This is a genomic window from Arthrobacter sp. KNU-44 (assembly GCF_051843155.1).
In the GTDB taxonomy this organism is placed as follows: domain Bacteria; phylum Actinomycetota; class Actinomycetes; order Actinomycetales; family Micrococcaceae; genus Arthrobacter.
In genome coordinates, this window is record NZ_JBPXNG010000002.1 from 2,718,977 (window position 1) to 2,773,990 (window position 55,014).

Consider the following 55,014-nt stretch of genomic DNA (forward strand, 5'->3'; position numbering starts at 1 on the left):
CACTTGAACAGCGAACCAGCAGCGCCGAAACCGACGACGGGAGATGCCTGCCGTCGTCGGGCCCCCACCCGTATCAGTCGAGTGGCAGGGTGACGGTTACGCAGGTTCCGTTGCCTGGACTGGAGACGATGGAGACATCGCCGCCCACTTCGCTGACAGCGATGGACATCAGGCGGAGCCCGAATCCGTGGTGTGCACCCGCGGGGGCCTGGTTGTCGAAGCCGGCGCCGTTGTCCGTGACTGTCAGGCGGATCCCGTGGTAGACGGCGGCGAGCCGGACGGTGACGTCGTGGGCGTGCGCGTACTTGAACGCGTTGCTGAGGACTTCCTTGGCCGCGTGGTAGAGCAAGGAAGCGGAGCCGGACGAGATTTCGACGCCATGGTGCGGCGTCTCCCAGTGGATTTCGGTCCCTTCGCGGCGGAGCGGAGCGGCCAAGCGGTCGATGCAGCCCGCGAGCCCCAAAGAGTGGAAGTCAACGGGTTGCTGATCGGTAATCACGCCGTTGATGGCAGTGACTTCGTCCAGGGCTGTTGTTGTCTTCATGGCCGGTTCTGCTCCCCTTGCAGCTTTGGTGCCTTCGCCGGCGGATGGGTTCCGCCTGTGCTTGCATTAAGACTGGACCAGAGGAGTTAAGGTTCCCGCGATATTCAGTTAGTTTCGTCCTAATTTTTTGTCAGGAATCCCTACTTCGCGAGGAATCCGAGCAAGGCCTGGTTGACCTCAGCACCATGCGTCCACAGCAAGCCGTGCGGGGCGCCGTCGATCTCCAGGTATTCGGCGCCGGGGAGTGCTTCGGCGAACCTCCGGCCGGTGACGTCGATGGGGAGGATGTTGTCCGCGGTGCCGTGCACGATCAGGGCGGGAACGTCGATCTTGGGGATGTCCGCCCTGAAATCGGTAAGCCACGTGGGCTGCGCGGCCACCGAGGCGTAGGCGCCTGACTGGGCTGCCAGGTTCCAGCTGGCGGCGACTGCTTCGTGGCTCAGGCGGTGCGTTCCGAGGAAAGTGGGGGCGTTGTAGAAGTTGTTGAAGAATTCGGTGAAGAAAGCGTAGCGATCGGAAATGACGGCTTCGGAAAGTCCGTCGAACACGGACTGCGGGACGCCCCCTGGGTTGTCCGCGGTCTGCAGGAGGAACGGCTCCAAGGACGCAAGGAACACGGCTTTCGCCACCCGGGCCGAGCCGTAAGTGCCAAGGTAGCGGGCCACTTCACCGGTCCCCATCGAGAAGCCCACCAGTACGGCGTCGTTGACATCAATCGTGTTCAGCAGGGTGTTCAGGTCCGCAGCGAAGGTGTCGTAGTCGTAGCCGACAGTCGGCTTGCTGGACTTGCCGAATCCGCGGCGGTCGTACGTGATAACGCGGTAGCCTGCGTTAAGCAGTGCGGCGGTCTGCTTTTCCCAGGACGATCCATCCAGGGGATAGCCGTGGATAAGGACCACTGCCTGGCCGGTCCCGTGGTCCTCGTAGTAGATCTCGATCTCGGAGCTGTTTTCATTTCCGACGGTGATGTAAGCCATGACTACGGTCCTTTCGTAGCGGATCTTGCCGAGCGTTTCCAGCCTACTGTCCGGGCACGACGGCGGCACGCCCCACGCCATCAAGACGCTCGCTCACGTATGTGGGGGTTGCGGCGGACGCTCGCTCACGTATGTGGGGGTTGCGGCGGACGCTCGCTCACTAACGGCTCGGGAATGAATCCAAATACTTGAATGTTCAATTAATTATGGATTTTGGAATCTTCACTTTCGGTGAGCTATCCCGCGACATCAAGACCGGAGTCTCCCTGTCACCGCACCAGCGGGTCAAGGACATCATTGAGCTGGCGAAGCTTGCCGAGCAGGCAGGACTATCGTTCCTGGGCCTGGGGGAGCATCATCGGCACGATTTCGCCCTCTCTGCCCCGGAAATGGTGCTCGCGGCCATCGCTCGGGAAACCACCAACCTTCGGCTGGGCACCGCCGTCACGGTTCTCTCCACTCAGGACCCTGTCCGGCTCTTCGAGCAGTTCTCCACGCTGGATCTAATTTCGGGCGGGCGGGCAGAGATCATTGCCGGCCGTGGCGCCTTTGTGGAGTCGTACTCCTTGTTTGGCCACAGATTGGAGGACTATGACGAGCTGTTCGAAGAGAAGCTGAACATGTTGCTCGCGCTGCGTGACAACGACAACCTTCGCTGGGAGGGAAGCCTGACCCAAACCGTCTCCGGGATGGACATAGCGCCCCGTCCGATCCAGGAAAAGTTGCCCATCTGGGTCGGCGTGGGCGGTACTCCGAAGAGTTTCGTCCGGGCGGGGCGGTTGGGCCTGCCGTTGTTTATCGCTCTGCTGTCCGGGCCGGCACGATTCCGCCGGCTCGTGGAACTGTACCGGGAGACCGCTGAAAACGCGGGACACGACGCTGCCGCCCTGCCAGTCGGCGCGGGTGGCCATTTCTATGTGGCGCCGACGTCGCAGCAGGCCCGGGACACCTTCTACCCCTACTATCGCGCCTACTTCGAGCAGAACATGCCCCGGCCAGTTGACCATTTCCCGCGGAACACCTTCGATGAGTGGACCGAACCGGGTGGCGGCCTGCTTGTGGGAAGCCCCCAACAGCTCGTCGAAAAGCTACTGGAAATTCATAGCGCCCTCGGTAACACGCGGTATCTGGCTCAGATCGGTCTCGGCGGCTTGCCTTTCGCTGAGACGGCGCGGTCCATCGAGCTCCTGGCCACCGAAATCATCCCTGCAGTGAATCGCGAGATCGGCGTTGCTCTTGCGCGGTAGGCCCCATAGCTGAGCGAGGGTTGGGGAAAGAGGCCCCATAGCTGAGCGAGGCGAAAGTTGTCAAGCTGTGTGGAGTCACTGGGCTAGTTTTTGGGGTGTTTTGGTCTGGGGGAGGTTGATCCCGGCGTATGTGGCGGGGGCCGGTGTGGTGGGTCGGCGGCGGAATCTTCCCGGGTGTCGTTCGTAGTAGTCCTGGTGGACTTTGTCTCGCTTGGTCCAGAGTTCTTTCCACGACCCGTCGTGGACCTGTGATGGTGAGAACAGTGCGATGCCGGAGTGTTTGTGATCGGTGCTGTACCAGTGCACGTAGCAGGTGAGGTACTCCCTGGCGGCCTCGAGATCGTTAAAGATCCGGGGGTAGCCGGGCCGGTATTTCATCGTGCGAAAGCCTGACTCCGAGAAGGGATTGTCGTTGGAGACGTACGGGCGGTTATGGCTGAGTTCCACGCCGTGGGCGGTGAGGGTGTCACGGAGCAGGGTTGATCTCATGGCCGGGCCTGAATCGGCATGCACGATGCGCGGGGCGCCGTGCCGGGCGATGGCTGTCTTGAACATCTGCGCGGCGAGGTGGTCGGACTCGCGTTCCTCCACCCGCCAGCCGACGATTTCCCGGGAGAAGATGTCCATGATGGAGTACACCTTGAAAACCTTGCCCTGCCACTTGGCATAGATGTCGGTGATGTCCCAGGACCAGACCTGGCAGGGTCCGGTGGCCTTGACCACCGGCTTTTCAGAGGAACCACGCGTGCCCCAACGCTTGCGCGGGATGGTTGGGCGGGCCTGCTGGTCCTCGTAGTCTGCCGCGATCCGCCACCACGAGCGGTTGGAGGCGAGCAGCTCGCCGTTGTCCCAGGCTGTGGCGAAGGCATGGTCAACGGAGTTGCCCTTCTCCCAGCTGGCCAGGATGAGCCCCAGGATCCGGTCCTGATGCGCGGAGCTGATCCGGGATTCGTAGGCCCGGTCGCTCTGGTGGATCGGGTGCTGCACCGCCGGACGGGGATTGGACCGGTAATGCCAGGTCCCGCGCGAGAGGCCCGCCAGCTTGAGCGCTGTCCGCTGGGAGCCGATGATCACATGCAGTTCCAGGACCAGAGTGTTCTCGGCCGCTATGAATCGTTGTGAGCGCTCGTCGGGGTTGTATCGGGCTCTGGCACGCTCAACTCGTGCAAGAGCCCGATAGCTTTTCCCAGCGCGGAATTCGTGTCCTCCAGCTCCTGCACCCGCTTCTGGAGTTTTTCGACTTCGGCACGGTGGGCAGCCATTTCCTTCGCGCGTGCTTTTTCGAACGCGGAGAGTTCACGATTCGTCGGGACCATGCCTCCATGCTCCCGCGGAATCAGGCCACGGTCGATATCGCCCTGGACCATCATCTTGCGCCACCGGCGGAACGTCCATTCCGAAACGGACGTCGAGGCCATCCATTCCTTCCTCGACCCGTGCGGCTGCAAATAGTACTCATGCATGAACTCACGGATCTCTTCACGCGTAAAACCCTTGTTATCAACGGCCATCGCCGGCTCCTTCAATCAACAGGTAATGAATGACTCACAACCAGCTTGACGATGAGGGAGGGTTGGGGAAAGAGGCCCCATAGCTGAGCGAGGGTTGCACCTGATCCCACGCCACGCTTCGCCCTGAGGGAAAGCTCTAGTTGCCCCCAGCAACCAGTCGTAGACTGGCCTTCGAATCACTACGTCAGTTGGAGAACGATGCTCTGGAAACTTCTCGTTCAGTACCTGCGGCCACATCGGCGGCTGCTGATCGCCGTCGTCGTTTTCCAGTTGGCGCAGTCCATAGCGTCGCTGTACCTGCCCACACTGAATGCCGACATCATTGACGAAGGCGTGGCCAAAGGGGATACCGGGTACATCCTTGGCACCGGCAGCCTCATGTTGCTCATCACCCTCCTGCAGATCGCGTGCTCGATCACGGCCGTGTACTTCGGCGCGAAAGCCGCCATGGGCCTGGGGCGGGACTTGCGCGGGGCCATTTTTACCAGGGTGGGGGAGTTCTCCGAGCAGGAGGTCACCCGTTTCGGCGCTCCCTCGCTGATTACGCGTTCAACCAACGACGTGCAGCAGGTCCAGCAGCTCGTCCTGATGTCCTGCACCCTCATGGTGGCGGCGCCCATGCTCAGCATCGGCGGGGTGATCATGGCCGTCCGGCAGGATGCCCAGTTGTCCTGGCTGATCGCCGTGAGCGTCCCCGTGCTGCTCGTTGCGGTGGGCCTCATTGTTAGCCGGATGGTGCCGCTGTTCCGCAAGATGCAGGTCAGGATCGACACCGTGAACCGCGTCCTCCGAGAACAGTTGGCCGGCATCCGCGTGGTGCGCGCGTTCGTGCGGGAAGACATGGAGACGGAACGCTTCGCCTCGGCCAACCAGGACGTCACGGAGATGGCGCTGCGAGCCGGGCGGCTCATGGCACTCATGTTCCCGGTGGTGATGCTGGTGCTCAACGTCTCCAGCGTGGCCGTGATCTGGTTCGGATCGTTCAGGATCAACGACGGATCCATGCAAGTAGGCACATTGATCGCGTTCCTGAGCTACCTCATGCAGATCCTCATGTCCGTCATGATGGCGACGTTCATGGCCGTCATGATCCCGCGAGCCGCTGTTTCAGCGGACCGCATCGGGCAGGTGCTGGAGACCGAATCGAGTGTGCGGCCTCCCGAGAACCCGGTCACGGAGACGGCTGGCCGCGGCGAGCTGGAATTGCGCGACGTCGGATTCGCCTACCCCGGTGCCGAGCAGCCTGTCCTCAGCGGCATCAGCTTCCGGGCACGCGCAGGCCAGACGACGGCGATCATCGGCAGCACGGGCGCGGGCAAGACCACTTTGGTGAACTTGCTGCCACGGCTCTTCGACGCGAGCAGCGGCTCGGTGCGGATCGACGACGTCGACGTCCGCGAACTGCACCCGGACCTCTTGTGGGGGCACATCGGACTGGTACCGCAAAAGCCCTATCTGTTCTCCGGCACGGTCCGCAGCAACCTGCTCTACGGCAAGCCCGACGCCACCGAGGAAGAACTCTGGCGGGCCCTCTCCATTGCACAGGCCCAGGACTTCGTCGAAGAGATGGAGGGTGGCCTTGACGCTCCGATCTCCCAAGGCGGCACCAACGTTTCCGGCGGCCAACGCCAGCGACTCGCCATTGCCCGGGCACTCGTGAAGCAGCCCGAGCTCTACATCTTCGACGACTCCTTCTCCTCCCTGGACACCGCCACCGACGCGAGGCTCCGCCAAGCGCTCAAGCGCCACACTTCCGGTGCCACGATGGTCATCATTGCGCAGCGGGTATCCAGCATCGCGGATGCTGAGCAGATTCTAGTGCTCGACGACGGGCGGCTGGTGGGGCGCGGAACCCACGAAGAGTTGCTTGAGACTTCAGAAACATACCGGGAGATAGTTTCCTCCCAGCTGGCAGCGGAGGAGGCGGCATGAGCAGCGCACCCAGCACCGCAAACCGCCCTCAGCGTCCCCCGATGGGACCAGGCCGTGGCGGACCTTTCGCGGGAATGAGCATCCCCGCCGAAAAGGCCATGAACTTCCTGCCCTCGGCTAAGCGGCTCCTGGGCACGCTGCGGCCCGAGCGCTTGTGGCTGACCCTGGTTCTCTTCCTCGCGGTGGCAAGCGTGACCCTGTCCGTGATCGGCCCCCGGCTTCTCGGTGAGGGCACCAACCTGATCTTCGCCGGCGTCGTGTCCAAGCAACTTCCCGCCGGGGTGAGCAAGGAACAGGTCATCGAGGGACTGCGAGCTTCCGGCCAGGGCTCCAAAGCGGACATGTTGAAGGGCATGGACCTGACTCCCGGCGTCGGAATCGACTTCGGGGCGTTGTCCTCCATCCTGCTGTGGGTGCTGGTCCTGTATGTCCTGGCCTCGGCGTTCGGCTGGATTCAGGCCTACGTGCTCAACGGCGTCGTGCAGCGGACCGTGTACCGGCTCCGCGAGCAGATCGAGGCGAAAATCAACCGGCTTCCACTGCGCTACTTCGACTCCGTGCAGCGCGGCGAACTGCTCAGCCGCGTGACGAACGACGTCGACAACATTTCGCAAAGCCTCCAACAGTCCATCAGCCAAGCGGTCACGTCCCTGCTCACGGTGGCCGGCGTCATCTTCATGATGTTCCTGCTCTCGCCGATTCTGGCGTTCATCACCCTGGTCACGGTGCCGTTGACACTCGTGACCACCGTGCTGATTGCCAAGCGCTCGCAGAAGTTGTTCGTGGCCCAGTGGAAGAACACCGGCGAGCTGAACGGGCAGATCGAAGAAACCTACACCGGCCACGCGCTCGTGAAGGTGTTCGGCCGTCAGCGCGAAGTGGAGGAGCGGTTCCGCGAGAAGAACGCAGAGCTATTCTCGGCCAGCTTCGGGGCCCAGTTCATCAGCGGCTTGATCATGCCGGCACTGACATTCATCGGCAACCTGGTCTATGTCGGGATCGCGGTGGTGGGTGGCCTTCAAGTAGCTTCGGGCGCCATGCAGTTGGGCGATGTCCAGGCCTTCATCCAGTACTCCCGGCAGTTCACACAGCCCCTGGCCCAGCTCGGTTCGATGGCCAATCTGCTTCAGTCCGGAGTGGCGTCCGCCGAACGCGTCTTCGCGCTGCTCGACACCGAGGAGCAGAGCGCCGATCCTGAGCCTTCGGCCGTTCCCGACGTGACGCGCGGGCGCTTGGTGTTCGAGAACATTTCCTTCTCCTACTCGCCAGACAAGCCGCTGATCCAGAATCTGAGCCTCGTGGCCGAGCCCGGCCAGTCGGTGGCGATCGTCGGGCCCACCGGAGCAGGTAAGACCACCCTTGTGAACCTGATGATGCGCTTCTACGAGCTCGACGCCGGGCGGATAACGCTCGACGGCGTCGACGTCGCCTCGATGTCCCGCTACGAACTGCGCTCACGGATGGGCATGGTCCTCCAGGACACGTGGCTGTTCGGCGGCACCATCCGGGACAACGTCGCCTACGGACGGCCCGATGCCACCGAAGCCGAGATTCTGGAGGCTGCACAAGCAACATACGTGGATCGTTTCGTGCACTCCCTGCCGGAGGGCTACGACACCGTGCTCGACGACGAAGGCAGCAACGTTTCCGCCGGTGAGAAGCAGCTGCTTACCATCGCCCGGGCGTTCCTGGCCCGTCCGTCGGTCTTGATTCTGGACGAGGCCACGAGCTCCGTGGACACCCGGACCGAGGTTCTGGTGCAGAAGGCCATGAATGCCCTGCGTTCTGACCGGACGAGCTTTGTGATCGCGCACCGCCTCTCCACGATCCGCGACGCCAACCTCATCCTGGTCATGGAAGCCGGGCAGATCGTGGAGCAAGGCACGCACGCGGAGCTCCTGGCTGCTGGCGGCGCCTACTCGCGGCTGTACGAAGCCCAGTTCGCGGCGCCGGTGGCGGAGGTCTAAGGTCCTGTGGTTCCCTCGGCGTGACGTGTCACGCTGAGCACTTTTTGGCGCCTTGGGCCAGGGGGAAGACCGGAAATCCGGGAGTTTGGACGCGGCCAGCAGCCAAAAAACTGCCTGGTGTGACACCGGCTGTCGCAGGGAGCGGGGAGACGGCGCGGACTAGGCTTGGATCCCATGGACATCAAGCCGCCACAGCTCCTCAGCCTGCCTGGTGGGCAGATTCAACTCCGGGACGCTCGCAGCGGCCGCACCGATCTGGTGGACCTTGTTGCCTTCGAGATTGGAAGAACAGCAGTAACGGGGGCAGAGTTGGCTGCAATTGCCGGGCGTGAGCTGGCGGACCATCCACGGGCGCCAGCACACGGAGTCACTTGGTTTGATGCAATCGATTGGTGCAATGCGGCCTCGGGAGCCGAAGGGCTCAGCCCGGCATATGCCCGCACCGGACGAAGCGTCGAATGGAACGTCGCGGCCAACGGTTACAGGCTACCCACCGAGGCGGAATGGGAATACGCTTGCCGCGCAGGTTCAGGCGGTCCGCACTATGGTCCGCTCGACGAGATTGCATGGACCGCGAAGGACGGAGCCGCGGCAGCCGTCGAGGCCGGACTCAAGAAACCCAACGAGTTCGGTGCCTACGACATGCTCGGCAATGTCTGGGAGTGGTGCTGGGACTATGCGGACCCGGCGAGATACGGCGACTACAGGATATTTCGCGGCGGTGGCTGGGCTGACGAAGCCTGGAATGTGCGTGCGTCGGTACGGCGGGGCAGCGCTCCCGATGCCGTCCTGGAAGATGTGGGTTTCCGGGTGGCGCGCGGCGCCTGTGGTGTTCCGGCTGCAAGCTCGGCGCAGGGTTGGTCCGCCGAATCCGACCGCGAGCGGGCACGGGTACGCGGCCCGATTCCGTTCGGTTGGACTCCGCTGAAGTTCGACTAGTGCGAAGTATCCATGCCCGTTGACACCCCTCAGTCATCGGAATATCCTACAACCAAATGGTTGTAGATCAGCTCAGCGAAACCGAACTTGACCGCCTGTTCCAGGCTCTTGCCGACCCCACGCGCCGGGATATCGTCCGGCGGGTGACTATCGGGGAGTACTCAGTGTCCGGCTTGGCCGCCCTCTACGCCATGAGTTTCGCCGCCGTCCAGAAGCACGTGGCGGTGTTGGAGCGCGCGTCCCTCATAACGAAGGAGAAGCGTGGAAGGGAGCAGATCGTGCGGGGCAACCATGATGGCTTGCAGAAAGCCCGCCAGCTGCTCGATGAGTACGAGGCGATCTGGCGGCAGCGCGTCGATCGGATCGCAGACATCCTCGCCGGAAAATAGGAAGGGTTCCGTAATGACGGTTATCAGTTCCACTAAGAATCCCGAAGCGTTGACCTTGACCCTCGTCGCTGAGTTCGATGCCAGCCCCGAACAGGTCTGGCAAATCTGGGAAGACCCGCGCCAGCTCGAACGCTGGTGGGGTCCACCCACGTGGCCAGCCACGTTCGAGCAGTACGAGTTCGAGCCGGGCGGGATGGCCAGCTATTACATGACCGGCCCCGACGGCGAAAAACCCCGCGGCTGGTGGCGGATCACGTCCGTCCAGGCTCCGAACAGGCTGGAGTTCGACGACGGTTTTGCCGACGAAAATGGCGCACCCGTCGAGGAGATAGGTGCCGGCCACGCGACCGTGACCCTCGAGGAGATCGGCGACCGCACGCGCATGACGATCCTCTCCATCTTCGAATCAGAAGAGCAGATGAAGAAGATGATCGACATGGGTATGGAAGAGGGAATGAAGGAGGCGGCCGGCCAGATCGACGCGCTCCTTTCCGAGCACTCGCGCGCCTGACCCGCCACTCCCTACGGAGAACGCGGGAGACGCGAACGACGGCGGGAGGTGACTCCCGCCGTCGTCGTCGCTTTGCGCCTGAAAGGTCCGCTGTTTACAGGGACTGCGCGTCGAAGGAGGTGGCCTTGGCCGCGCTGCCGTTCAGGCTGACAGTGAAGGTGTTGGGCCCGCTGCAGGTGACCGCAATGCCGGCCTTGGAAGTGTTGTGGCGCATCGAGAAGTCGTGCACCAGCGCGTCCAGCGTGTGGTGGGTGGTTGAGCGGTCCCAAATCTTGAGGGTTACGGAGTCGGCAGTTTCAAACGTCATTGTTCAGTGCTTCCATTCATGAATCCGGATATCCGGCTATCGCGCCAGTGCGAAAGCCGCCGTACAGCTTTTCCATAGTGCACAGCGAGACGCGGACTGCTCAAGCCAGAACGGCGTTTGTTGCTAGTGAGACTCATCACAGCGGCGCCTAGCCGGATGCTAGCTGCAGTGCGCCGAAGACCGGATCCTGATTGAGGACCTGCAAAGTGTGAAGGCCCCGAGCGGCAAGGGCTATCCGCATGGCTGTCTGCAAGGTGGGCTGGTTCATCCCGAGGCCTCCACCGAGGACAATGGGCCCCTCGATGTTCAGTTGCCCAGCGCATTTCGCCGCCAACGAGGCAAGATCGGCGCCTGCCTGGAGGATCATGTCCAAGGAGGCGGTATGCCCCGAGGCCGCGCACTCGAAGACAATCGGAGATTTGGAAGCCCAAAACTCGCGCCCCGCGTCTCCATGGAAGAGGGCAATCAAACCCTCCGGGCCGAGGAGTCCACACGATTTCACAAGAGCTTTCGTCAACTCGTCCGGGCGTAGCCCGTTGTTCATGCGTTCGAGGCTGTACCTCACCGCTTCACGACCGAACCAGTAACCGCTGCCTTCATCGCCAAGCAAGTAACCCCAGCCGCCCGCACGCGCTTGGTCCACGCCATTGGTGCCCCAGGCCGCCGATCCGGTGCCGGCGATCACTGCGATTCCTGTGTTGAATCCTGCGGCAGCCAGCAGAAGGCGCGTGTCATGGACAACGGAGACGACGGCGTCGGGAGCCAACGGCTGGATCAGTTCCTTCAGTGCGTTCGCGTCTTCGGCGGTGTCGATCCCTCCGGAACCAACCACCACCCGCGCAACGGACCCGCCCTGGAGGGTGGCGAAGACACCCTCCAGGTTGGTGCGGGCTTGGGCGCGGCTCACGTTCTGGACATTGGCGCTACCGCCGGAAGTATCGGCAACGGCGGTGCCATTCAGCCATTTGATGCCGCGCGTCTTCGAACCTCCGATGTCCAGACCTACGACGGCGCCGATCATGCCGGGGTGTGCCACTGCTTAGCCCTGGTCTGCGCGGTAGAAGTACATCTCACGCGATCCCGAAGGGGCATCCCAGCCTTGGGCGAACATCCAGCTTCCGCCGAACTTGAGAAGTCCGCCCCAAGCCAGCGATCCACCCCTGTGCACCGCTTTCTGTGTGAACGGCTGCTTCACGTCATAGAGCGCCTGCGCGGCGGAGAATTGGCCGTCTGCGTCGCCGTAGAAGAAGTCGAGCACGAGCTTGCCGCCGTCGCCCCCGGTGCCGCCGTCGTCGACAATGGCGCAGGCCACTTCGTGCAGTGAGCCGCCCAGCGGCCCAAGGTCCAGGTATTCCTGCGGTTCAAACGTCCAGTTCACCATGTCGGCGGACCGCCCCACATGGGTGGTTCCGCCGCAGCCCTCGGACAGGTACATCAGGTAGTGGCCACCGATCTTGACGGCGTCGCCCTGGGCGTTTCGGGGGATGACGGCCCCCTTGGCCCAGAACCGCGAAACCTCGTAGGGGACGGCCAGGCCGAGCTTTTCCCAATGGATCAGGTCGTCGGACACCGCGACATTGATGTCGCAGCCGACGTCGCCAAGGGGATAGACATCCGGGTCCTGGCCGGCCTGCTCTTCGCTGCGGTCGATCGTCCAGATCCCGTTGTAGAACATGTAGTAGCGGCCATTGGCCTGGTACACCTTGGGGTCTTCGCAGCCAAGGATCTCATTGTCCTGGGTGGGGTAGATCACGGGATTGGAAGGGCTGTCCTGCCAACCGGTTTCCGGATCGTAGACCGCGACGCCGATACGGCTCGAGACCGATTCCTTCCGCGGGGATGCACGGTAGAAAAGGTAGAGTTTGCCGTCGCGCTCCATGACGGAGGGATTGAAGATTGAATCCGCAGTCCAACCGATGCCGGTGGGATCGGCCCAGTCCTGGACTTGCCGGAACGTCAGGGAATCGTCCTTGCGGAACGGGCCCACTGCCCATTCCGGGTGCTCAGGGTACTCGGCGGAAAACTGGTCGGTGGAAATGGTGTCGGTCAGCGGATTGCTGAACGTGAGTGCTCCCTCGTAGCTGTGGAGCAGGGCTTCTTTGGTGATTTTCTGCATGGTTCTTCCTATGGGGATAGCTGCTAGTTGCGGACCAGGGTCACCCAGGTGAACCCACCCGGGGCTACAGTGACGCGGCCGGAGTGGTCTGCGCCGTTCTGATCTGGACCTGGTGTGACGGGCTGGCCGGAAGCGTCAAAGGCCTGCTGGCTCAAATGGAACCCTTGGGGCACGTCCACTTTTCGATCGGTGCTTCCCGACGCCGCGCTGATGTACAGGGTCGATTGGCCTCCGGAGCCGGAGACGGAAACCGAGGAAATCTGCGGCTGCAGCAGCACACCGTCGATCGACACGTCGCTTCCGGCCTTGGCCATCAAGCTGTCCTGCCCTGCCGGAATTGCGTGGTCAAGGGAGAACGGGAAGAGCTTGCCCGGAGCCGCCGTGATACCTTGCTCGCCGGCGCCACCGTTGGGCGTGGTGCCGAGGAAAGTGCTCCCGGATGTCCACGACGTGGTTCCGGCGGCTTCGGGGCGCTGGTTCACGATCGGGTACGCATTCCGTCCCTGGTCCGAGACCGGGACCGTGATCTTCAGGGTGCCGCCCGCGTTGAGGGCAACGTACGCGCCGCCTGACCAGTTCGCCTCACCGGTCCATGCGGAGGCAGGCTTGACGACTGCGCCGCCGGTGATGGTCCCGGTTTCGGCTTCGGCCACCTTGAGTCCGTCCGTCCCCACGGTGCTGCTGATCCCCAGGGCCTTGGCCTTGAGCTCTGGATTGGCATCCAGAGCGAGCATGGACAACAACGTGTGAATGGTGGATTCCGCCCCGGAGTTGGGGTTGACGCGGCCGTCGGTTTCGATGCCGTCGATCGCGGTGCCTGTTGCCGGGTTATAGGCGGGCTTTCCACTGCGGTTCGCACCGAAGTACCAGCCCGCAGCAACCGCCGCGACGTCCAGCAGGCCCGGAGCATTCGCAGCCTTGGCGGTCGCCACGAGTCCTTCGACTCGTGAGTCCACGCCGTAGGCTATCTGTGCCTCACCCGGGGTCGGGCTCCAGGCATTGTCCGGTCCGCCCGCGGCGAGGAGCTGCGGAGTGAATTGGGCGGAGTCCTTCACGGCGGCAGTCAGCAGATCAGGCCGATGCAGTACCGGGGACGCATTCGCGACGGCGGCCGCGGCCATTCCGCCCCAAGCGTGCCACAGGGTTCGGGACTGGTTCCACGGAAGAATCGCGCCGAAGGGCCACTGCTGAACCGATCCTGAGGACATACCGGCGACACCTTCGGTGAGCTGGCTCAGCGCGGTAGCGGCAGCGCCGTCGTCGGGCGCTGCCTTCGAGTAGGCGGAGAGTCCGAGCACGGCTTCCGCCGAGGCATCCGCCCCTCCGGTGATGAGCCAGGCAGGGACCTTGGCGCCGTCGGCAATGTCGTACTTCCCGTACTTGGCGAGGGACTGCTTGTTCAGGGACCCGACGGCGAGGTCCAGCCTGGACTGCAGGAACGCGGCGAACTGGGGATCGGCAGACTTGAACGCGGCATACCCTTCGCCCAGCGCCCACACGGTCCGGGCAAGCCAGTAGGACTCGGCTGAATCGCTGGGGTCAGGAAGCTCTACCGGCTTGGCACTCGGCGTCAGTGTGCCATCCGCTTGCTGCCACAAGACCACGTTTCCGGCGTTGGGGCCGGAGATTGTCTGCAAATACGTCAGCTCGCGCAGCATGTCGAAGGCACGGGTGCGGCTCGAGGCGTCACCGGTCTGCTGCCAGTGGCGCAAGTAGACGACGGCGGTGCGGGCGATGTCGTCCGCGTTGAAGGCCCCTTGGCTCCAGTAACCCGTGGTTGCGTCCTTGGAACCTCCTCCTACCCGCGTATAGCTTCCGTCAGCATTCTTGTTGGCATACGTCCACGGTGCCTGTGCCGCGGGGTGTTCACCGATCTGGTACGTCGTGTGGCCATCCACAGCGTGAAGAGGAACGGTGTCCAGCAGGAAATTCAGGTGGGACAGATTGGTCAGCGGCGCCTGGGACGCCGTGGCCGGCGCCTGCGACGCAGCAGCCGGAACCGGCTGCGTCGCTGAGGCAACCCCCGCCCCGGCCAGGAGCATCGACAGCGTTGCAACAACTGCGACCGGGGTGGATTTCAGTCGTGCATAAACAAGGGGAGGTGTCATGTCGAACTCCTAGGGGCGTGGAAGAACAAGGGCTGGACTACTGAAGCCGGGGTGCTGCCTAAGGCGCGGACCGGTCCTTGGCGTGGTACCGCTTTTAGGCGCGGTCCAGGCGTGCCACGCCGATCTTCGAATCAGCCATGCCATAGAAGACGAACAACTGCTCGCCGATCTTCTCTATTGCCGTGGGGAAAACGACGTTGGGGACGATGCCTGAGATCTCGTCTTCCGTTTCCGGTGCCAGGAGCGGCTTGTCGCTGCGGGCGATCACGATGGAGGGATCGTCACTGTCGAGGATCATCGCAGCGGCTGTGTAGTTGACGTTCTGCTGGTGGTCGAAGGCGGACTTTTCCATCGACCCGGAGACGCCGTGGTAGATCAGGAGCCAGCCCTCGTCGACGCGGATCGGTGCCGGTCCGCCGCCGATCTTGAGTTCTTCGAAGGGGAACTCGCTCAGGGCCACGAGCTTGTGCTTGCGCATGTGGACGAGGTTGCGGATGTCCTTCTCGACGTCGGCAACTGCGACGTAGGAAATCCAGATACCCGGGCGGTTGTCATCGAGGCCGGCCGGCAGGTGCTCGCCTTCGCCCTCGCGGATCCACCCAAGGTCCCACATGGGGCGGTGCAGCAAAGCGTAGGAGGGAACGCCGTCGGGATCGTTGACCGGTTCCGGGAAGAACACAGCGTCCTTGTTGGCGAACAAGTTCAAGTCCATGGACAAGTCCGCCTGGTACTCGAAATGGCAGGGCCCCAGGCGGTCCCAGGTGCGCAGGTCTTCGGAATGGGCGAAGGCCAGGCGGGGACCCAGCGGTCCGTAGGCAACATAGGTCATCAGGTGGCGGCCGAGGGACGGTACCCAGGTGACGCGGGGATCTTCCGTTCCCGCGTTGTTGAGGCCCCGTTCCCACCCTTCGTCCGGTGCCAGGACAACGCCCTGGCGTTCGACGCCGGACGGGACGCCGTCGTCGCCGATGATCACCTTGGCGAGCCCGACGCGGGAGACATTGCCCTTGGCCACGAGGCGCGGCAGGAGGTACAGCTCGCCGTCGGGTCCGCGGCCGCTGGCCGGGTTGAGGACGCCTTCGGCTTCGAATTCGTTCCCGTCCTCCGGGGTCATGATGACGCCGGCGCGGGTGAGGGTGAACGGGACGGTGGGGAGTGCTGAAGTTGAGGAAGTCATAGAGCTTAGCCCTTTACGCTTGATCCGATATTGGTGGAAATGAATTGGCGCTGGAAGAAGATGAACAGCGCGACGGCGGGGGCCGCGAGAACGCAGGCACCGGCAAGGATGGCGCCAAACGGGTTGGATGCCGTGGCGGCGATGTTCGAGATGTAGTTCGCCAGCGAGACGGCGAGAGGCTGAATGGCTTGGTCCTTGGTGACGAGGAACGGCCACAGGAACTCATTCCACGGGCCGATGAAAGTCAGCAGGACTGCCGTGACAATGGCAGGCCGGACCAAGGGGATCGCGATCTGCCAGAGGATCCTCAGTTCACTGGCTCCGTCGATGCGGGCGGCCTCGAACAAGGTGGAGGGCAGCTGCATGAAGTACTGACGGAAGACGAACACTGCGGTGGAATTGATCGCGAACGGCAGGATCATGCCCAGGTACGTGTCCGCGAGCCCGTAGTCCCGCACGATCATGACGTACAGCGGGATGAGCAGGAGCTGGAACGGAATCATCTGCACCAGCAGCATCATCCCGAAGACAAACCCTTTACCGCGGAATTGCATCTGGGCGAGCGCGTAGCCCACCAGGAGCCCGAACACCACTGTGAAGAAGATGACGCCGCCGGTGAAAACACCCGAGTTGACCAGGCCTTTCAGCAGGTCGATCGAGTTGTTGATGTTGCTGTAGTTCTCGCCGGTGATGTTTGCCGGGCTAGGGAACGCTCCGCCCACCGAAGTGTCCGGGGAAGTCTGCAGCGAGCCGATGAACATGTAGTAAAACGGGAAGAGGAAGACGAAGGCTCCAAGGGCCAGAAGCAAGAAGCTGCCCACCCCCAGATTCTTGCGCTTCGCCACGGAACTGCCCTTTCGGGAGGCCTCGGATCCCGGTGCGTCAGCACTGGAAGCAGCTTCGGAGGCCCTTCCTTCGGAAGCGCCGGCACGTGGCCGGCGGGCGTCGTCGTCGTCGTTCCTGAGAGGCGCTTTATTGAAAATCGACACGTCAGTCCTCCTTCCCGCCTACGAGGCGTTTCTGGATCAGGGCGATCAGCAACACGCCGATCACCAGCACCACACCCAGCGCTGCTGCCACATCGGGATTCCCCTGAAGGATTCCCTTCTGGTACATCAGGAACACCGGCGAGGTCGAGGCGCCGTCCGGCCCGCCTCCGCCTGTGAGCAGATAGGGCTCGGTGAACAGGTTCGCTCCGGTGATGGTGGCGAGCAAGGTCACCAGCACGCTGGCCGAGCGCACTCCCGGAACGGTGATGTTCCAGAACTGGACCCATTTGTTTCCGCCGTCCACCGAGGCAGACTCGTACAGCTCGTCCGGGATGTTCTGCAGCGCGGCCAGGTAGAGCAGGATGAAGAATCCCAATTGCTTCCAGGTCACGTACAAAGCAACCGTTGGCATTGCCAGCCAGGAGTTCGTCAACCACGAGGGGTTCGGGGCCAGCGGCCCCAGAATGGCGTTGACCAGCCCGTTCTGCTGGAACAGGAACAGCCAGACCCCGACGACGGCGACGCTCGCCGTGACGTACGGGACGTAGTAGCTGACCCGGAAGAAGGTCTTGAGCCGTGTCACGCGGTTCAAAGCGTTGGCCAGGACCAGGGACAGACCCACCGTCAGCGGCACGTTGATGATCAGGAAGACGCCGATATTGGCGAAGGAACGCTGTACTTCCGGATCGGACAGGACGTTGATGTAGTTGTCCAACCCTACGAAGGGCCGGTCAACCTGGACGCCCGGAGCGGTGAAGAAGAACTGATGGAAGGAGATGTAGACGGCGTACCCCAGGGGATATGCCAGCACTCCAAGGACGAAGATGACGTAGGGGGCGCTGAACAGCAGTCCCAGAGGCTGGCGGCCCAGGAAGTTCTTGCGTTTCCTGGGCGCCTGCCGCTGGTCCACGGTCCGCCCGGCAGTGTCTCCCGTAGCGGGACCCCCAGCTGAGCGAAGTGACATGGGGATTCGCCTGCTACTTCTGGGCTGCCAGTTGGTTGATTTTGTCAGAAGCACCCTTGAAAGCGTCGTCGATGCTCTGGTTGCCGAAGATCACGGACTTGCTCCAAGCGTCACGGAAGGTCTGCCAGATCTGGACTGAGTTGGAGACGTTGGGGACTTCCACGGTGCGTGCGGCTTCGTCGGCGAAGGTCTTGTAGGCCGGGTTCTGGCTGAAGTAGTCCGCGTACGTGGTGGGCAAGTCCTTGCGCATCGGCATCTGGCCGGTGCCGGAGAGGAGCTTGCCGTCTTGTTCCTTGCTGGTGGCGAACTTCATGACCTCCCACGCTGTGCCCTGGTTCTTGCACGCGGAGTACATGGCGATGTTCTTGGCGTCAGAGAAGGTGGAGCCGTTGGTCTGGGCTTGGGTACCCGGGACCGGGACCGTGCCCCAGTTCACCTTGCCCTTGTAAGCGGCGACGGCCCAGGGGCCCGCGAGGGACATGGCGGCCTTTCCGTCAGCGAAGGAGTCCCCCTTGTACGCTTCCTTGGAAGCCAGGTTCTCCTTGTAGAGGGTCTGGAACATCGTGGCGACCTGCTTGCCTTGATCGCTGTCAAAGGTGGACTTGCCATCCTTAAGCAGGGTTGTGCCACCCGAACTGGCGGCATAGAACGGGTAGAAGTCGAACCAGGGCTGGTAGAAGTCGCTCGTAGGCGAAGGCCACACGGCGTTGGCAACCGCGCCGGACTTCACAAGGGTGCGGGCAGTGTCCAGGAACTCGGACTGCGTGGCAAGCTTGGGGTTTGCCGGGTCCAGTCCGGCCTTCGCGAAGAGGTCCTTGTTGTAGAAGAGGACCACCGGGTTGGACTTCCAGGGAAGCTGGTATGTCTTGCCGTCGGATGACTTGTACTGGTTGGCGAGATCGCCGGTGCGGTCCTTGATGTACTGGGCGCCATCCGGGAAGGAGTCCAACGGGACCAGGCCACCCTGCTTCTGGAACTGCGGAACAGCTACCGGGGCCGTGTTGAAGACCAGGCAGGGAGCATTGCCGGCGGTAATTGCTGCCCCGATGACCTCTTCGGAGCTCTTGCCTGCCGGGATTTCCTGAGCATCGACCTGCTGGTCCGGGTGGGCAGCGTTCCATGAGGCCACCATATCCTTGCCCCATTTCACCTCGAACTCGTTGTTGGAGTACCAGATCTTGATGGGACCCTTGGCCGTGGTGGCAGCGTTCGCTCCAGAAGCTGTGCCGCTGGAGGCGCCTCCACCGCATGCGGCCAGGCCGGCACCGATAACGGCGATGGCGGTAAGGGAGAGGACTCTCGAACTAATTTTTCCGTGCTTCATTGCAACTCCTTTTGCGGGTGAAAACTGAAAATGCGGCGGCGACATTGCCTTCAAACGGGAATGGCAAATAGCCCCACCCAATTGCGGGTAAATCGGTATTCGTAGGGATTAGTTGTTCGGCATGCCGGGGGCAGGGCCTGTGGAGGCGCGGACTACCAGCTTCGGGGAGGGCAGATAGACGTCTTCCGCGGGAGCTCCGCCCAGGAGGCTCAGTAACTGCTGGGCTGCAACACGGCCCCAGAGCAGCGGATCGGCCGGGACCGTGGTCAACGGAGGGTTGAGGTACCTGGCGAGCTCTGTGTCGTCGTAGCCGGTGATGGATAAATCACCAGGAACAGCCAGTCCGAGGGACTGGGCGTAGGACTGTCCGGCAGTGGCCATCAGGTCGTTCGCGTAGATGATCGCTGTGGGCCGCTGGGCCGAGCGAAGCAGTTCCGCAGTAGCCGCCAGTCCGCCGGCTGCTGTGAAGTCCGCCTCAACGAAGGAACCGGCCTCGAGCCCCGCTTTCGACATGGCATTTTGCCAAGCCAAGCGCCGGCTTCGGCCGTGAATGTAACTCTGCGGTCCGCCCACGTGCCCGATTCTGGTGTGTCCCAGCGAAACGAGGTGTTCGACGGCGGCCGCGATGCCTTCGGTATCGTCCATGCAGACAGCAGGGAACGGCGAGGGGGTTTCGGGCCGATTGAGGGTGACGGCCGGAATCTTGAGGCTCTTCAACAAAGCGATCCGGGAGTCGTCAACCCTCATATCCGTAAGGATGACGCCGTCCACGCGGCTGTCGGCGGCCAGCTTCCGATAACCCAGTTCCTCGGCGTCGGCGCTGGCGGCGACCGTGAGGACCAAGACGTATTCGTGCTCAACCAACGTGGTCTCGATCCCGGCGATGAACGCGGGGAAGAAGGGGTCCGTTCCCAAAAGCCGGGGGTCCCTTGCCACCACGAGCCCGACGGCGAAAGCTTTGGCCGACGACAGGCTCTTGGCGCGAAGATTCGGCTTCCACCCCAGTTCCCGGGCCACCCTGAGAATGCGCTCCCGGGTGTCATCGCTGACGCCGGGCTGCCCATTCAACGCGTACGAGACGGCACCCTTGCTCACGCCGGCTGCCTGCGCAACGTCGTTGATGGTCACTGTCATGTCTGCCTCATTGCCACTTGGTGATTGGGATCACTGAACCGGTTTTGTTATCTCTACTGAACCGGTTCAGGAGGTCATTGTCAAGAGCAAACATGAAATTGGTGGGTATTCGCGGGTCGTTTCCAGGCGGCCGCCGACACTGGCGGCAGCTCCGACGAAAATGGCGGCCGCCCCGTCATCGGGGCGGCCGCCAGTATCAATAAGCTGCAGGCGTTAGTGCTCTGAGTCTGCCGCAGCAGCCTTTTTGGCGTCCTTTTCTGCGCGAAGGGCCTCGGACTCGTGCTGTTCCTCGGCCTTTTCCTGGCGGATGACCACCGCCAGGAGCTTCTCCATCTCTTTCGCAACGCCGGCGGCGGAGGCTGGGTTCTGCCCGGTCACCAACCGCTCGGAGACAGCGACCTTCTCTGCGAAGACGTCGGCGAACACGTGGATCGCGCCCTGTTCCTTGAGCCGGTCGGCCAGGAAGAACGGGATGACCTTGTCCATGCCCGCGGCAACTTCTTCGTCGTTGGTGAAGGCCGCCACTTCCCGGCCCCCGACGAGCCGGAACCCGTCGGCCAGGTCCACGTTCACCAAACCCGCCGGTCCGTGGCAGACGGCGCCAACCACTCCACCGGCATCGTAGACGCTCGCAACCAGGTTCTGCAGGCCTTCGCTGTCCGGGAAGTCCCACATTGTGCCGTGGCCTCCCACGAGGAAGACTGCGTCGTACTGGCCCGCATCAACGACGTCCACGCGGGCCGTGTTGTAGAGACCGGCGCGGGTAGTCTCGTCGGTCGTGAAGGCGACCTGGATGGGATCCTGCGGGTCCACTTCGTCCTGCGGCGGCTGGCCGCCCTTGATGGACGCGAAGTCGACGAAGTGTCCGGAATCCTTGAAGACCTTCCACGGATGTGCAGCCTCGGCCACGTTGTAGCCGGTCTTCTTTCCCGTATCGCCGAGCTCGGAAACGCTGGTCAGTACCATGAGGATTTTCTTCATGAGATGCTCCTATCGTCCCCATCCACCCTACGCCTAGCCCAAATTCAGGCCCACCCACGGCGCTGTGGCACCCAACTAACTAGCAGTTGTTGTCGTTATGAGGGCTCAAAACGACAACAATTGCGAGCTAGTTGGGACCGGGGGACGGGAATCAGCAGCCCTCGAGCTCCGTGAGCACCTTGACCTTGTCGGCCGACGCCGAGGCCGGGTCGAAGGCGTAACCGAGCCATTCACGTGCCAACCTGCTGGCTAGTTCCACCCCGACGACGCGTTGGCCCATGGTGAGCACCTGGCAATCGTTGGACAGGATGGAACGCTCCACGGAGAAGGAATCGTGGGCCGTGGTGGCGCGGATTCCGTCCACTTTGTTCGCTGCGATGGCCACGCCGATTCCAGTCCCGCAGAACAGGATGGCCCGGTCTGCATGGCCGTCCCGGATGAGTTCACCAGCCTTGATCCCGACGTAAGGGTATGGCGTGGTGAAGTCCTCCGGGGAGTCGCTGCGGTTGACGCCGATATCGATGATTTCGCTGACCCGGGGATCGTTCCGCAGGTCCGCCATGATCCGGTCTTTGTAGTCCACGCCTGCTTCATCGGCGCCCAGGATGAGTCGGAAACCCAAGGTCTGTCCTTTCGTGGTCATGCGATGGCTCCGGCGTGCTTGCCGGTAGTAGACGCGGTGCCCGCGTTCTCAGGGCGGACAAGGTGCGGGCCCATGACCGTAAAGATCATTGCCAGCGACGTGGCTCCGGGGTCGGCTGTGCCCACGCTCTTCTCGGCGAGCGGCCGGGCCCGTCCTTTGAGCGGACGGAGCGAGGCCGTGGCTTGCGCAGCCGATGTGGCCGCTGCGGCAGCTTCAGCCCAGGCAACATCCAGAAGGACACCCTCGGAGGCGCGCTTGCTGAAGGTTTCGGCGAAGGGGAGCAGGGCATCCACCATGGTCTTGTCGCCGATCTCGGCCTTGCCCAGATCAGTGATCCGTGCAGCGAACGCCGTCACGGCCGCTGCAAGTTCAGCCGGTTCCGGTGCCTCGTCATTGCCAAGCGATTCGCCGAATGCCCGGAGGCCCGCGCCCCACAGGACGCCCGACGTTCCGCCGGCTTTATCCGCCCAGGCGTCGCCTGCGGCTGCCAGCATATCGCCGGCTCCGGCACCATTGGCCAGGGCCTCCGCGGCTGCCGCAGTGGCGGCGTCGATTCCGCGGACCATCCCGCGGCCGTGGTCGCCGTCGCCCGCTACCGCGTCCATGTCGCCAAGGTGCGATTCGGCGTCGTGCAGTGCTTTCCGGGCAGCCTCGAGCGCGTCCGCGCAGCTCGCGGCATAGTCGCGTGAGTCCAGGGTGGCCGAAAACTCTATGGCGACAGGGCCGCCGTCCAACGCTTCCTCCGTAAGCTGGCCACCGGTCAACAGCGAAGCGTTGCCGCGCCGGTAAGCGGGCGTTTCGGCGGGCGCCGTCCAGAGTGGTTCGAGTTCCTCGTCGAGCCAGGTGATGGTGAGGGAGACGCCGGACATGTCCAGGCTCGTGACCAGTTCACCGACCTCCGGCATGACCAAGGTGTACCCGGCTGCGCGCAGCAAAGGAGCCACGGTCAGCCACAGGACGAAGAGTTCTTCGTGCTTCGTGGAGCCGAGTCCATTGAGGATGACCGCGATGCGGTTGCCCGCTCCGTGCGGGGTTTCCGCCAACAGCCGCGCAACGAGCTCCTGGCCGAGATCCTTGGCCGGCGGAAGGTCGGTGTCGAACAATCCGGGCTCGCCGTGGATGCCCAGGCCGAGTCCCATCTGCTTGTCCTTGAGCGTGAACAGCGGCGCGTCGGCGCCGGGGAAGGTGCAGCCGTGGAAGGCGCTGCCGATGGTTCGGGTGAGGCTATTGGCCTTGCGGCCTAAGCGCACGACGTCGGCCAGCCCGGCCCCCGCTTCGGCGGCGGCGCCCATGATCTTGAAGACCGTGAAGTCGCCCGCGATGCCGCGGCGTTTGGCGGATTCCGACGGCGGCGCGCTCGCAATGTCGTCCGTCACCAGCACGTTTTCCACTGCAATGCCTTCCGCAGCCAAGCGCTCGCTGGCCATGCCGAAGTTCAAGACGTCCCCGGCGTAGTTGCCGTAAGTGAACACCACTCCGGCGCCGCTGTCAGCAGCCTTGGCCACCGAGTAAGCCTGTTGTGCGGACGGCGAGGTGAAGATGTTGCCCACGACGGCGCCGTCGGCCAGTCCCGCGCCGATGAGTCCGGCGAAAGCCGGGTAGTGCCCGGAACCGCCGCCGGCCAGTACTGCGACCTTGGGCTGCTCGGGACGGTGGCGGCGCACTGCGCCGCCGGGAACCTGGCGCACCAGGCCGGAGTGGAGGTCGCAGAAACCGGCGAGGGCTTCGTCTGCGAATTCGGCGGGATCGTTGAAGATTTTGGTCATCGTGGGCTCTTTCGGCTACGGATGCGGGGACTGCTAGTGGATGTGGCTTCCACCGTTGATGTCGATGGTGGTGCCTGTGAGGTAGGCGGATTCCTCGGAAGACAGGAAGGTGATGACAGCGGCGATTTCCTCGGTGGTGGCGTTGCGGCCCAGCGGGATGCCTGCGTTGATGGCGGCTTCCTGCTCGTCGGTGCTGCCGACGCGGATGTTGGTGTCCACGGCGCCCGGAGTGATGGCGTTCACGGTGACGCCGGTTGCGCCGATTTCGCGCGCCAGTGCCTTGGTGAAGCCGAGGATGGCTGCCTTTGCTGCGGAGTAGGGGACCTTGCCGAAAACGCCGCCGCCGCGCTGGGCGGAGACGGAGGACATGTTGACGATGCGGCCCCAGCCGCTGGCGATCATGTCAGGCAGGAAAGCCTTGGTCACCAAGTAGGTGCCGGTGGCGTTCACGTCCATGATCTTGTGCCAAAGTTCCAGCGTGGTTTCAAGGAACGGCACGGGGGAGGTGATGCCCGCGATGTTGGCGAGGGCGCCGACGGCGGGAAGGGTGCCGGCGCTGATTTCCGCGGCGACTGCGTTGTACGCCGCGTTGACGGAGGCTTCGTTGGCGACGTCGATCTCGTAACCGAACGCAGGGACGTTGAACTGGTTGCCGATTTCCGCTGCGACCTTGGCGGACTTCTCGCCGTCGAGGTCCAGGATCACCACGGCCCAGCCGTTACTGGCGTAGCGGCGTGCGGTGGTGATGCCGATGCCCCGGTCCGAGGTTGCCCCGGTGAGGACGGCGGTGCGCTGGATGGTGCTGGTCATGATGCTCCTTGGGTTTGTTGTTGTGAAAGTCAGATGAGGTCTGTGATGAAGCTGGCGGCTTTGGCGGCCGCTGCCGGGCGTTCGTCGTGGGTGACGTCGCGGGTTTCGAGCTCGAGCGAGAAATGACCGCTGTAGCCGGTGGCTGCGAGCGAGCTGAGTCCGGCGGCGAAGTCCGCGTGGCCGTTTCCGATGCTGAGGTTGATGTTGCCCGCTACCGCGTCCCGCAGGTGGACATGTGCTATCCGGCCGCGATGGCGTTCGATGTACTCGAGCGGGTCGTCGCCTGCGGCGACGATGTGGCTGAAGTCCATGACAATCCCGACGCCGGAGCCCGCCAGCCGCGCGGCGAGCTGTTCGGCGCGTTCCAGGTTCCAGCAGAAACGGAGGAAGTGCAGGGATTCGGTCCACAGTTCGACGCCGAATTCCGCCGCGCGCTGCCCGGCACCGATGAGCTGCGCTGCGATGGTGTCCAGGTCCTCATCGAGGCTGAGGACCGGATCGTGTCCCAAGGCGCCGCACGGGAGGACGAGGGCTTTCGCGCCGGTGTTGGCGGTAAGGGTGAGCAGGGCATCGAGGTGACTCTGGCGGGCGGCGCGCTGGCCGGCGTCGAGCACTGCGTTGAGGTCGCCTATATCGCCGTTGACTGAGCGGACCCGCAACCCGGAGGCGGCGACCTCCGCGGTAACGGCCGCGACGGCGTCGGAATCAAGCTCATAGGGGACGTGATCGCAGACGCCCGGCAGTGCGCCGAGGTCGATTTCCTCAAAGCCCAGGCCATTGATGGTGCGCAATGCCGTGGGTAGATCCTGGTGCCGGAAGCTGATGGACGAGCAACCGAGTCGGGAGTTGAACATCTTCGTTTCCTCCAGTCGTGCCCGAAGGCAGTAGTGATGGGAACCACAGTATCTAAGTTAACTGTCAACAGTCAACCCTTGAAGTTGACTGTTGACAGAAGTAGATGATGCAGGTCACACTGGCATATCATGTGTTAACAGTCGACAGTGCTGAAGCTCCTAGCCTCAGTCGCTCTTCGAAAGGGATTCACCAATGAGCAAAGAAGCTCTGACCATGCGCGGTCCGGTCCACGGCACCAAGGACGCCCGACGCGTCGCCATCGGCTCCGGTGTGGGTGCAGTCATCGAAACCTATGACTTCATCGGTTTCGGCACCGCGGCTGCCCTGTACTTCGGAACGGCCTTCTTCCCCACGGGCGATCCCGTGACCGGAACCCTCGCCGCTTTCGCGACCCTCGGCGTCGGCTTCGCTGCCCGTCCTATCGGCGGCATCATTGGCGGCCACCTTGGTGACAAACTGGGACGCAAGCCCGTCCTCGTAGCCTCGTTGATCCTGATGGGCGTGGCCACCTTCCTGATCGGCCTTCTTCCCACCTACAGCCAAGTGGGCCTCCTGGCGCCGGCACTGCTCGTGTTCGTCCGCATCGTCCAAGGCCTTGCCTTCGGAGCCGAGTGGGGTGGTGCAATCCTGATGAGCTACGAGCACGCACCGTGGAAGAAGAAGGGAAAGTACACGGGCATCGTCCAGGCCGGATTCCCCGTGGGACTCCTGCTGGCCAACCTGACGTTCCTTGTCAGCGTCCAACTCGGCGGCGAACTCGCCTGGCGCATTCCGTTCCTCGCCAGCATGGTGTTGGTTGTCGTCGGCTTGATCATCCGCTCCAAGGTCCCGGAATCCCCGGTCTTCGACGAAGTCAAGGAGAGCGGCGCAATCGTGAAGTCGCCCATCGTGGAGGTCCTGAAGACCGACTGGCGCAACATCGTCAAGGGAATCGGCCTCCGCATTGCCGAGACCGCAGGCTACGCCGTCTCTATCACGTACATGATTTCCTACCTGAACAGCCAGCACTTGGCCGATAAGACCCAGACCCTGGTAGCCCTCTGCATCGCTTCGGCCATCGGCATCTTCGCAACCCAGGCCTGGGCGCGACTGACGGACAGGATCGGACGGCGTCCCGTCTACATCTGGTCCTGCGCCTTTGCGGTCCTCTTTGCCATCCCGATGTTCCTGCTCGTCAACACCGGTATGTTCATCTTCGTCATTGCCACGATCGCCGTCTCCTACGGCGTCTGCCAGAACTCCCTCGCCGGCGCCCAGGGCGCCTGGTTCCCCGAGTTGTTCCAAGCGAAGACCCGTGCCTCCGGCGCTTCACTGGCCTACCAGATCTCGGCCACGATCTCCGGCTTCACCCCCTTCATCACCACCCTGCTCTTCGTCGCCCTGGGATGGATGGGCCCGGCCGTGCTCTTCGGCCTGTACGCCGCGATCGGCCTCTGGGCTGCATTGGCTACCCGAGAAACCTGGGGCAAGAAGGAACGCCAGTTGGCCGATGAGGCCACCAAAAGCACTCCCCAGCCGGTGAATGTCTAATGACGGTGGCGCAGGAACAATACACGGCAGGACGAATCGGAGAAACCGCGATGGAACGCATCGAACGCGTGCGCGCAGCCGCAACCCGGATCCGGCACCACGCCCTCAACATGGGCGAAGTCCAGGGGCAGGGCTACGTCGGACAGGCACTCGGTGCGGCGGACATGCTCGCCGCGGTCTACGCGGACCAGCTCCGCTACCATGCCAACGATCCCGAATGGGAGGGCCGGGACCGCTTCCTCCTCTCCACGGGCCATTACGCAATCGGCCACTATGCAGCCCTGGCGGAGGCCGGAATCATTCCCGTCGAGGAGCTCGAAAGCTACGGCTCGGACGATTCCCGCCTCCCCATGTCCGGGATGTCGACATACACGCCGGGCATGGAAATCTCGGGAGGGTCGCTTGGCCACGGGCTCTCCATCGCTGTCGGAATTGCCCTTGGCCTCCGGTACCGCGCTCAATCGGGAGAGGGCTCCAGCGCGAGGGTGTACAACTTCCTCTCCGACGGTGAGCTTGATGAAGGGTCCACGTGGGAAGCCGCTATGGGCGCGCACCACCACCAATTGGGGAACCTGACCGCCATGGTGGACATCAACGCCCTCCAGGCGGATGGCAAGACGGACACCGTCCTCCGGACCGAACCCGTGACGGAGAAGTGGGAAGCCTTCGGCTGGTACACGCAGCGGGTGGACGGGAACGACGTCGGTGCGTTGCTGGCGGCGTTCGACAACGCAGCCGCCCAGGCCGCCGCCGTCGGGCGTCCTTCCGTCATCCTGTGCGACACGAAAGTGGGGCGCGGCGTGCCGCTGCTTGAGGAACGTGAAAAGGCGCACTTCATGCGCATCGAAGAACACGAATGGCAGCTCTGCCGTAAGCAACTGACCGCAGGATCCAACGGGAAGGCCGGCCGATGAGCACCGTCACCGCTTCGAAGGGCCCAGCCCCCAAGCTGAAAACGTCGGCCATGATCGCGTCCTTCGCGGACCCGGGCCAGAAGACTTCTTCCGCGCCTTTTGGGCACGCGTTGGTGAAGGCCGCCGAGGCTGACCCGCGAATCGTCGGGCTCACCGCCGACCTGGGCAAGTACACGGACATGCATATCTTCGCGAAGGTGTTCCCGGAGCGGTTTTTCCAGATGGGCATGGCTGAGCAGTTGCTCTTCGGTGCGGCCGCAGGCTTGGCCGAGACCGGCTTGGTGCCGTTCGCCTCGACCTATTCGGTGTTCGCCGCGCGCCGGGCCTACGACTTCCTGTGCCTCGACATCGCCGAGCCGAACCTCAACGTGAACATCGTGGGCGGACTCCCGGGCCTCACCACGGGCTACGGCCCGAGCCACCAGGCCACGGAGGACATGGCGATATTCCGCGGCATGCCGAATCTGACAATCGTCGATCCATGCGACTCCGTGGACATCGAACAAGCAGTGCCACAACTGGCCGCCAGCGACGGACCCACGTACCTGCGCCTCCTTCGCGGCAACGTCCCCACGGTGCTGGACGAGTACGACTACACGTTCGAACTCGGCAAGGCGAAAGTGCTTCGGGGTGGCAACGACGTTGTGTTCGTCTCCAGCGGGCTGATGACCATGCGCGCCCTGCAGGCAGCGGAGGCGCTCGCCGCGCACAAGGTGGATGTCGCCGTCGTGCACGCGCCCACCATCAAACCGTTCGACGCCGCCACCGTCCTGGCGGAACTGAACACCGACCGTCTGGCCGTCACGCTGGAGAACCACAGCGTGGTGGGCGGCTTGTTCGAAACTGTGGCCTCCGCCGTGGTCACGGCCGGGCTGGGCAAGCGCGTGGTGCCCGTGGCGCTTCCCGACGAGTTCCTCGACGCCGGCGCGCTGCCTACCCTGCACGAGCGCTACGGATTGTCCGTGCAGCGGATCGTGGCAAAGGTCCTCGCGGAACTCGGCTGACCCTGAAAATTCCTTGGCGGGAGCGCGGAGCAGGCGTGCGCCGGTTCCGCGCTCCTGCCGTAAGATCAACAGTTAACACACCGACTGTAAACAGTCGACCACTGACATTGAGGACGGACAAGATGGCCGGAGCAACAGCACCCCTTCTGGGACTGGAAAAGAAGAGCCTCCGCGAGCAGGCGCTCTCCGCACTGCGTACCGCCATCACGAGCGGCGAGTTGGAACCTGGACGGCACTTGGTGGAAACCGAGCTGTCGGACATGCTCCAGATCAGCCGCGGAACGCTCCGGGAAGCCTTGCGACAACTTGAGCAGGAGGGCCTGCTGTCCGCTGGTCCGCGCGGCCGGCTCTCCGTCCGCCACCTCGATGCCAAGGAAATCCGCGACATCTACTCGGTGCGGGCCGCTTTGGAATCCCTCGCCGCGCGTACGCTCTGCGAGTTGCCGGACCGCCAACAAGTGATCACCTCGCTGCGCTCCGCCATCGACGCCATGGCGGCCGCGGCCAAGGGAAGCCTCGAGGAACGGATCGAGTCCGATCTGGAATTCCACCGCACCATGTGCCGTCTCACCGGCAACGAAACCCTGCTCCATTCCTGGGAGTCGCTGGAGGGGTCCATCCGGATGTCCATCATGTTCGCCGGACTGGAAAAGGGCGTCAAGAACATGAGCGTCGAGCGGCACCACGACATCGTGGCCGCCATCGAGACGGGGGATGCATCCCTGGCGCGCAAGACCATCCTCGAGCACATGGACAGCGCTGCTGCGGAGCTGGTGGCGTAAGCGCCCGACGGCGGCGCTCAACTTTCGCGGTAACTGCACCTCCGTGGGGGTCACTGCCATTACCCCTCAAGATAGAGACTCCCTCATGTCCTTCGTGGGCTGTTTCCTTAATTCATGACTCGTCCCGAAACGACTTTGCCGGTTCCGGTTCCGCCCTCGGCCATGGCCGATGCGCCACGGGCACGGCTCACGCTCATCATTGCGTCCCTGGGGTTCTTCCTGATCACCCTCGACATCCTGATCGTCAATGTGGCGCTTACCAGCATCGGCAAGGAACTCGGGGGCGGCACAGCCGGCCTGCAATGGGTGATCGACGGCTACACGCTGATGTTCGCCGCGTTGTTGCTGTTCGCCGGGAACCTCTCGGATCGGATCGGCGCGAAAAGGGCGCTGGGATGGGGAATCGCACTCTTCCTTGTCGCGTCCGTCGCGTGCGCACTCGCGCCGACGTCGGGGGTCCTCATTGCCGCCCGCTTCCTCCAAGGAGGTGCGGCATCGATGATGCTGCCGGCGTCGATGGCGCTGATCCGGCAGGCCTTTCCGGATCCCCGCCGCCGCGCACATGCCCTCGGGATCTGGGCGGTCGGCGGTGCAGTCGCCGGAGCCGTGGGACCGCTTGTCGGCGGCCTCCTCACCACGCTGGACTGGCGGCTCGTGTTCGGGATAAACCTTCCCGTCTGCATTGCGATGCTGGTGCTCCTGGCTTCCGTTGCCGCATCCCCGCGGCGGCCGGCGCCGTTCGACTGGGCAGGCCAGGCCGCGGCGATCGTTGCCCTGACCGCGTTGATGTACGGCCTCATCACGGGAGGAACCGAGGGCTTCGGCACGGTGCCCGTCATCGGCAGCCTGGTGCTTGCAGGAGTTAGCCTCGCGGTTTTCCTTTTCATCGAGGCGCGCGGACGGCACCCAATGATGCCGCTTGAGCTGTTTCGCTCCACCGGCATGAGAATCTCGCTCTCGGTCGGTTTCGCGTTCATGGTGGGCCACTTCGGCACCGTCTTTGTTGTCAGTCTCTTCCTTCAACAGCACCTCGGGCTTACACCCCTTCAGGCAGGGTTCACGTTCCTTCCTTCCGCGGCGTTCAGCATCGTCGGCAACATCGTCAGCGGGACCCTCTCGAACCGCTTCGGCACGCGGGTGCCGGTGGTCGTCGGTTTGACGTCCATGGTGGTGGGACTCACCGGGATGCTTCTCACGGCGCCGCTGGGATCGCCGCTACTCGTCGGTGCCTTCCTGATTTTGACGGGCTCCGGTGGATCGATCGCGATGCCGCAGGTCACCGCCGTCGTGCTCGCGAGCGTGCCGAGCGAAAAAGCGGGCACGGCCAGCGCAGTCTTCAATACATTCCGCCAAGTGGGCGGCGCCGTCGCCATCGCAGTCTTCGGCGCCCTCATCGCCGATCGCAGCAACTTCGTCCACGGGATGCAGACCAGCTTCATCATCGCGGCGTCGCTGCTCCTGCTCACCGCGTTCGCCAGCCTCTTCATCCACTCGCCGGGCGCGGTCAAAGACTAGGGAGACTTAACTGGACTCTTGAGCAAGTCCATAAAGAAATATGAGTCAATATAAAAGATTCCTTGTATTGACTCATATTCTTCGATAGATCGCCGAGATCGGAACAACAAACAGACGTCGTGGTCGGTCGCGATCGTACGACTATGTGGCGGAGGTGTCGCCTTCCCCAGACGGTGTCCGTATCCGGCCGTCGGCGGCGTGGTATCCCAGTGCGTAGCTGGGGCACCGGTCGATCACCTCGACCAGTTCGTCAACGCTGGCACGGCTGGCATCGATCCACGGCCGTACGTCACGGTTGAACACCTGTGGAAGCCCGCGGATGCATTCGGCCGCGTGCCGGCAACGAGCAGGTTCCCAGGTCACGACGATGCCGGGGGCACGATACTCGCGGATCGCAATAGACTCGCGTTGAGGCGGTTGATCGCCCTGATTCATCTCGTTCATGTTTACTCCCTTGTTCCGACCTCGGAATCGAGGCCAAGATGTCGGCGCAGGACGATTGCGATGTCCTCGACCTGTGTGAGCTGCTCCGGGGACAGTGCGTCGATGAAGATTTCCTTCACGGCGCGCAAATGCGGGACCGATCCGGCACGGAATAGCTCCAGCCCCGGATCGGTGGCCATCACATCGACGCCGTGCACGGCGTCTGCGCAGGGGATCCGTCGGATGAGCTGCCGCTTCTCCATGCGGCCCAGGTGATGCGACAGGCGGCTGCGTTCCCAGCCGATCATGGCAGCGAGCTCCGATGACCGGATCGTGTGATGTTCCGCCTCGCTGAGGGCGAGCAGCACCTGGTAGTCCCCTGACGACAGGGACGACTCGTTCTGTAGGCGACCCGTGAGGCGTGCGCGCAGCGCCTCGGCCGTCTCGATGTAGTCCCGCCAGATCCGCAACTGCACGGGAGTCGGCATCGTGCGGTGTTTCGCGTAGCCCATCTCACCTCCGGGAATTGATACGTCAACTATAGCGTTGTTCGGGGTATTGACACGTCAATCCGGAAGGTCCGGGGCGACGAGAAGGGCCGGGGACGTGATGGTTGTTCAGATCGATGATCTTGAGTTCGGGCTGAACTCGTTCGGCGACATCTCAACCGACGCAGGCCGCGTGATGTCGGATGCCGAGACGCTGCGTCTACTCATCGAGGAGGCGCAGCTGGCAGAGGCTGTCGGTCTGGACGTTTTCAGCGTCGGCGAGCACTATCGGGAGGGCATGGTCGACTCGGCCACCCCGGTGCTGTTGGCGGCCGCCGCACAGGCTACCTCCAGCATCCACCTCGGCACCTCGGTCACCGTGCTCTCGACGCAGGATCCGGTGCGCCTGTATCAGGAGTTCGCAACCGTCGACGGGATCTCCGGCGGCCGCACGCAGCTCGTCCTCGGCCGGGCATCCGCGATCGAGTCGTTCCAGCTGTTCGGTTACGACATCGCCGACTACGAGGAGATCTTCGAGGAGAAGCTCGATCTGTTCCTCCGTCTCCTGCGGGAGGATCGCGTGACCTGGTCCGGGAAGTACCGCAGCTCGCTCGAGAACGTACGTCTGCATCCGCGGATGCCCGATGGCGGGATCCCGGCGTGGATCGGAATAGGCGGCAGCCCCGACTCCGTGATCCGCGCGGCGCGGCACGGACTTCCGCTCATGATGGCCATCATCGGCGGACGCCCCGAGCGCTTCGCCGGGCACGCCGAGCTCTACCTGCGGGCGCTCTCATCATTCGGGCACCCCGAGCTGCCGATCGCGCAGCATTCCCTCGGCTTCATCGCCGACACCGACGAAGAAGCGAAGAACGTGCACTGGAAGCATTGGCAGCCTGTCGTGACACAGGTCAGCAAGGAACGCGGCTTCTACCCGCCGACCGCCGAACGATACGCCGAAGAGGTCGACACTGGCGCGCTCTACGTCGGATCTCTCGAGACGGTGGCGCAGAAGATCGCCGGGATCGTGCGCGCTAACCATCTGTCCCGCTTCGACCTCAAATACGACGTGCTGCACCTTCCCCGGCAGGCTCGCGAACACAGCATCCGCCTGTTCGGCGAAAGGGTCGCTCCGCGTGTCCGCGAGCTGCTCGCCGAGAATCCGGGCGACTGGCACCTCACCGGCCGAACACCGGCGCAGATTGTCAAGGGCGGCAAGGCCGTCCACACCTGAACTGACCACCACCTCGGCATTTGAAAGGGAGAAACTCATGAACGACTTCACCGACCTCGAGTTCGGCATTGACACCTTCGGGGACCTGCCTCGCGACGCTCACGGTGACATCGTCACCCACGGCGAGGCGATCCGGGCCACCTTGGCCGAAGCGATCCTCGCCGACGATATCGGCATCGACGCGATCGCCATAGGCGAGCACCATCGCTCGGAGTTCGCCATCTCAACTCCGGAAACGGTCTTGGCCGGGATCGCCACTGCAACCGACCGGATTCGCCTCGGGTCTGGTGTAACGGTGCTGTCGTCCGATGATCCAGTGCGAGTGTTCCAGCGGTTCGCGACCGTAGACGCGCTCTCGAATGGCCGTGCCGAAGTGATCCTCGGACGCGGCTCGTTTACCGAGTCGTTCCCGTTGTTCGGCTACGATCTCAGCGATTACGATCTCCTCTTCGACGAGAAGATCGACTTGTTTCACAAACTCCTTGACGAGAAGCCCGTCACGTGGACGGGCACCACACGTGCGCCACTGCACGAAGCAGACGTGTTCCCTAAGACGGACTCGGGTCGGCTGCGGACCTGGGTCGGCGTCGGAGGCACCCCGCAGTCCGTGATTCGCACTGCGAACTACGGGTTCCGACTCATGCTGGCCATCATCGGCGGCGCCCCGGCCCGCTTCGCCCCGTATGTCGACCTGTACCGCCGTGCCACCGAGCAGCTAGGCACCACCGCGTTCCCGGTGGGCATGCATTCCCCGGGACTGATCGCTGATACCGATGAGACGGCAAAGGAACTGTTCTATCCCGGCTACAAAGTGATTCGTGATCGCATTGGCGCGCTGCGCGGCTGGCCTCCCCTTCAGCGCGGTGAGTTCGAGGCCGATGTGGAACACGGATCCCTTTATGTCGGCTCGCCCGAGACCGTCGCCGCCAAGATGGCCGATGCGATCCGCGCGCTCGACGTCGGCCGGTTCGACCTCATCTACACTGCCGGCGGACACATGGCCGCGACGGCCCGCCTGCGGGCCGTGGAGCTCTACGGTACTCGAGTTATCCCCCTGGTCCGCGACATGCTCGCTGGCACATCTTCGACTTCGGCCGGGTCCCGAACGGGGGCGCGGCCGTGAACGACACGAAGAGTCCGGTCCGCACTATCGGCATCCTCGGCGCAGGCAAAGTCGGCGCAGTGTTGGCACGGCTCGCTCTCGCCGCCGGCTACCGGGTGCTGATCTCCGGCTCTGGAGACCCGGAGAAGATTGCCCTAACCATCGAAGTGCTCGTTCCCGGAGCTGTCGCAGTTCGACCCGAGAACGCCGCTCGCACGGCCGATATCGTGATACTTGCCCTGCCCCTCGGCAAGTATCGGAACCTTCCGCTTGCGCAGCTGAGCGGAAAGCTTGTGATTGACGCGATGAACTACTGGTGGGAAACCGACGGCATCCGTGACGACCTCGACGACCCACGTATCTCCACCAGCGAGATCGTGCAGGACTTCCTTTCCAATTCACGTGTCGTGAAAGCTCTGAACCACATGGGATATCACGATCTCGAAGAGGAGAGTCGGCCAACCGGGATGCCGGACCGCAAAGCGATCGCATTGGCCGGCGACGGAGACGACGACGTCGTCTCCGTCGCCGGACTGATCGATGCGCTAGGTTTCGACCCAGTCCTCGTGGGTCGCCTGCCCTCAGGGGTGGCCTTGCAGCCGGGGAACCCAGCATTCGGGGCGAACGTATCGGCGGGCGAGCTTCGCGAGTTGATCCGGACTACTGCAGGCGAAAGGGATCCCATTCATTCGAGTGACGGAGGCGGGCGAGTGTGATGCCGTCTGCGACGGCCCGAATTTTGCCGGCAAGTCACTTCCCTGGATCTACGACTTGCTGGTCCTAGGACCAGGCCACGCGTTGTCCAAATGGGCTTCCCGAATGGCCTAGTGAGGCTGCTTTGCCCCGCGGCAGCCGTCCCACTAGTCACCCGCCGACGTAGGCCGCCAGATGTTCTCCGGTGAGGGTGGAACGCCCGGCAACCAGATCGGCGGGCGTGCCCTCGAAAACGATCCGGCCGCCGTCGTGACCCGCGCCAGGGCCGAGGTCGATGATCCAGTCGGCATGCGCCATGACCGCCTGGTGGTGCTCGATGACAATGACAGACTTCCCGGAGTCCACCAACCGGTCCAGCAAGCCGAGAAGCTGTTCGACGTCGGCGAGGTGCAGGCCCGAGGTGGGCTCGTCGAGAACGAGCACGCCGCCTTTTTCGCCCATGTGGGTGGCCAGCTTGATCCGCTGCCGCTCGCCGCCGGAAAGCGTGGTGAGCGGTTGGCCGAGGCTGAGGTAGCCGAGTCCGACGTCGGCCAGCCGCTGCAGGATCGCGTGGGCTGCCGGGATCCTGGATTCGCCCGCGGAGAAGAACTCCTCGGCCTCTTTCACCGACATCGCCAACACCTCCGCGATGTTGCGGCCGCCGAGGCGGTACTCAAGCACCGATGCCTGGAACCTCTTGCCTTCGCATTCCTCGCACGGAGTGGCCACGGTGTCCATGAACCCGAGATCGGTGTAGATGACGCCCGCGCCGTTGCAGGTGGGGCATGCGCCCTCGGAATTCGCGCTGAACAGCGCCGGCTTCACGCCATTGGCCTTCGCGAACGCCTTCCGGATGGGTTCGAGGAGTCCGGTATACGTCGCGGGGTTGCTCCGCCGGGAGCCCTTGATTGCCCCTTGGTCGATCGACACGACGCCTTCTCGCTTGGACAACGAGCCGTGGATCAGCGAGCTCTTGCCGGATCCGGCGACGCCCGTGACGACAACCAGAACCCCGAGCGGAATGTCGATGTCGACGTCGCGCAGGTTGTTCTCGCTCGCGCCACGGATCTCCAGTGCGCCCGCGGATGTCCGCACCGTCTTCTTGAGGGTTGAGCGGTCCTCGAGGTGGCGCCCGGTCAGGGTGCCGCTGGACCGCAGCCCTTCGAGGGTGCCTTCAAAGACCACTTCGCCTCCGGCTGTGCCCGCGCCGGGACCGAGGTCGACGACGTGGTCGGCGATCGCGATCGCCTCCGGTTTGTGCTCCACGACGAGCACGGTGTTGCCCTTGTCCCGCAACTGCAGCAGCAGCTTGTTCATGCGCTCGATGTCGTGGGGGTGCAAGCCGATGGTGGGCTCGTCGAAGACGTAGGTGACGTCGGTGAGCGAGGAGCCCAGGTGCCGGATCATCTTGGTGCGCTGTGCCTCACCTCCGGAGAGCGTACCTGCCGGCCGGTCGAGCGAGAGATAGCCGAGTCCGATCTCCGCGAACGAGTCGAGGAGGTGCCGCAGCCCCTTGAGGAGCGGCGCCACGGACGGTTCGTCGAGGCCGCGCACCCATTCGGCGAGATCGCTGATCTGCATCGAGCAGGCGTCCGCGATGCTGATTCCCTTGATCTTGGACGAGCGGGCCGCCTCGGTGAGCCGGGTTCCATCGCAATCAGGACAGATCGTGAAGGTGATGGCCCGCTCCACGAAGGCGCGGATGTGCGGCTGCATACCCTCCGGGTCCTTGGAGAGCATGGACTTCTGGATCTTGGGAATCAGGCCCTCGTAGGTCAGGTTGATTCCCTCGACCTTGATCTTGGTGGGCTCCTTGTGGAGCAGGTCGTGGAGTTCCTTCTTGGTGTACTTGCTGATCGGCTTGTCCATGTCGAAGAAACCGGAGCCGCTGAAGATGCGGCCGAACCAGCCGTCCATGCTGTAACCGGGGATGGTGAGTGCGCCCCCGGCGAGCGACTTGCTGCTGTCGTACAGCGCGGTCAGATCGAAGTCCGTGACCGAACCCCGCCCTTCGCAGCGCGGGCACATACCGCCGGTGATGCTGAAACTCCGCCGTTCCTTCGTCGTCGTGCCGCCGCGCTCGAACGTAACCGCTCCCGCGCCCGAAACTGAAGCGACGTTGAAGGAGAACGCTTGGGGCGAACCGATGTGCGGCTGGCCAAGCCGGCTGAAGAGCATGCGCAGCATGGTGTTCGCATCCGTGGCGGTACCGACGGTGGAGCGGGGGTTCGCGCCCATCCGTTCCTGGTCGACGATGATCGCCGTCGTGAGTCCTTCGAGCAGGTCCACATCCGGCCGCGCCATGGTCGGCATGAACCCTTGGACGAAGGTGCTGTACGTCTCGTTGATCATGCGCTGCGACTCCGCGGCGATCGTGGCAAACACGAGGGAGCTCTTGCCCGAACCGGAAACGCCCGTGAACACCGTCAGCCGGCGCTTCGGCAGCTCGATGCTGATGTCCTTGAGGTTGTTCTCCCGCGCTCCCTGCACGCGAATCAGATCGTGGGTGTCGGCAGTATGCAGCTCAGGCGACTGCGTGTCCGTGCTCGTGGCCGTGCTCATCGTGTCTCCATCTTTTACGCGGGGTCGTCTTCGCGGTCTTCGTCGGCGTTTGGTTGGCTATTGAGGATCCTGAAGCAGCCCGAGGACGTTGCCGTCGGGGTCGGTCACGGTGGCAACCAAGCGGCCGCCCCCGACGTCGCGGGCTGCTTCCTTCAGGGTAGCGCCGGCGGCAGTCACCTCGGCCAGCTTCGCCTCGATGTCCGAAACGTGCCAGTAGGCGACGGGTGAGGTCATGGCCTGAGGTCCGCCTCCCGGAACGAGCCCGATGTGCTGGCCCGCGACGTCGAAGCCGACGTAGTACGGCCCGTCGGCCTGCGGCGGCGTCCCGAGCAAGGCGGTGTACACCGCCTTCGCGGCGGCGAGGTCGGAAACGGGATGCAGCACGGTCTTGATTCCCTCGTTGGAAGAGTCGCTCATGATCACTCCTGAAGTCATTAGGGGACGAAGCTGGCGTGGACGGTGTTGTCCATGACCGCCATTCTAGGCGCGGCCCGGAAGCGGCGCTTCTCCATTCCTGACCGGTCCGGGGCCGGGAGTTTCGTTCTATGGACATCCCTGTTGAGCGGTGCCACGATGGCCGAACATGGCCCTTGGCGTACCGCGCCAGGGCGAAGCGAGGCTGGAGGAACCAATGTCGGATTCCGATCTCGATCTGATCGTGGAGAAGTACCATCGAGCGCTCGATGCGTTCGTCAAGGGAGACCCCGAGCAGCAGAAGAAGCTGTTCTCAAAGAGCGACGACGTCACTCTCGCTAATCCTCTCGGCCCGCCTGCGCGGGGCTCGAGTGCGGTCGAGGCGACCATGGATCGGGCGTCTTCCGGGCTGAGGGAGGGCGAGCCCATCAGATTCGAACGAATCTCCGGGTATGTCGGGACGGAGCTTGCGTACATCGTCGAAATCGAATGGGCACGGGCCAAGGTTGGCGGATCTGATGAAGTGTCCCCGATACCCCTTCGGGTGACGACGATTTTCCGCCGGGAAGATGGTGAGTGGAAGGTCCTCCACCGTCACGCGGATCCCATACTGTCCGCGCGGCCAATCGAGTCGATCGTCCAGGCCTAGTGGCTCCCGAGGTGCTGGATCAACGCGTCGAGAATCGGCACCTGCCCGCCTACCAGTTTGGCGCGGGCAACTGCCTCCGTGGCCCAGACCGCGTCGTCGATCTCCGGGTAGCTCCGGACAATGCCTGATCCGCGCGGCCATTCGAGATCGAAGGTGTTGCTCACGATTCGCCCGGGGTTGAAGTCCGACTCCGCTGTGAAAGCCGCCACGAGTTTGCCTGACGGTTGCCGGAAGATGCCCAGCTGGTGATATTCGACGACGGGCGGGGGAGAGCCTATCTCCTCGGCGAATTCACGTTTGGCGGCCACGAGGGGATCCTCGTCTTCGAGGTATTCGCCTTTGGGAATGGACCAGGCTCGTGCATCCTTATGGGCCCAGAACGGTCCGCCCATGTGGGCTATCCAGACTTCCAATTCCGCCGTGGAGCTCCGACGGTACAACAGAATGCCTGCGCTTCGAACTGTCATTTGCCCTCCCAGGCATAGGTTATCTGCCGGGTTTGACGGTCGGAACCCTCAGCACTCCCAAGGCCTCTACCAAATACGGGACCGGATCCGGATCCGTGCCGGCGGCCCACTGCATCCAGGCCTCGAACGTCGCCCCGAGATAGGCGGCGCACAGATAGCCTGCCGCGCTTTCGGTGACGCCTTGCGCCAGGAGGTAAAGCCTCGCCCGTTCCCGCTGCGGAGCCAAGGCATCGTAACTTCTGCTCGCCAGCTCAGGGTGCTCGGCAATGAGGCGCAGGCGCCCGCGCGTGACGGAAAGGTCCGGGATCGCCGAAGCCCCGGCGATGGCGGCCGCCCGCAGTCCCGCGAGGATGCCGCCGTCGGAAGTGTCGCCGTCGGACGGCTCCGCTGCGCGAGCGGCCTCCAGCACCCGGCCGGAGGCTTCCACCACCGGTTCCATGCCACCCCAGACGAGGTCAGCTTTGTTCGGGAAGTAGCGGTAGAGGCTCTTCCGTCCGATTCCCGCCGCGCGTGCGATGTGCTCCATTGATGTCCGTTCGTAGCCGTTCTCGGCAAAAAGACGGAGCGCGACGCCGGCCACGGCGTCCGGATCAATTGTCGCCGGGCGTCCGGTGGAGCGCCCGACGCCGGGCTTCGTATGGTCTGAGGGCATCTCTCCAGTATCCACTCTTACATAATGACACGGAGTGTCATAAAGTGAAGGAAACGCCACCAACACGTTCGGGAGGAACAACATGGGCAACGAGACTGCATGGCAGGAAGCCGCCATCAATGGCCGTTTTGCCGGGAAGACAGTGATCGTCACCGGGGCGGGCTCGGGCATCGGCCAAGCTACGGCCCTGCGCGTCGCGAAGGAAGGCGGGCGGGTCATCGCCGCCGACATCAGCAAGGAGCGCCTGGACGCCTTGGTGGAGGAAAACGGCGGCTTGGATCTGGTGCCCGTGGCCGGCGACATCTCCACCGAAGAGACCGTTGCCGCCGTCGTCGTTGCCGCCGGCGGCCGCGTGGACGCCCTCGCCAACATCGCCGGCATCATGGATAACTTCGCCCCGATTCACGAAGTGGACGACGCCATGTGGGAGCGGGTCTTCCGGATCAACGTCACAGCCCTCATGCGCTTGACCCGCGCGGTGGTGCCCCTGATGTTGGAGGCCGGCGCCGGCTCCGTGGTCAACGTCGCCTCCGAGGCCGGGCTGCGCGGCTCCGCTGCTGGTGCCACCTACACGGCTTCGAAGCACGCCGTGGTCGGCCTGACCAAGAACTCGGCCGTGATGTACGGGCCGAAGGGGCTGCGCTTCAACGCAGTTGCCCCCGGACCCACCATCACCAACATCGAGGCGGTGTGGGGATCGCAATTGGCCGCCGAACGACTCGCTCCGCTCATGCAGGCCACTGTCCCCACCCCGGCGACGGCCGCCCAGTTGGCGGCATCCATCACCTTCCTGCTCAGCGACGACGGCACCAACGTCAACGGGGCCATCCTGGCGTCCGACGGCGGCTGGTCAGCGCTGTAGCGCGCCTCTTAAAGCAGGACGACGACGGCGGGAGGCTCCCGCCGTCGTCGTTCTCCGTTGCCTCGGCTTCAGCCGGTATAGCCTTCGACCTGTTTTGGGGACCGTGGCTTGGCCTCGTTCGGGTTCTCCCCGTATTGCCTTTTGGCCCGCCGCTGGCGCAGCAGGTCCCAGCTCTGATCCAGGTCCTGTTCGATGCGCTCGAGCCTTGCGCGGTCAGGGGCATGCGCAGGACCCGGCGGGGCCGCCTCTGCTTTCTCCCGGAGTTCCCGCTCCTCCTCCACAAGTGACTGGATGTGGTGCAGAATGCCCTGTTCGTCCATGGTTACCTCTTCCTGAACTAGCCGTTACCAGTCAGGTTAGTGAGGTGCGCCGGGCGTGAACAGAGGCGGTGTCCGCGGGAGCCATCCCGGCAATCTCCTGTTTGCGGAATACTTGGACGCAGATCCAGGATTTCCGCAAGCGAAGGCGGTGAATGGCCGTGAACGGCGAAAACAGTGCGTTCAAGCGCAGGCTGGAGCGAGCCATGGAGCTGCGGAACGTCCGCGCAACCGGAATGACGGCCGAAGAAGAAGCCGAACTTGAGGCCGCCGAGGACGAAGAGCGGCGGAAGCGCAAGAAGGTGGACGACGCTGCGCGGGTGGAATACCTGATCCGCGACGCCATGGCGCAAGGGAAGTTCGACAACCTGAAGTACGCAGGCAAGCCGATCCCCGGGCTGGGGGAGCGCTACGATCCCGATTGGTGGGTCAAGGGCCTCATCCAGCGCGAACATCTCAGCGGCCTTGGCCCGAAAGCCATTCTCCTACGCACCGAGGATGCTGAACTGGATGCCAAGCTTGACGCCCTGTATTCGGAAAAGCAGGTGCGCGATCTAGTGGAGGACTTCAACGCCCGGGTCATCGACGCACGGCGCCAACTCCAGGGCGGGCCGCCAGTGATCACGAAAACCCGCGACGTCGGCGTCGAGCTGGAACGCTGGCGCGAGCGCCGGGCGGCGGCCGCCGAGGCAACCGCGGCCAGGGAAGCCGAGCATCAGGAGCTTGCGGGCAAGCGGCCGTGGTGGCGCCGGATCTGGAACGGCTCCGGATAGGACCGATTCAGCGGCTCCGCATGGTGTTGAACGCAGGCGTTCCGGCCAGTCGGCCGCCGTCGACGGCGAGTACGGTTCCGGTGACGAATGAGGACTGGTCCGAGCAGAGCCAGAGGGCGGCGGCGGCCACCTCGGCCGTGGAGCCGATCCGCCCCAGCGGCACGGCGGCGGCCACATGGTCTTGGGCGGCTTGGCCCGCGCCCGCGAGTCGCTCGGTGAGGATGGGGCCGGGAGCGATCGCGTTGACCCGGATTCCGTGCGAGGCGTAGTCGAGCGCGGCCACCCGTGTCAGGCCGCCGACGCCGAACTTGCTCGCCACGTAGCCGCTCAAGCCGGCGACGCCTTGTTCGCCCGCGGTGGAGGACATGTTGACGATCGCTCCGCCGTTCCCGCTCGCCAGCATGAGTTCGATTTCGTATTTCAGGCAGAGGAACACCCCGCGCAAGTTGATCGAGATGGCGCTGTCGAACTCCGCGCTCGCCCACTCGGCCAGGGGCGCCGGGGCCCGCCCTCCGCCTGCGGCGTTGTTGACCACGACGTTGAGACGGCCGAAGCCGTCCCGGATCCCGGCCATCAGGGCCTTCACTGAGTCCTCATCAGCCACATCCACGGACATGGCCACAGCTTTCCCGCCACCCGTAGTAATGGCGGTGACCTGCCGGGACAGTTGAGCGCCGTCACGGGAGGCAAGGACGACGTCGGCACCGGCGTCAGCCAGCGCAGCTGCGATCTCCGCACCGATTCCGCGGCTCGCTCCTGTGACGAGCGCGACCTTGCCGTGTAGCGGCCGGGTGGGATCCGCCGTCGTCATGGCGTTGTCCGGCTTGGGCCGTGCGTTTGGCTTGCCCCGGGTGCGTGCGCCCGGGGCTCTTGGTTCGCGGCTGCCCGGTTGCGGGGGAGCAGGAAGCCTGCAGCCACCAGCCAGAGAAGGCCGCCGAAGCGCCCGATCGGCAGCAGGAACTGAAGAGGTTCGATAGCCATGGACAGGAAGCTCAACTCGGACAGCGCGGCGATGACCAGTCCGGTCCAGGCCAGCCAGCGGGGCATGAAGCCCAGGATCAGGGCCGGGGCGGCGATGCCCGCCATGAGGAGGCCGATTCCGACGACGAAGCCGACCCCGCCGGTGATGAACGCGGCGAGCGCGAGCGCGTGGGTGAGCGTCACATCCGTGGTGATTTCCGGCCGGCTCAGCAGCCAGGTCACGGAACCCGACAGCATCAGGAAGATGGCTGCGCTGACGCCGCCGAAGAAGCTAATGGCCGGCCCTGGAACGCGCACGCCGAGCCGGAGCTGCCGGGCGTAGACGGTGGCCGCGTAGATCCCCAATGGCACGGCGGAGCCGAATTGGAGCATTCCGCCGACCCGCATGGCAGCGACGTTTTGCTGGAAGAATGTGGCCTCCTGCCCCGTCGAAGCAAAAGGCGAGACGAACGTCTGGCCACCTGTCAGGATTGCGGACGTGATGAGGCTGGCGAGGAAAATGCCCAGGCTGACGAGGGCAAGAACGCCGGGGTGTGGGCCGCCTGACCGGGCTGGACGGCCGTCATCGGAAATCGAACGACTACTCATGGCTGAACCTCTCTAGCAGCGGCTGAACTTTCGTAATTGCATCACTATTGAAATGGTTCACCTCTAGAATTGTTCTGTCAAGCATGTATTCTGAATCCATGGACTTAGCCTCACCGGGCCGGCCGAAACGGACCGCTTTTCTCTTGTCGCAGCTGGGCGCCGCCGCATCGTCCCGCTTTGCCGACCGCACTCGGGAGATCGGCCTCACGCCCAGCGACGCCGGCGTCATCCGCCTGCTCGGACGCGCCCCCGGTTTGAGCCAGCGCTCCCTTGCGGACAGGCTGGGTGCCGTCCCCAGCCGGGTGGTTTCACTCATCGACTCGCTTCAGGAACGCGGCCTCGTGGAGAGGGTGCGCAGCAGTACAGACCGGCGGAACTATGAATTGCACCTCACCGACGCCGGCAACGGCGTACTGCGGGAATTGCGCGGGATCGCGGAACAGCATGAAGCGGAGCTTCTGGCCCCGCTGACAGACGAGCAGATCACGCAACTTGGCGAGCTGCTTGCGCAGCTCGCCAACGGCCACGGGCTGGACAGGGACGTCCACCGCGACGTCGGCCGCCAGGCCGGACGCGATGTCGGATCTGACGGCGGACCTGGCGCCGGACCCGACGGCGGCCGCGACGGCCGACGTCAGGCCTGATCGGCTACAGCACCACTTCGCGGCCCGTCCTGCTGGACTCGTAGATCGCGGAGATGATCTTGATGAGCTCAAGGCCGTGGGTGGCCGGAGCGGCCTCGGCGGCATCGCCCCGAGCAGTGGCCAGGAACTGCTCCACCTCGTTGCTGTATGCCACAGCGCTAAAAGTCGGCGAATCCAGCACCGGCGAAATATCCAGCAACGTGTCGTGCTGTTCGGTGAAGATTTCCAAAGCCGGTTCCAGTTGCGCGCCGCCTTTGTCTCCGAAGATTTGGACCTTGGTCTCATCCGCACCGTGCATCGAGTAACTGGTGTCGAAATGCATCACTGCGCCGTTGCTGAACTTGATCAGTGCGGTCGCAAGGTCCTCCACAGGGTCCGCCGGTTGTCGTGCCGGATCGAAATCGGCGGATAGGTACCGGCTGAAGTTGGAGATATTGTTCCGTGCACCGATCTTGTGGAAGACGGTCCCGGAGACCGAAGCCACGGATGGGCAGCCCATGAGCCACCAGCAAATGTCGATGAAATGGACGCCCAGATCGATGAGCGGCCCTCCGCCGGACAACGTTTTGTCGGCGAACCAGCCGCCGGGATTGCCTACCCGGCGCAGGCAAGTCGCCTTGGCGTAGTAGATCTGCCCCAGGTCGCCGGCGTCGATAAAACGCTTGAGTACCTCGGCGTTGGGCGAGAATCGGCGGACATACGCTACCTGCAAAACTGATGCACTCCGTTGGGCGGCAGCTGCAACGGCCAAAGCCTGCTCCACGAAGGCAGTCATGGGCTTCTCGACCAGCACATGCTTGCCGGCTTCGAGCGCCGCAATCACGATTTCGGCGTGCGTGTCATTGCGCGTGCAGATGCTGACGGCGTCGATCTCGGGATCGGCCAAGAGCTCCTTGTAGTCCGTGAAGACTTTGACTGCTCCATATTCCGCGGCCCGGCTCCCGGCCCGCGCAGCGTCGATGTCGCAGACCGCCACCAGGTGCGCCGACGGCGAATCCCGGTAAGCGTCCAAGTGCATGTCCGAGATGGTCCCCAGACCGATGACTCCAACGTTCAGCGCCCCCATGTCAGCAGCCCTCCCACAGCGCGGCGGCGTTACGCAGCGATTCGGGGGTAGCCGTGAGGCAGTCCTCGCGGCCCTCGTATTCCACGGAACATGGTCCGCTGAAGCCGAAGTCCTTGATCAGGCGAAGGACACGCGGCAGGTCCATGTCCCCGAGCCCGAACACGGAGCCTTGGATATGGTCGCCTGCCAGCGTTTGCAGCCAGCCGCCGCCGGGGCTTCGCTTCCGGCGGTAGAAATCCTTCAGGTGCACCACAGACGCGTAGGGGAGGAGCTTGGCGACGGCTGATTCCGGCAGCTCATCGACGCACAGGAAATTGCCGATGTCCAAGGTGATCTTGAAATTGTCGCGGTCCACTGCATGAACCAACTGCAGCAACCGTTCGCTGACGTTGAAGGCCATGCCGTGGTTTTCCACGCTGGTGGTGATTCCCAAAGTTGCCGCATGGTCGGCGAGTTCCCGGGACGCGGGGACCACCTGCTCCAGGGCATCGCGGTATTCGGCGTATGAGGTGGGGCGCCAGGCCCATGGCACTACATCGTGGCGGAAGCGGCTGATCCCCATCCGGTGGGCTGTGTCCAAGTGCGTCTTCACCCGGGCGATCTCAGCCGCTGGGTCTGTGCCAAGGAAATCGGCCCCCACCACATAGTTGACCAAGGCGATCCCGGACTCCTCTCCATGCTCGCGCAGCCCTTCGGCCGCCGCGTGGTTTTGGGAAAGGTCCACGCCCAGTCCCGCCTCGGCCACTTCGAGATGGCTGGCCTGATGCGATGCCGCCCAGCCGGGCAGGTCCAAAAGGCCCACCCGTCCGTCGGCCAAGGCTCCTGCCAAACTGTACGTACTCAGCCCAATCTGCATTGTTAGATCCTCTTCCGTGGATTCCGCGCGCCGACACTTGCGAGCCCACGTTAGGCAGGAATCCGGGCGAAAAGGGCTGGTTGAACTTCATTCGGCATTGAACTTTTGCGGCCGCGCCCCGGTCCCGCCGCGAACCTCAATATGGTGGCAGGCATGATCGAAAAGAAGCCCCGGATCCTCATTACCGGAATCGCCCTCGAGGCCAGCACCTATTCCCCTGCCCGGACCCGCATCAAGGACTTTGTCCGGCGGGATGGCCAGGAGATCTTGGACCAGTACCCCTTTTTCGCGCCGGGCCATCCCGTCCGCGAGGCGGCGGATTGGCTGCCGCTAGTCCATTTCCGATCCATCCCGGGCGGGTGCGTCCCTTCCGCCGATTACACCGAGATGAAGCAGACGATTCTTTCCGCTGTGGCGGATGCCTTGGACGAGGGCCCGGTGGACGGGCTCTATTTCGACATCCACGGTGCCATGAGCGTGGATGGCGTAGACGATCCCGAGGGCGATTTGCTCGTTGCCCTGCGCGGTCTCATCGGCCCGGACGTGCTGGTGTCCAGCGGTATGGACCTGCACGGCAACGTTTCCTGGACTTTGGCGCACCAACTGGACATCCCCAGTTGCTACCGCATGGCCCCACACGAGGACTGGCTGGAAACCAAGGAACGCGCCGCCGCGAACCTGCTGGAGCGACTGGCACTGCCGGAGGACACCCGCCGCCCTATCAAGGCCTGGGTTCCGGTGCCCATCCTATTGCCCGGGGAAAAGACCAGTACCCGATTGGAACCGGCCAAATCGCTATATGAGGAAGTTGCGGTGATCGCTGGTCGGCCAGGAGTGCTCGACGCCGCACTGTGGATCGGTTATGCCTGGGCAGACGAACCGCGCAACCGGGCCGTGGTGATGGTCACCGGTGACGACGCCGACGCCGTCGCGAGCCATGCGGGCCGGCTTGCAGCCGACATGTGGAACAGGCGGGACGAGTTCCGTTTCGTGGCGCCCTCGGCGCCGCTCGCTGAATGCCTCGCGGCAGCGGAGGCAAGCGCGAAGCGCCCGTATTTCATCAGCGATTCCGGGGATAACCCCACGGCCGGGGGAGCGGGTGACGTCACCTGGACCCTGCACAAACTCCTTGAGCACCCACCCATCGCAGCCGGAACGATGCAGGCCATTTATGCCTCGATCCCGGATCCCGCCGCTGTGGACCATTGCATTGGCGCCGGCGTCGGTGGACCCGTCTCTGTGGAGGTGGGGGCTCGCGTGGACGGTACACAGTCCGGCCCGGCGCCGCTGGACGGCATTGTTGAGCATCTGGCCCAGGGCGACCCCGTGGCCATTGACGAGGCAGTCATTCGCGTTGGCGGGCTGCGCATCATCGTGACCCGGCGGCGCAAGCCGTACCACCTGGAATCGGACTTCCTCAGGAACGGCTTGGATGCCCGGACGGCCGACGTTGTGGTGGTCAAGATCGGCTACCTCGAGCCAGAGCTCTTCGACATGGCTTCGGACTGGATGCTGGCGCTCACCCCAGGGGGCGTGGACCAGGATCTGCACCGGTTGGGCCACCGTCGGATCGCGCGGCCCATGTTCCCGCTCGACGACGGCGGGGTGGCACCTGACCTGAGCGCACGGTTGGTACCTGCGTCGAACCAGCCGGCCGGCGTCGAGCGCTGAGGGGACGGCGCGTCCGGGGCTCCAAACCGGATCGAAACTAACTTCGATTCTGAACTAAGTTAGCGGCCCTTCCGAAGCATCATTCCTCCATGATTTCGTTTGCTGCATGGTCAATCGACCCTGTGAGTTCAAAGTGGAGGAAGCGATGAAAGAACTTAGTCGACGTGGTTTGCTCGGTCTGGGCGGAGCCCTGGGTGCCGCAGCCTTGCTGTCCGCATGTGGCGAGGCCTCGGGCTCCGTCTCTTCGGACAGCCTCTCCACTCCGGCAAAGCTGCGGGTCTGGTTCATGAAGGACTCCGTGTCTGACAAGGCCCAGGCGTGGCTGAAGCAGGAGTTCGAAAACAAGTTCCAGGGATCCACCCTCACCATCGAGCAGCAGGAGTGGGATGGCATCGTCCCGAAGCTCCAGACGGCCCTCGCCAGCGCCGAATCGACGCCGGACATCATCGAACTTGGCAATACCCAGGCGCCCACGTTCTGTGCGGTGGGAGCACTGGCCGATCTGAGCGGTATGAAAGAAGAGCTGGGCGGCGCAAATCTGACCAAATCGCTCGTGGAACTCGGCAGCTTCGAGAACAAGATGTACGCCGCACCCTTCTACGCCGGAAGCCGGATCGTGTTCTACCGGAAGGACATGTTCCAGCAGCTTGGGCTCGCGATACCGAAGACGATTGACGAGCTGACCGCCGTCGCAACGAAGATCCAGACCGGCAACCCCGAGAAGAACGCACACTTTTCCGGGATGTTCCTGCCTGGGATTTCATCACAATCCGCGTTCGCCTGGGTCTTCAGCAATGGCGGACGGCTGGCCGTGCAGAAGGACGGGAAATGGGAAGGCAGCTTGTCCTCGCCGGAAAGCCAGAAGGCCATCGCCCAGCTCCAGCAATTGTGGACGACAGGCTCCACCACCGGAACCATCACCGATTCGACCATCGGTTCCCAGCCGTACACCGCTTTCAACACGGGCGAGGCAGGGATGTTCTTCGGCTTCAACTTCCATCTGAAGAAGATCAAGAAGGAACTCCTGGACGCCGGCAAGGTGGGGTACTTCAACTTCCCGTCGCCAAAGGGTGACGCCGTGGGCAATCCTTTTGCCGGCGGTTCCAACGTGGCCATCTCGAACAACAGCAAGGCGCGGGGGCTGGCCAAGGAGGCCCTCAAACTCATCTTCAGCAAGCCATTCCAGGAGTTCTTCGCGACCGAGGGAGGCTGGGTCCCGGGAAACCTGAACTACGCCGCAGCCCTCGGGCAGGACGAATTGTCCAAGGTCACCATCGAGGCCGTCAGGAATTCCGTGGGCACCCCGGCAGCAAAGAACTGGGCGTTGGTGGAGAGCGCCAAGGTGGTTGACGACTTCTTCGTGGCCATGGGCGCTCTGAAGGACCCCGTTGGGCTGGCCAAGACGGCCGACGCCAAAATGACCGAAATCCTCAACAGCAAGTAGGCCCGGCGGGAAGCAGAAAGGACCGAAGCCATGACCGTAACCAGTACGCGGGCGAAGCCGGAAGGGATCCTCCCCGACCGGACCGAACCAGCGGCCCCCAGGAAACGCAGGCGCAACCCCCTGCCATACATTCTTCTGCTTCCCGCGGTGCTTATTGTCCTGGTGGACATGGGCTACCCGTTGCTCCGCCAAATCACCATGGCGTTCCAACACTTTTCCCTTGAGCAACAGTTTGGCAAACCCGCGGAATTCGTCGGGTTCGACAATTTCACCCGGGTGCTCGGCGATTCGGCATTCTGGCTCACCCTGGGAAGATCCCTTGCCTTCTGCCTTGTGTGTGCCGCACTGACAATGGCCATCGGGATCGGAGGCGCGCTTCTGCTCACCAAACTCTCCCGGTCGGTCTCCGTCTTCGTCCAGGCCGCCATGCTGCTCGCGTGGGCGATGCCCGTGTTGTCCTCGCTCCAGGTGTTCCAGTGGATCTTCGATTCCAGGTCCGGGGTGGTCGACTGGACACTGGCCGGGCTGGGACTGCAAGGGATGGCCGGCTACAACTGGTTTTCCAACCCCCTGACCTTCTTCGCAGTAGCGGCCATCCTGGTCGTCTGGATGAGCGTGCCGCTAGTGGTCTTCATGGTCTACGCATCAGTCACCCAAATCGATGAGTCCATGCTGGAGGCCTCAACGCTGGACGGCGCCAACGGCTGGAAGCAATTCCGGGAAATCACCGTACCCACCATTGCCCCGGTTCTCCTGCTGGTCACGATCCTCGAAATCATCTGGGACCTGCGGGTCTTTACGCAGATCTTCATCCTCCAGAAAAACGGCGGCATCACCGAGCAGACCAACGTCCTTGGCACCTACGTCTACCAGGTGGGCTTGTCCGGTGGCGACTACGGCGTGGCTTCCGCGACCGCCCTGATCATGCTGATGATCACGTTGCTCCTCACGTGGCGTTATGTCACCCAATTCCTGAAGCAGGGAGAAGTCTGAATGGCGCTCAAACCCAGCCCCGTCCGCCGCTCGGCGGCCAACCTCACCGGCCTGGTCTTCGGTCTGCTGTGGATATTCCCGGTCTACTGGTTGGTCAACAATTCGCTCGTCACGGACGACGCCTTGCAGTCCCGCACGCCGTCGTTCCTGCCGCTCGACTTCACCTGGGCGCACTACGAGACAGTGCTCCACGACAGCCGTTTCTGGTCCGCCCTGCGGATGAGCTTCGGCGTTGCCTTGATTGTGGTGGTGGCCGCACTGCTTTTCGCCTTCTTCGCGAGCATGGCGCTCAGCCGCTTTCGATTCAAAGGCCGCAAGATCGTCATCATCTCGGTGCTCGTGATCCAGATGATCCCGGCCGAAGCCATGTTCATTTCCCAGTACAAGATGATCGACAGCTGGCACCTGCTCAACTCCGTCCTCGGCCTGAGCCTGCTGTATATCGGGGCATCCGTGCCTTTCACTATCTGGATGCTCAAGGGATTCGTTGACGGGGTCCCGGTGGAGCTCGAAGAGTCTGCCATGATCGACGGTTGCTCCCGAATGGGCGCATTCTTCCGGGTGACCTTTCCGCTGCTGGGCTCCGGACTCGTGGCCTCCGGGATCTTCGCCTTCCTGGCCGCGTGGAATGAATACACGTTGGCACTTGTCCTGCTGAGCAGCGACAACAGCAAGACACTTCCGCTCTGGATCCAAGGCTTCAGCGGCCAGAATCAGGCAACGGACTGGGGCGGGATCATGGCCGGGTCCACCCTCATGGCCCTACCCGTGATCATTCTCTTCGTCATCGTCCAGAAGAAGATGGCCCAGGGCCTCGTTGCTGGTGCGGTGAAAGGCTGAGATGCAGCTGAGCGTACAAACCGCCGGTTCCCCGCCGACGTCGTTGATTCTGGGACCGGGCGCTCCGGTGATGGTTTTCGACGTCGGCGGAACCGACCTCAAATACGGGGTCGTGGATTCCACCGGCCGCTTCGCGCACCAGGGAACCACGCCAACGGCGATAGCTTCGCCGGGGGAGTTCCTGGACCAACTGTCCGGCCTCGTCGCTACCTACCGAGCTGAGCCCCCGGATCGACGGCCCCAGGCAATCGCCGTCAACGCGCCGGGGATTGTGGATGCAAGCACGGGCGTCGTGGTCTCCGCCGTGAATCTAGGCTGGACCGACTTCGCGCTCTCCTCCGCGTTGGAGGCGCGCGTCGGGCTTCCTGTGGTACTCGGCAACGACGTGCAGGTGGCCGGTTTGGCAGAGCACCGCCTGGGTGCCGCGAAGGGGCTGCGGAACGCCCTGGTGTTGGTCATCGGCACCGGGATCGCCAGTGCGGTCATCCTGGACGGCGAGGTGTACGACGGCGACGGATACGCCGGAGAAATCGGCCATGCCCGCATGGAGCCACTCACGAGCACAACGGCCATCCCGTGCACTTGCGGCGCGTCGGGATGCCTGCAGACGGTGTCCTCGGCGTCCGCCATCGCTCGCAATTATTCAGCCGTGTCCGGCGTGCCCGTGGTCGGCGCGAAGGAAGTCATGGAGGCCGCGGCAGCGGGTGATTCGGCCGCCGTCGGGGTCCTGGAGCAGGCATATGACGGCCTCGCGCTGGCGATCGCGCAGAGCGTCGCCCTTCTGGCACCGCAGGCCGTCATCTTCGGCGGCGGCCTGTCCAATGCCGGCGACGCGCTCCTTGTCCCGGTGGCGGACCGGCTGGACTCTATCCTGAGTTTCCACCGCAGGCCTTTGCTCCTTCCTGCGCGGTTCGGCTCTTCGGCAGGGCTTCTCGGCGGCGCGGTGCAGGCCCGTCAGCTACTCTGCAAAGAGCCGCCCACCGGCGGGCGGCAGACACCGAGCCCCTGGAGGGACTGACTTTGGGTTACAAGCCTTCCTACGCCAAGACCGTGAAAAGAACCGGCCCCCGGGACATCGCGCTGACCGAATACTCCTCCAGCATCCTGTCCATGATCGCCAGCGGCCGGGCGAGGTCCCGCGCCGACCTCGCCCGCACCCTGAACCTTGCCCCGTCCACCATCACCATCAAGGTGAACGAGCTGATGGAAGCCGGGCTCATCAGCGAGAGCGGTTCGGGTTCGGCGACCGGAGGCCGGAGGCCTACCCTCCTGGAACTGGTCCCGGACGCGGGCTTCATCCTGGCGGCGGACTTGGGCGCCCATCATTTGTGGGTCGGCAGGCTCAACCTCTCCGGCAATCTGCTTGTCTCCGAAATCAGGACCATCGACATCAACGACGGCCCCGAAGTGGTTCTGCCGCAGGCCGCGGCGATGATGCGTGACCTGAGCGATCCGGCCGTCGACCCTCCGCTGCGCGGGGTAGGGATGTCCTTGCCCGGTCCGGTCAACTTTGCCTTGGGTGCGCTCGACTCGCCGTCCAGGATGCGCGGCTGGCACGAATTCAAAGTCCGGAATTGGCTTGCCGAGGAATTCGGGACTTTGGCGGTTGTGGACAACGACGCCAACATGATGGCTTTGGGTGAGCACACGCTGCGCCAGCGGGAATCACCCGATTCCAAGGTCCGGCAGAACACGCTGTTCCTCAAAGCAGGTGCCGCGATCGGCTGCGGTCTCATCATTGACGGGCAGGTCTACCGGGGCTCCACCGGCGCTGCCGGAGACATCGCCCACGTGCAGATCCCGGCCGCGGGCGACGCGCCATGCTCTTGCGGCAACCGCGGCTGCCTCGAGACGGTGGCCAGCGGGTCCGCCATCATCCGTGACCTGGCCGCCGTCGGGATCGATGCAGCGGACATCAACGACATTGTCCGGCAGGTCAACAACGGTGATCCGCACACCACAACGCGAGTCCGTACTGCCGGCCGGATTCTGGGGCAAACCCTCAGCATTGTGGTGAATTTCGTGAACCCGGACGTGGTGGTGCTGGGCGGCGGACTTTCGCAATTGGAGCCGTATGTCGCCGCTGTGCGCTCGCAGCTATACGAAAGCTGCCATCCGCTCGCCACCAAGAACATCGTGATCGAAGCCTCGCTCGCCGGTTCGCAGGCAGGCCTTCTCGGCGCAGGACAGCTTTGCCTGCGCACCGTGCTTGCCTCGTGAACATTCGGCCCGTCCAACCGGAGAACCATGAAAATTGAGATATGCGTCCAGGACCTGGACGGTGTTCGCTGTGCCATCGAAGCCGGCGCGGACCGCGTCGAACTCTGTTCAGCACTTGAGACCGGCGGCCTCACCCCGAGCGCCGGCCTAGTTGAAGCAGCCGCCGGGCTCGCGCTCGACGCCGGTCGCCAGGATTTCGTCCACGTGCTTATCCGCCCGCGGCCGGGCGGTTTTATCTATACACCGGGTGAAATCGAGGTCATGAGGCGGGATGTCCGGCAGTCGCTTGCCCTCGGCGCTGACGGGGTGGTCGTCGGACTGCTGACCGCTTCAGGCGGCGTCGACGTCGCGGGCGCTGAAGCGCTGATCGATGCGGCGGGCGGGACCTTCGTCACGTTCCACCGTGCGGTGGATGCGGCCCGGGATCCGCTTCAAGCCGTGGACGACGCCGCCCGGCTGGGTGCGCGGCGCATTCTCACCTCGGGCGCAGCCCGGGCCGCCGGCAACGGTATTGACATGCTCAAACGCATGGTCGCTGCCCTACCCAGTGAGGTTGCCGTCATGGCCGGCGGCGGTGTCACTGAGCAGGCTGTTCCTGCGCTTTTGGCCGCGGGAATCCGTGACATACACTTCTCAGGCCGTAAGCTCATGGTCGATTCCGCCCCGTCCGGACCAGGCGGCGGGGATGGGATACGCTCAGTCACGCATCCGGCGACAGTGGAGCGGATGGTCAGGGCAATGCGCACCGCGAAAGCTGACATGACGATCGGGCCACGATTTTCGCCACTATGTGGGGAATAGCAGCTGCATGGTGTATGTTGCACATTCGCCAGCAAATATACAAGAGAAGAGATAACACCAGGTGGCAACCGATTACGACGAACTCCGCTCCGACGTCGCGGAATCCCAAAGCACGTCACTTCAGGCCCTGCAGTCTGCCAATGCTCCGGACGCTCGCAGCGTTGTGCGGGAGCTGGACGAAGCCGATGCTTTTGAAGGCAATGAGGTACCAGGTGGCGAATTCGTAGCTGAGGAACTGATCATTGCGGTCGTTCCCCAGAAGGAAGACGAGTTCACGTGCTACTCGTGTTTCCTCGTCCGTCACCGCTCCCAGATTGCCCGTGAAAAGAACGGCCACGCGTACTGCGTGGAGTGCGAAGGCTGATTCTCTGAGGCCCAGCCCCGTCCCTCAGACTTGCGTCCCACACTGTTGCGTTCATCACAGGGGATTCAGGCGCTTCTTCTTGGCGAGCTTTTCATAGCGGGCCCAGGAGTCCGCGGCTCGCTGCTCTTCGGCAGCGAGCAGGGGGCCATAAGGCGAGTTGTCCTCCACCGATCCGCCGGCATCGTTCGCGAGGCGGAGCAGCACCGAACGGCTTACGACGCTGTCCTGGTGCTCTCCTAGGATCTTCTGGAACTCACGGGCGTCACGGACCAGGCGCACGGCTGGCTTCCCATGGACGTCTTGCAACGCTTCGGCTGCATGGCGCAGCCGTTTGGCGTCTTTGCGGACCTGATGCAAGGCCGTGTCGTTTTCGACGCCGGTGTGCCGGACCGCTGCCTTCTGGGACCGGCGTAACCGGTTGATCGCTTTGTTGGCCAGCTTGGCGGTGACGGGACGGGCCTTCTTCCCGGCACGAGTCCTCGCGGGGGGCGAGTCGCGGAAATCCTCAAGCGCTCCCAGGAGCCGGAAATAGCGTTTCGTTCCCAAAGAACGGAGCATCTCGCGATACCCGGAGTTGAAGGCGGCCTCGAGTTCGTCATTGATCTTGGTGGCAGCTGGAGCCGGTACCAAGCCGTCGGGCTGCTCATTCAAGAGTTCCCCGATCCGGTCGCGCAGCACCTCGGCATCGCGGGCCTTGCCCAGGACCTTGGTCAGCCATTTCAGTTCGGTCTTGAGGTGGTCCGCGGCGTCGGCGTCGAAGAGCTTGCCGTAGGCGGACAAAGTCGAGCGGAGCCTGCGGGTAGCCGAGCGCATGCCGTGAACGGCGTCGTCGGCGCCTTGCCGGACCCCGGAGTCCAGCGCGGTGATTTCGGCAATCTGCGCGGCTATGTAGGCAACTACTGCGTCTCCCGCAGAACCCTTCGGTCGGGCTTTCGGTGGCGCCGGCACGGCGGCTGGCCAAGCGGTTCCGAATG

Annotated in this window: 56 protein-coding genes (1 of these 56 running past the window's edge); 26 read left to right on the forward strand and 30 right to left on the reverse strand. The window is 63.7% G+C overall.

Annotation, left to right across the window (positions count from 1 at the left end):
- Positions 1–73: 73 nt before the first annotated feature.
- Both ACSVHC_RS13760 and ACSVHC_RS13765 read right to left on the reverse strand, forming a co-directional pair.
- On the reverse strand, positions 74–544 hold the full coding sequence (locus ACSVHC_RS13760; protein WP_437771507.1) for a sensor histidine kinase: 471 nt from the start codon (positions 542–544) through the stop codon (positions 74–76).
- 140 nt (positions 545–684) lie between these two features.
- On the reverse strand, positions 685–1,521 hold the full coding sequence (locus tag ACSVHC_RS13765; protein ID WP_439181021.1) for an alpha/beta fold hydrolase: 837 nt from the start codon (positions 1,519–1,521) through the stop codon (positions 685–687).
- Between the two features lie 206 nt (positions 1,522–1,727).
- Between ACSVHC_RS13765 and ACSVHC_RS13770 the strand changes: the two genes are divergently transcribed.
- A complete protein-coding gene (locus tag ACSVHC_RS13770; protein ID WP_437771505.1) occupies positions 1,728–2,768 on the forward strand; it encodes an LLM class flavin-dependent oxidoreductase in 1,041 nt (346 codons plus the stop codon).
- Between the two features lie 75 nt (positions 2,769–2,843).
- Here the strand turns inward: ACSVHC_RS13770 and ACSVHC_RS13775 are convergent, their stop codons facing one another.
- Together ACSVHC_RS13775 and ACSVHC_RS13780 are read right to left on the reverse strand one after the other, a co-directional pair.
- Positions 2,844–3,842, reverse strand: coding sequence for a transposase (locus ACSVHC_RS13775; RefSeq protein ID WP_437771022.1), 999 nt, complete (start codon positions 3,840–3,842; stop codon positions 2,844–2,846).
- Between the two features lie 32 nt (positions 3,843–3,874).
- The gene (locus tag ACSVHC_RS13780) at positions 3,875–4,279 is read right to left on the reverse strand and encodes a hypothetical protein (protein WP_437771023.1); all 405 of its coding nucleotides are present in this window, start codon (positions 4,277–4,279) and stop codon (positions 3,875–3,877) included.
- A gap of 198 nt (positions 4,280–4,477) precedes the next feature.
- Between ACSVHC_RS13780 and ACSVHC_RS13785 the strand changes: the two genes are divergently transcribed.
- The 5 genes from ACSVHC_RS13785 (at position 4,478) to ACSVHC_RS13805 (ending at position 10,017) form a co-directional block, all read left to right on the forward strand.
- Positions 4,478–6,211 (forward strand): ABC transporter ATP-binding protein, encoded by a 1,734-nt coding sequence (locus ACSVHC_RS13785; protein WP_437771504.1) that lies wholly within the window; start codon positions 4,478–4,480, stop codon positions 6,209–6,211.
- On the forward strand, positions 6,208–8,178 hold the full coding sequence (locus ACSVHC_RS13790; RefSeq protein ID WP_437771503.1) for an ABC transporter ATP-binding protein: 1,971 nt from the start codon (positions 6,208–6,210) through the stop codon (positions 8,176–8,178). The genes ACSVHC_RS13785 and ACSVHC_RS13790 overlap by 4 nt, the downstream gene beginning before the upstream one ends.
- A gap of 174 nt (positions 8,179–8,352) precedes the next feature.
- Positions 8,353–9,117, forward strand: a complete 765-nt coding sequence (locus ACSVHC_RS13795) for a formylglycine-generating enzyme family protein (RefSeq protein WP_437771502.1) — start codon at positions 8,353–8,355, stop codon at positions 9,115–9,117.
- Positions 9,118–9,173: 56 nt separating this feature from the next.
- Positions 9,174–9,506, forward strand: a complete 333-nt coding sequence (locus ACSVHC_RS13800; protein ID WP_437771501.1) for an ArsR/SmtB family transcription factor — start codon at positions 9,174–9,176, stop codon at positions 9,504–9,506.
- Positions 9,507–9,519: 13 nt separating this feature from the next.
- Positions 9,520–10,017 (forward strand): SRPBCC family protein, encoded by a 498-nt coding sequence (locus tag ACSVHC_RS13805; protein ID WP_437771500.1) that lies wholly within the window; start codon positions 9,520–9,522, stop codon positions 10,015–10,017.
- A gap of 94 nt (positions 10,018–10,111) precedes the next feature.
- On the opposite strand, the gene ACSVHC_RS13810 is transcribed toward ACSVHC_RS13805, so the two are convergent.
- The 14 genes from ACSVHC_RS13810 to ACSVHC_RS13875 form a co-directional block, all read right to left on the reverse strand.
- Positions 10,112–10,324, reverse strand: a complete 213-nt coding sequence (locus ACSVHC_RS13810; protein ID WP_437771499.1) for a hypothetical protein — start codon at positions 10,322–10,324, stop codon at positions 10,112–10,114.
- A 148-nt stretch (positions 10,325–10,472) separates the two neighbouring features.
- Positions 10,473–11,360 carry an N-acetylglucosamine kinase gene (locus ACSVHC_RS13815; RefSeq protein ID WP_437771498.1) on the reverse strand — a complete coding sequence of 296 codons (888 nt, stop codon included), beginning with the start codon at positions 11,358–11,360 and terminating at the stop codon, positions 10,473–10,475.
- Between the two features lie 3 nt (positions 11,361–11,363).
- Positions 11,364–12,440: a glycoside hydrolase family 130 protein gene (locus ACSVHC_RS13820; RefSeq protein ID WP_437771497.1), complete on the reverse strand. Its 1,077-nt coding sequence runs from the start codon at positions 12,438–12,440 to the stop codon at positions 11,364–11,366.
- A gap of 23 nt (positions 12,441–12,463) precedes the next feature.
- Positions 12,464–14,548, reverse strand: coding sequence for a carbohydrate-binding protein (locus tag ACSVHC_RS13825; RefSeq protein ID WP_437771496.1), 2,085 nt, complete (start codon positions 14,546–14,548; stop codon positions 12,464–12,466).
- 94 nt (positions 14,549–14,642) lie between these two features.
- Positions 14,643–15,725: a glycoside hydrolase family 130 protein gene (locus ACSVHC_RS13830; RefSeq protein WP_345447175.1), complete on the reverse strand. Its 1,083-nt coding sequence runs from the start codon at positions 15,723–15,725 to the stop codon at positions 14,643–14,645.
- Between the two features lie 5 nt (positions 15,726–15,730).
- Positions 15,731–16,486, reverse strand: coding sequence for a carbohydrate ABC transporter permease (locus ACSVHC_RS13835; RefSeq protein WP_234753454.1), 756 nt, complete (start codon positions 16,484–16,486; stop codon positions 15,731–15,733).
- Positions 16,487–16,715: 229 nt separating this feature from the next.
- Positions 16,716–17,678, reverse strand: a complete 963-nt coding sequence (locus tag ACSVHC_RS13840) for a carbohydrate ABC transporter permease (RefSeq protein ID WP_437771495.1) — start codon at positions 17,676–17,678, stop codon at positions 16,716–16,718.
- Between the two features lie 13 nt (positions 17,679–17,691).
- On the reverse strand, positions 17,692–19,002 hold the full coding sequence (locus ACSVHC_RS13845) for an extracellular solute-binding protein (protein ID WP_437771494.1): 1,311 nt from the start codon (positions 19,000–19,002) through the stop codon (positions 17,692–17,694).
- Between the two features lie 108 nt (positions 19,003–19,110).
- Positions 19,111–20,136, reverse strand: coding sequence for a LacI family DNA-binding transcriptional regulator (locus ACSVHC_RS13850; protein ID WP_437771493.1), 1,026 nt, complete (start codon positions 20,134–20,136; stop codon positions 19,111–19,113).
- A 213-nt stretch (positions 20,137–20,349) separates the two neighbouring features.
- A complete protein-coding gene (locus ACSVHC_RS13855) occupies positions 20,350–21,117 on the reverse strand; it encodes a type 1 glutamine amidotransferase domain-containing protein (protein ID WP_437771492.1) in 768 nt (255 codons plus the stop codon).
- Between the two features lie 151 nt (positions 21,118–21,268).
- Positions 21,269–21,760: an RpiB/LacA/LacB family sugar-phosphate isomerase gene (locus ACSVHC_RS13860; protein ID WP_437771491.1), complete on the reverse strand. Its 492-nt coding sequence runs from the start codon at positions 21,758–21,760 to the stop codon at positions 21,269–21,271.
- Positions 21,757–23,526: a dihydroxyacetone kinase family protein gene (locus ACSVHC_RS13865; RefSeq protein ID WP_437771490.1), complete on the reverse strand. Its 1,770-nt coding sequence runs from the start codon at positions 23,524–23,526 to the stop codon at positions 21,757–21,759. The genes ACSVHC_RS13860 and ACSVHC_RS13865 overlap by 4 nt, the downstream gene beginning before the upstream one ends.
- A 33-nt stretch (positions 23,527–23,559) precedes the next feature.
- Positions 23,560–24,336 carry an SDR family NAD(P)-dependent oxidoreductase gene (locus ACSVHC_RS13870; protein ID WP_437771489.1) on the reverse strand — a complete coding sequence of 259 codons (777 nt, stop codon included), beginning with the start codon at positions 24,334–24,336 and terminating at the stop codon, positions 23,560–23,562.
- A gap of 29 nt (positions 24,337–24,365) precedes the next feature.
- Positions 24,366–25,190, reverse strand: coding sequence for a sugar phosphate isomerase/epimerase family protein (locus tag ACSVHC_RS13875; RefSeq protein ID WP_437771488.1), 825 nt, complete (start codon positions 25,188–25,190; stop codon positions 24,366–24,368).
- Between the two features lie 193 nt (positions 25,191–25,383).
- Between ACSVHC_RS13875 and ACSVHC_RS13880 the strand changes: the two genes are divergently transcribed.
- The 5 genes from ACSVHC_RS13880 to ACSVHC_RS13900 all read left to right on the forward strand — a co-directional run bounded on the left by ACSVHC_RS13880 (position 25,384) and on the right by ACSVHC_RS13900 (position 30,936).
- On the forward strand, positions 25,384–26,721 hold the full coding sequence (locus ACSVHC_RS13880; RefSeq protein WP_439181022.1) for an MFS transporter: 1,338 nt from the start codon (positions 25,384–25,386) through the stop codon (positions 26,719–26,721).
- Between the two features lie 50 nt (positions 26,722–26,771).
- Positions 26,772–27,635 (forward strand): transketolase, encoded by an 864-nt coding sequence (locus ACSVHC_RS13885; protein ID WP_437771486.1) that lies wholly within the window; start codon positions 26,772–26,774, stop codon positions 27,633–27,635.
- On the forward strand, positions 27,632–28,639 hold the full coding sequence (locus ACSVHC_RS13890; protein ID WP_439181023.1) for a transketolase family protein: 1,008 nt from the start codon (positions 27,632–27,634) through the stop codon (positions 28,637–28,639). Before ACSVHC_RS13885 ends, ACSVHC_RS13890 begins: the two co-directional genes overlap by 4 nt.
- Positions 28,640–28,761: 122 nt before the next feature.
- Positions 28,762–29,421: a GntR family transcriptional regulator gene (locus ACSVHC_RS13895; RefSeq protein WP_437771484.1), complete on the forward strand. Its 660-nt coding sequence runs from the start codon at positions 28,762–28,764 to the stop codon at positions 29,419–29,421.
- Positions 29,422–29,535: 114 nt separating this feature from the next.
- The gene (locus tag ACSVHC_RS13900) at positions 29,536–30,936 is read left to right on the forward strand and encodes an MFS transporter (RefSeq protein WP_437771483.1); all 1,401 of its coding nucleotides are present in this window, start codon (positions 29,536–29,538) and stop codon (positions 30,934–30,936) included.
- A 141-nt stretch (positions 30,937–31,077) separates the two neighbouring features.
- On the opposite strand, the gene ACSVHC_RS13905 is transcribed toward ACSVHC_RS13900, so the two are convergent.
- Positions 31,078–31,380 (reverse strand): (4Fe-4S)-binding protein, encoded by a 303-nt coding sequence (locus tag ACSVHC_RS13905; RefSeq protein WP_439181024.1) that lies wholly within the window; start codon positions 31,378–31,380, stop codon positions 31,078–31,080.
- Between the two features lie 2 nt (positions 31,381–31,382).
- On the reverse strand, positions 31,383–31,871 hold the full coding sequence (locus ACSVHC_RS13910) for a MarR family winged helix-turn-helix transcriptional regulator (protein WP_439181025.1): 489 nt from the start codon (positions 31,869–31,871) through the stop codon (positions 31,383–31,385).
- A 97-nt stretch (positions 31,872–31,968) separates the two neighbouring features.
- Between ACSVHC_RS13910 and ACSVHC_RS13915 the strand changes: the two genes are divergently transcribed.
- The 3 genes from ACSVHC_RS13915 to ACSVHC_RS13925 are packed head-to-tail and all read left to right on the forward strand — an operon-like array spanning position 31,969 to position 34,899.
- Positions 31,969–33,081 (forward strand): LLM class flavin-dependent oxidoreductase, encoded by a 1,113-nt coding sequence (locus tag ACSVHC_RS13915; RefSeq protein ID WP_437774091.1) that lies wholly within the window; start codon positions 31,969–31,971, stop codon positions 33,079–33,081.
- Between the two features lie 37 nt (positions 33,082–33,118).
- Entirely contained in the window at positions 33,119–34,204 is a 1,086-nt protein-coding gene (locus ACSVHC_RS13920) for an LLM class flavin-dependent oxidoreductase (protein ID WP_437771480.1), read from the forward strand.
- Entirely contained in the window at positions 34,201–34,899 is a 699-nt protein-coding gene (locus tag ACSVHC_RS13925) for an NADPH-dependent F420 reductase (protein WP_437771479.1), read from the forward strand. Before ACSVHC_RS13920 ends, ACSVHC_RS13925 begins: the two co-directional genes overlap by 4 nt.
- Before the next feature lie 148 nt (positions 34,900–35,047).
- On the opposite strand, the gene ACSVHC_RS13930 is transcribed toward ACSVHC_RS13925, so the two are convergent.
- Positions 35,048–37,438, reverse strand: coding sequence for an ATP-binding cassette domain-containing protein (locus ACSVHC_RS13930; RefSeq protein ID WP_437771478.1), 2,391 nt, complete (start codon positions 37,436–37,438; stop codon positions 35,048–35,050).
- A gap of 57 nt (positions 37,439–37,495) precedes the next feature.
- Positions 37,496–37,855 (reverse strand): VOC family protein, encoded by a 360-nt coding sequence (locus ACSVHC_RS13935; protein ID WP_234753331.1) that lies wholly within the window; start codon positions 37,853–37,855, stop codon positions 37,496–37,498.
- Positions 37,856–38,069: 214 nt separating this feature from the next.
- Between ACSVHC_RS13935 and ACSVHC_RS13940 the strand changes: the two genes are divergently transcribed.
- Positions 38,070–38,501: a YybH family protein gene (locus tag ACSVHC_RS13940; RefSeq protein WP_437771477.1), complete on the forward strand. Its 432-nt coding sequence runs from the start codon at positions 38,070–38,072 to the stop codon at positions 38,499–38,501.
- Here the strand turns inward: ACSVHC_RS13940 and ACSVHC_RS13945 are convergent.
- Positions 38,498–38,968 (reverse strand): NUDIX domain-containing protein, encoded by a 471-nt coding sequence (locus ACSVHC_RS13945; RefSeq protein ID WP_437771476.1) that lies wholly within the window; start codon positions 38,966–38,968, stop codon positions 38,498–38,500. The two genes, ACSVHC_RS13940 and ACSVHC_RS13945, sit on opposite strands and share 4 nt — an antisense overlap.
- Positions 38,969–38,987: 19 nt before the next feature.
- Positions 38,988–39,620 (reverse strand): TetR family transcriptional regulator, encoded by a 633-nt coding sequence (locus ACSVHC_RS13950; protein ID WP_437771475.1) that lies wholly within the window; start codon positions 39,618–39,620, stop codon positions 38,988–38,990.
- 82 nt (positions 39,621–39,702) lie between these two features.
- On the opposite strand from ACSVHC_RS13950, the gene ACSVHC_RS13955 reads away from it, so the two are divergent.
- Entirely contained in the window at positions 39,703–40,482 is a 780-nt protein-coding gene (locus ACSVHC_RS13955; protein ID WP_437771474.1) for an SDR family NAD(P)-dependent oxidoreductase, read from the forward strand.
- A 68-nt stretch (positions 40,483–40,550) separates the two neighbouring features.
- Here the strand turns inward: ACSVHC_RS13955 and ACSVHC_RS13960 are convergent, their stop codons facing one another.
- Positions 40,551–40,802, reverse strand: a complete 252-nt coding sequence (locus ACSVHC_RS13960; protein WP_437771473.1) for a DUF2630 family protein — start codon at positions 40,800–40,802, stop codon at positions 40,551–40,553.
- 158 nt (positions 40,803–40,960) lie between these two features.
- Between ACSVHC_RS13960 and ACSVHC_RS13965 the strand changes: the two genes are divergently transcribed.
- Positions 40,961–41,572 carry a DnaJ family domain-containing protein gene (locus tag ACSVHC_RS13965; RefSeq protein ID WP_439181389.1) on the forward strand — a complete coding sequence of 204 codons (612 nt, stop codon included), beginning with the start codon at positions 40,961–40,963 and terminating at the stop codon, positions 41,570–41,572.
- Positions 41,573–41,579: 7 nt separating this feature from the next.
- Here the strand turns inward: ACSVHC_RS13965 and ACSVHC_RS13970 are convergent, their stop codons facing one another.
- Positions 41,580–42,383: an SDR family NAD(P)-dependent oxidoreductase gene (locus ACSVHC_RS13970; protein ID WP_439181026.1), complete on the reverse strand. Its 804-nt coding sequence runs from the start codon at positions 42,381–42,383 to the stop codon at positions 41,580–41,582.
- Complete coding sequence (locus ACSVHC_RS13975; RefSeq protein WP_437771471.1) at positions 42,380–43,141, reverse strand: hypothetical protein; 762 nt, start codon at positions 43,139–43,141, stop codon at positions 42,380–42,382. The genes ACSVHC_RS13970 and ACSVHC_RS13975 overlap by 4 nt, the downstream gene beginning before the upstream one ends.
- Before the next feature lie 98 nt (positions 43,142–43,239).
- Here ACSVHC_RS13975 and ACSVHC_RS13980 point away from each other — a divergent pair, with 98 nt between their 5' ends.
- The gene (locus ACSVHC_RS13980; RefSeq protein WP_437771470.1) at positions 43,240–43,785 is read left to right on the forward strand and encodes a MarR family winged helix-turn-helix transcriptional regulator; all 546 of its coding nucleotides are present in this window, start codon (positions 43,240–43,242) and stop codon (positions 43,783–43,785) included.
- 4 nt (positions 43,786–43,789) lie between these two features.
- Here ACSVHC_RS13980 and ACSVHC_RS13985 read toward each other — a convergent pair whose 3' ends face one another.
- Together ACSVHC_RS13985 and ACSVHC_RS13990 are read right to left on the reverse strand one after the other, a co-directional pair.
- Positions 43,790–44,851, reverse strand: a complete 1,062-nt coding sequence (locus tag ACSVHC_RS13985; RefSeq protein ID WP_437771469.1) for a Gfo/Idh/MocA family protein — start codon at positions 44,849–44,851, stop codon at positions 43,790–43,792.
- 1 nt (position 44,852) lies between these two features.
- On the reverse strand, positions 44,853–45,707 hold the full coding sequence (locus tag ACSVHC_RS13990) for a sugar phosphate isomerase/epimerase family protein (protein ID WP_437771468.1): 855 nt from the start codon (positions 45,705–45,707) through the stop codon (positions 44,853–44,855).
- 153 nt (positions 45,708–45,860) lie between these two features.
- Between ACSVHC_RS13990 and ACSVHC_RS13995 the strand changes: the two genes are divergently transcribed.
- From ACSVHC_RS13995 to ACSVHC_RS14030, 8 genes are all read left to right on the forward strand, one after another.
- Positions 45,861–47,378 carry a M81 family metallopeptidase gene (locus ACSVHC_RS13995; protein WP_437771467.1) on the forward strand — a complete coding sequence of 506 codons (1,518 nt, stop codon included), beginning with the start codon at positions 45,861–45,863 and terminating at the stop codon, positions 47,376–47,378.
- A gap of 145 nt (positions 47,379–47,523) precedes the next feature.
- Complete coding sequence (locus ACSVHC_RS14000) at positions 47,524–48,822, forward strand: extracellular solute-binding protein (protein ID WP_439181027.1); 1,299 nt, start codon at positions 47,524–47,526, stop codon at positions 48,820–48,822.
- Positions 48,823–48,852: 30 nt separating this feature from the next.
- Positions 48,853–49,815, forward strand: coding sequence for a carbohydrate ABC transporter permease (locus ACSVHC_RS14005; RefSeq protein WP_437771465.1), 963 nt, complete (start codon positions 48,853–48,855; stop codon positions 49,813–49,815).
- The gene (locus tag ACSVHC_RS14010) at positions 49,816–50,655 is read left to right on the forward strand and encodes a carbohydrate ABC transporter permease (RefSeq protein WP_437771464.1); all 840 of its coding nucleotides are present in this window, start codon (positions 49,816–49,818) and stop codon (positions 50,653–50,655) included.
- A gap of 1 nt (position 50,656) precedes the next feature.
- Entirely contained in the window at positions 50,657–51,673 is a 1,017-nt protein-coding gene (locus ACSVHC_RS14015) for an ROK family protein (protein ID WP_437771463.1), read from the forward strand.
- A 32-nt stretch (positions 51,674–51,705) separates the two neighbouring features.
- A complete protein-coding gene (locus ACSVHC_RS14020) occupies positions 51,706–52,875 on the forward strand; it encodes an ROK family protein (RefSeq protein ID WP_439181028.1) in 1,170 nt (389 codons plus the stop codon).
- Between the two features lie 27 nt (positions 52,876–52,902).
- Complete coding sequence (locus ACSVHC_RS14025) at positions 52,903–53,676, forward strand: copper homeostasis protein CutC (RefSeq protein ID WP_437771461.1); 774 nt, start codon at positions 52,903–52,905, stop codon at positions 53,674–53,676.
- 61 nt (positions 53,677–53,737) lie between these two features.
- Positions 53,738–54,040 carry a DUF4193 domain-containing protein gene (locus ACSVHC_RS14030; RefSeq protein ID WP_059389433.1) on the forward strand — a complete coding sequence of 101 codons (303 nt, stop codon included), beginning with the start codon at positions 53,738–53,740 and terminating at the stop codon, positions 54,038–54,040.
- A 54-nt stretch (positions 54,041–54,094) separates the two neighbouring features.
- Here ACSVHC_RS14030 and ACSVHC_RS14035 read toward each other — a convergent pair whose 3' ends face one another.
- Positions 54,095–55,014, reverse strand: partial view of a CYTH and CHAD domain-containing protein gene (locus tag ACSVHC_RS14035; RefSeq protein ID WP_439181029.1) — the 3' portion only. 586 nt of this gene lie beyond the right edge of the window; only the last 920 of its 1,506 coding nucleotides appear in the window; its start codon lies beyond the right edge, outside the window — the gene reads right to left on this strand; it ends in the stop codon at positions 54,095–54,097.

Excerpts from the sequence above, each read along its gene's own strand:
- ACSVHC_RS13760 (WP_437771507.1), bottom strand. The coding sequence starts at position 544 with ATGAAGACAACAACAGCCCTGGACGAAGTCACTGCCATCAACGGCGTG.
- ACSVHC_RS13765 (WP_439181021.1), bottom strand. The coding sequence starts at position 1,521 with ATGGCTTACATCACCGTCGGAAATGAAAACAGCTCCGAGATCGAGATC.
- ACSVHC_RS13770 (WP_437771505.1), top strand. The coding sequence starts at position 1,728 with ATGGATTTTGGAATCTTCACTTTCGGTGAGCTATCCCGCGACATCAAG.
- ACSVHC_RS13780 (WP_437771023.1), bottom strand. The coding sequence starts at position 4,279 with ATGGCCGTTGATAACAAGGGTTTTACGCGTGAAGAGATCCGTGAGTTC.
- ACSVHC_RS13785 (WP_437771504.1), top strand. The coding sequence starts at position 4,478 with ATGCTCTGGAAACTTCTCGTTCAGTACCTGCGGCCACATCGGCGGCTG.
- ACSVHC_RS13790 (WP_437771503.1), top strand. The coding sequence starts at position 6,208 with ATGAGCAGCGCACCCAGCACCGCAAACCGCCCTCAGCGTCCCCCGATG.
- ACSVHC_RS13795 (WP_437771502.1), top strand. The coding sequence starts at position 8,353 with ATGGACATCAAGCCGCCACAGCTCCTCAGCCTGCCTGGTGGGCAGATT.
- ACSVHC_RS13800 (WP_437771501.1), top strand. The coding sequence starts at position 9,174 with ATGGTTGTAGATCAGCTCAGCGAAACCGAACTTGACCGCCTGTTCCAG.
- ACSVHC_RS13805 (WP_437771500.1), top strand. The coding sequence starts at position 9,520 with ATGACGGTTATCAGTTCCACTAAGAATCCCGAAGCGTTGACCTTGACC.
- ACSVHC_RS13810 (WP_437771499.1), bottom strand. The coding sequence starts at position 10,324 with ATGACGTTTGAAACTGCCGACTCCGTAACCCTCAAGATTTGGGACCGC.
- ACSVHC_RS13820 (WP_437771497.1), bottom strand. The coding sequence starts at position 12,440 with ATGCAGAAAATCACCAAAGAAGCCCTGCTCCACAGCTACGAGGGAGCA.
- ACSVHC_RS13825 (WP_437771496.1), bottom strand. The coding sequence starts at position 14,548 with ATGACACCTCCCCTTGTTTATGCACGACTGAAATCCACCCCGGTCGCA.
- ACSVHC_RS13830 (WP_345447175.1), bottom strand. The coding sequence starts at position 15,725 with ATGACTTCCTCAACTTCAGCACTCCCCACCGTCCCGTTCACCCTCACC.
- ACSVHC_RS13835 (WP_234753454.1), bottom strand. The coding sequence starts at position 16,486 with ATGTTCATCGGCTCGCTGCAGACTTCCCCGGACACTTCGGTGGGCGGA.
- ACSVHC_RS13840 (WP_437771495.1), bottom strand. The coding sequence starts at position 17,678 with ATGTCACTTCGCTCAGCTGGGGGTCCCGCTACGGGAGACACTGCCGGG.
- ACSVHC_RS13845 (WP_437771494.1), bottom strand. The coding sequence starts at position 19,002 with ATGAAGCACGGAAAAATTAGTTCGAGAGTCCTCTCCCTTACCGCCATC.
- ACSVHC_RS13850 (WP_437771493.1), bottom strand. The coding sequence starts at position 20,136 with ATGACAGTGACCATCAACGACGTTGCGCAGGCAGCCGGCGTGAGCAAG.
- ACSVHC_RS13855 (WP_437771492.1), bottom strand. The coding sequence starts at position 21,117 with ATGAAGAAAATCCTCATGGTACTGACCAGCGTTTCCGAGCTCGGCGAT.
- ACSVHC_RS13860 (WP_437771491.1), bottom strand. The coding sequence starts at position 21,760 with ATGACCACGAAAGGACAGACCTTGGGTTTCCGACTCATCCTGGGCGCC.
- ACSVHC_RS13865 (WP_437771490.1), bottom strand. The coding sequence starts at position 23,526 with ATGACCAAAATCTTCAACGATCCCGCCGAATTCGCAGACGAAGCCCTC.
- ACSVHC_RS13870 (WP_437771489.1), bottom strand. The coding sequence starts at position 24,336 with ATGACCAGCACCATCCAGCGCACCGCCGTCCTCACCGGGGCAACCTCG.
- ACSVHC_RS13875 (WP_437771488.1), bottom strand. The coding sequence starts at position 25,190 with ATGTTCAACTCCCGACTCGGTTGCTCGTCCATCAGCTTCCGGCACCAG.
- ACSVHC_RS13880 (WP_439181022.1), top strand. The coding sequence starts at position 25,384 with ATGAGCAAAGAAGCTCTGACCATGCGCGGTCCGGTCCACGGCACCAAG.
- ACSVHC_RS13885 (WP_437771486.1), top strand. The coding sequence starts at position 26,772 with ATGGAACGCATCGAACGCGTGCGCGCAGCCGCAACCCGGATCCGGCAC.
- ACSVHC_RS13890 (WP_439181023.1), top strand. The coding sequence starts at position 27,632 with ATGAGCACCGTCACCGCTTCGAAGGGCCCAGCCCCCAAGCTGAAAACG.
- ACSVHC_RS13895 (WP_437771484.1), top strand. The coding sequence starts at position 28,762 with ATGGCCGGAGCAACAGCACCCCTTCTGGGACTGGAAAAGAAGAGCCTC.
- ACSVHC_RS13900 (WP_437771483.1), top strand. The coding sequence starts at position 29,536 with ATGACTCGTCCCGAAACGACTTTGCCGGTTCCGGTTCCGCCCTCGGCC.
- ACSVHC_RS13905 (WP_439181024.1), bottom strand. The coding sequence starts at position 31,380 with ATGAACGAGATGAATCAGGGCGATCAACCGCCTCAACGCGAGTCTATT.
- ACSVHC_RS13910 (WP_439181025.1), bottom strand. The coding sequence starts at position 31,871 with ATGGGCTACGCGAAACACCGCACGATGCCGACTCCCGTGCAGTTGCGG.
- ACSVHC_RS13915 (WP_437774091.1), top strand. The coding sequence starts at position 31,969 with ATGGTTGTTCAGATCGATGATCTTGAGTTCGGGCTGAACTCGTTCGGC.
- ACSVHC_RS13920 (WP_437771480.1), top strand. The coding sequence starts at position 33,119 with ATGAACGACTTCACCGACCTCGAGTTCGGCATTGACACCTTCGGGGAC.
- ACSVHC_RS13930 (WP_437771478.1), bottom strand. The coding sequence starts at position 37,438 with ATGAGCACGGCCACGAGCACGGACACGCAGTCGCCTGAGCTGCATACT.
- ACSVHC_RS13935 (WP_234753331.1), bottom strand. The coding sequence starts at position 37,855 with ATGAGCGACTCTTCCAACGAGGGAATCAAGACCGTGCTGCATCCCGTT.
- ACSVHC_RS13940 (WP_437771477.1), top strand. The coding sequence starts at position 38,070 with ATGTCGGATTCCGATCTCGATCTGATCGTGGAGAAGTACCATCGAGCG.
- ACSVHC_RS13945 (WP_437771476.1), bottom strand. The coding sequence starts at position 38,968 with ATGACAGTTCGAAGCGCAGGCATTCTGTTGTACCGTCGGAGCTCCACG.
- ACSVHC_RS13950 (WP_437771475.1), bottom strand. The coding sequence starts at position 39,620 with ATGCCCTCAGACCATACGAAGCCCGGCGTCGGGCGCTCCACCGGACGC.
- ACSVHC_RS13955 (WP_437771474.1), top strand. The coding sequence starts at position 39,703 with ATGGGCAACGAGACTGCATGGCAGGAAGCCGCCATCAATGGCCGTTTT.
- ACSVHC_RS13960 (WP_437771473.1), bottom strand. The coding sequence starts at position 40,802 with ATGGACGAACAGGGCATTCTGCACCACATCCAGTCACTTGTGGAGGAG.
- ACSVHC_RS13970 (WP_439181026.1), bottom strand. The coding sequence starts at position 42,383 with ATGACGACGGCGGATCCCACCCGGCCGCTACACGGCAAGGTCGCGCTC.
- ACSVHC_RS13975 (WP_437771471.1), bottom strand. The coding sequence starts at position 43,141 with ATGAGTAGTCGTTCGATTTCCGATGACGGCCGTCCAGCCCGGTCAGGC.
- ACSVHC_RS13980 (WP_437771470.1), top strand. The coding sequence starts at position 43,240 with ATGGACTTAGCCTCACCGGGCCGGCCGAAACGGACCGCTTTTCTCTTG.
- ACSVHC_RS13985 (WP_437771469.1), bottom strand. The coding sequence starts at position 44,851 with ATGGGGGCGCTGAACGTTGGAGTCATCGGTCTGGGGACCATCTCGGAC.
- ACSVHC_RS13990 (WP_437771468.1), bottom strand. The coding sequence starts at position 45,707 with ATGCAGATTGGGCTGAGTACGTACAGTTTGGCAGGAGCCTTGGCCGAC.
- ACSVHC_RS13995 (WP_437771467.1), top strand. The coding sequence starts at position 45,861 with ATGATCGAAAAGAAGCCCCGGATCCTCATTACCGGAATCGCCCTCGAG.
- ACSVHC_RS14000 (WP_439181027.1), top strand. The coding sequence starts at position 47,524 with ATGAAAGAACTTAGTCGACGTGGTTTGCTCGGTCTGGGCGGAGCCCTG.
- ACSVHC_RS14005 (WP_437771465.1), top strand. The coding sequence starts at position 48,853 with ATGACCGTAACCAGTACGCGGGCGAAGCCGGAAGGGATCCTCCCCGAC.
- ACSVHC_RS14010 (WP_437771464.1), top strand. The coding sequence starts at position 49,816 with ATGGCGCTCAAACCCAGCCCCGTCCGCCGCTCGGCGGCCAACCTCACC.
- ACSVHC_RS14015 (WP_437771463.1), top strand. The coding sequence starts at position 50,657 with ATGCAGCTGAGCGTACAAACCGCCGGTTCCCCGCCGACGTCGTTGATT.
- ACSVHC_RS14025 (WP_437771461.1), top strand. The coding sequence starts at position 52,903 with ATGAAAATTGAGATATGCGTCCAGGACCTGGACGGTGTTCGCTGTGCC.